The organism is Chryseobacterium edaphi (genome assembly GCF_025628985.1).
GTDB classification, from domain to species: Bacteria; Bacteroidota; Bacteroidia; order Flavobacteriales; family Weeksellaceae; genus Chryseobacterium; species Chryseobacterium edaphi.
The window spans coordinates 230687-288357 of sequence record NZ_JAOTEM010000003.1 but is presented as its reverse complement, the minus strand read 5'-3'; the positions used below and the strand labels follow the sequence as shown (position 1 = coordinate 288357).

The window sequence follows — 57671 nt, the reverse complement described above, 5'->3', positions numbered from 1 at the left end:
CAGGTGAGAATGTTTATGCAAATACATCTCATTTATTTTATGCACAATCGAACGGAAACAACTCAAAAGTGTTTATTAATTTGCCTTCATCAAGTGCTGCCACGACCGATGCAGATTTAGTTGTATCGAAAGCAATAGAAATTAAAGGTACTTCTACTGCTGCAGTTTCTTGTAATGCTTCTAATGAGGGAGCAATCCGATATAATTCAACAACTAAAAGACATGAAGGTTGTGATGGTTCAACCTGGAATAACCTTTATTAGAACTAATAGAACAATTTTTTTAAATAAACTAAGTATGAACACAAATTTATTAAAACGTTTAGCCGTCTTTGTCACGACATTATGCATGTCTGTGATAATGAATGCGCAACAAGCGTACACACCAATACGTGGTATTGGTATTGAAGCAACAGCACTAAAAAATGGTCTAGTGTGTTTAGGATGTTATTCTGGTGATCTTACTCCTGTAGTAGATGCAAATCTCAATAACAGTGTGAATATGGGGAATCTTGTTTCTGCCATAGGAGGAAACGGAATTTCGGTAAGAAATAGAAATACATCTTACCCTGCAGGCTATATTACAGGTTTTAATGTAGATTTAGGAACCAGTCCTATCACAGCAACACTTTTAAGTTCTATTGTAATCAGTACCTATAAAAACGGAATATTACAAGAATCTTCTACTTCTTCAACTTTGGTGTCAGTACCGGCATTTGGTGGATCTAAAAGTAGAATTTTTTTCCATTTCAAATCTACCAAGGAATTTGACGAAGTAAGACTTTACCAAAATACAGGAATTTCTATCTTTAGTGCGTTGAATGTTTATTACGCATTTGCATTTGATCCTACAAAGGTTCCTGTAGAAAATAACAACATTTGTGATGACCTGATCGGAGGAACAGGATTTGATACCAATGTGTCTTCAAGCAGTAATTTTATTGCACCATTATCATATCTTTATGAAGGACAAAAAATTACTGATGGTGATAAAAACTCAGCAGGAGTGGTTACAATGCCTGCAGGACTTTTAGGATCTTACACTGTAGGTGTTTTGGATAAAAATGTAACATATCCTGCCGGTAATAGAGCCGGATTCGTGATTGCTCCTGAGAGTCAAAATACATTAATCAGTGTAGATGTGCTTAAAAATATAAGCATTGAAACATATCTTTATGGTCAGTTACAAGATTCCCAAAGCTATAATAACGGAGCTGGATTTTTAAATATTGCTGTACTTAGTTTAGGAGGTGGTAAACAAAAATTATATGTTAATACAACTAAACCTTTTAACGAAGTCAGACTAAAAATAAACCAACCATTAGGAGTTAATTTAGGAGCAGTATTAGTTTATTATGCATTTGAAGAGCCTGCGAGCTGCGATTGTAAAAAATATTTGCAAACAAATAACGATTCTCCTTATAAAGGAAATCTGGTGACTATGTCATCTTCTTGGACAGGAATTCAAAGCAGTTTCTTGAGCAGTTTACAGAATGCAGCAAATGTTGTTGATAGTAACTCTTCTAACTTTGCTACTTTCAATGTTACACCTTTCAGTATTGGTGCAAGAGCAAATCTTACAGTTGCGAATGATGGTTCTGTATTTCCAATAGGGACATATGGTGGTTTCGTAATTGATAAAGGAGGTACTTTATTTGATTTGGGTATCTTGAGCAGTATCACAGTAAGTTTTTACAACGGAACAATGCTTACAGAATCTAAAACAGGTGGCTCATTAGCTAATGGTAGAATCATAACTTCAAATAGTGATAAAATATATATTGGAATGACTTCTACGAAGCCTTTCAACAGAATGAAAATCACTATTAATAATGGTTTGTCTGTTAGTTTCTTACAAACATACAGAATTTATAATGCATTTGTAGAGGGAGATATTGATAGAGATGGAGTTCCGGATTGTTATGATCAATGTCCAAACGGAGATGATACAAAAGATGAGGATGGTGATGGTATTCCGGATGCTTGTGATATCCAAAATTGTAATGGTGGAGATAAAAGTACTGTTTTAGATTCAGATAATGATGGTATTGTAGATTCTTGCGATCTTGATTCTGATAATGATGGGATTCCAGACGCATTGGAAGAGGATGCCAATAAGGACGGACTCTATGAAAATGATGATTTAGATGGTGATATACTTTTCACATCGGTACTTGGTGATGGAATTGCTAATTATTTAGATTTAGATTCTGATAATGATGGTATTTTAGATTTATTTGAATCAGGTATTCCAAATTCTGTAATTGACCAAATTGATACAGATCATAACGGAGTAATAGATGTAGGTGTAGCTGTAGGAACCAATGGTATTGCTGATGTGTTAGAAACATTTCCGGATTCAGGTATTTATAAGTATCCGGTAAGAAATAAGGATGGTGATGCTTTTGCCGATTATATTGATCTTTCTAGTGACGGAAATGAAAATCAGTTAGATTTATATGCTATTGGGAAAGGTGATTTAGATCAATTAGGAGGTGGCTTCATAACTCCAATAATAGATATTGACAGAGATGGTATTATGGATCAGGTAGATACAGATACTACTAAAAAAGGTTCACCAAACTCTCCACTTTCTCCTTATGCAACATTTGCTAAAAACGGAGGAACAACTGCCACGGCAAAAATTGCTGATGTTGCAAAGGTTGCAAAAGATATTACTGTATATCCTAACCCGGTAAAAGCAGGAGAAAATCTTTATATCAAATCTGCTGAATCTAGAGAAGAGGGTACTTATACTATATTCTCTGCTCAAGGACAATTAGTGAAGTCGGGTAAATTTACAGGTAATGCTGAGGTTAATACATCTTCATTAACTGCAGGATTGTATATCATTAAAGTAGATACAAAAGCTACAATAAAAGCTTACAAAATAATCGTAAAATAATTTTTGTTTTTTTTATTATTTGAAGCCACCCTTTTTTGGGTGGTTTTTTTGTGACATGAGAATTATTTTGTAAAAAAAATCTTGAGAAATGGATTCTGACGCAGTCAAATCGGGATAAACTATTTTAAAATATGAATGAAAATCATCTTTACTACCCAAAAAGATAATTGAAATTGTCAAAATTTGAAAAAAAATGATCCATTCCCTACTTGGGTTATTTTTAACTAAACAAATGTTTTGAATTGAAAATAATATATTGAAAGAGAGATGTTATAAAAATATAAAACCTGTATGTTTCTTTAAGGTTAATTTATTATAAAATCCATTTTTTGTAATTTGATAAATATCAGTGAGTTAACATAAAAATAATATGTTGTAATTCATTATAATGTGTATTTTTGCACCGGTAAATAATTATAATTGAAGGGTCTTTTATTTTCTGTTAATATCTTTATGAAAAACTTAAATCAAAAAACTGATTTAAGATTTTTTATTACCCTTCTGTCCTTTACATTCTTCTGCTTTTCTAATGCATATGCGCAGAGATCAGAAAATCCAACTCAGGTTGAACAGGCAATTGTTGTTTTAAAAAATGGTGCTAAAATTTATTCAACCGACGAAGCTTTTAATAAGCAAATTAGCAATCATGTAATTATTCTGAAGAATGTTGATCCTGATAAGGGAAATAATACTAACGATAAAATACTTACGGAATCTTCTATAAAACCTGAAGAGTTTAAAAAAGATTTTAAAGAAAACCTGCAAGCTTCAATACAAAAAAAACAGAAAGAGGAATTAAAGAAAATTAAAAAAGAAATTGATAAGCATGAAGTAAGGAAAAAAACTTTTGTAATCAATGATCTTAAAAAAAATTCATCCTCTGATGAATTTCTTGCTTCAACTCGCATAAGTAAGAATTCTGTAGTATTAGAATACAATAATTTCAATTTTTCTAAAACATTTCTTGCAGCTCATATCAATATTGTAAAATTAGCATTAGATTTTCTGCATTCTCAGAAATATGTATATTATAACAATACATCCTTAGATTTTTGTTTTTCTACTGTCTTTTCTGTGAGGCCACCACCGGTATTAATTTAATAAATAAGAAATTTTTTATTAATAATCATTCTCATGTCAAATGAGTTTGTTAATACTTTTTTATAATGAAATTTAAAAATACGAGATATTATAAAAAGCAGCTAATCTTGCTTATGGGATTGATAAGCGGTGTTGTTTTTTCTCAAACTTATCCCGATCTTGAAATGGGAAATGTTACTCCCAGTACTGCAACTTCTACAAATTTGACAGTTGCTTTACAAAAAGACACCAATAATAATACAGGAACTACATTAGTCAATTACAGTACGCCGACTCCATTGACAGTTAGTTATATTGTGAATTCAACAAATTTCACAAATGCTGTAAGATTTGGAACAGCTGGAGTTGTGCCATTTTATTCATTAATGAATGCTTTTGGAAATACCGGAAGTGATAATGGTCAATATACAAGTAATGGTGTTGCAACCAACGGAACAGGTATAGATGTAGCATCAAATTATGCAGCTTCAATTCAGGCAAGTTTGGCTTCAGCAGGAAGTCAGGCAGGAAATGGCAGAGTGAAGCTTGGTGAGATAACTATAAATTTAAGTAGGGGAACTCATAATCCTAATTTACACTTTAAAGGATTGGGTGAAGCCGGAACCGGAGCATCTGTTACAGCGGAATTTACAGTAAAATCTGTATTAAATTCTTCTGGAGCAGAGATACTTTCTTCAACAACGATTCTAGGTTTATCTGGTACAAATCTTACTGTTACCAATGCAGGTAAAACGATTAATAACAGTTATACTGGTACCACAACTCCTGATGCAGCCAACTCTGCAAGAGGAACTGTCAGATTTCAAAGTAATGATATTAAAACTATTGTTTTAGAAGTCTATGGTAATCGAAATGGAGGAAATGCAACTGCAGTTACATGGACTAATACGGATTCATTCCTAATTGGTTTGTCTGCAGGAGAATCTGACCTGCAGGTAACACAATCTGTAAGCACCAATAATCCTACAGTAGGAGGAAATGTTACTTTTACAATCATTGCAGCAAATAGAGGAGCCTCTAATAATACGAATGTTGTAGTTAATGATATACTGCCTTCCGGATTCACTTTTGTAAGTGCAACGACATCTGTAGGATCTTATAACTCAGCTAATGGAGTTTGGACGGTAGGAACATTAATTGATGGTGCGAATGCAACGCTTTCTCTCATAGGTACAATGACCAGAAATGGATCTTACCTAAATACGGCAACCATTACAAGTGATTTAACTGTAAATGATCCTAATAGTGCAAACAACACATCTTCTGCCCAGGTTTTCTCTTCTGATACTGATGGTGACGGAATTCTTAACAGTGCAGATCTGGATAATGATAATGATGGAATTTTAGATACTGTTGAAAATAGTTGTATTGCCAGCGCAAAAGTAGAAGGACCTCCTATATTCAGTAATGATTTCGGTACGGGTTCGACAACCGGTACAGATCCGTATGTGGTAGGTCATGGATATGCAGCAGTAAATCCGTCTGATGGTAATTATTCTGTAACTACTTCTGAGACACAAACAGTTTTTTATACAAAAACAAATGCTAATGGTGATTTAGATGCAGGCTACAATGAAATTACAAGTGGTTCAAAAGCAGGAAGGTTCCTCATGATTAATGTCAACTCTGCAGTTACGACGGCTTCTCCGATCTACAGAGTGACAGGTTTGAATGTTGTTCCTGGCGTTACATATCGTTTCAGGCTCGATATGGCCGGATTGGCTGAAACGCCTGGTAATAGTGTTCCAAGTCTTCAGTTGACAATAAAAGATGGTTCCAATAATCAATTGGCGACTGCGAATTCCAATAGTATAAATATGGCAAATGATGATATTTGGCGAAGACTGACATTAGAGTTTACAGCAACAACATCAACCGTCAATTTGGAAATTTATAACCTTCAAAGTAATGGTGGAGGAAATGATTTAGGAATTGACAATATCGTATTCACTCCATTATTGTGTGATTTGGATGGAGATGGAATTCCGAATCAGCTTGATTTAGATTCTGATAATGATGGTTGTTTTGATGCTTTTGAAAATACAGGGAATGTAACTCCTGTGCAAGCTCCGAGTGGTTACATTATGGGTGCAACGAATTCAAATGGAATTCCAACTATTGCAGGAACAGGCCTCGGAATTGGCGCCTCTCAAAATGCAGCGCAGAACAGATGTAATGATAATGATTTAGACGGTGTTCCGAACAATCTAGATCTGGATGACGATAATGATGGTATTTTAGATAGCGATGAAAAAGCTTGTGGTCCTGATTCTATTTTAAGTTTATCAGGTTACAAAGGGTTTGTTTATAATAGTACTGCAGCATTAGATTCTTGGACGCAAATTAACGGAAGTACAACTTTTCCGACAGCAGGATTTACCCAAGTTGCAACATTTGATTACATAGAAAATGCGAGTACTTTAAATGCTTTCAATGTTAATTTTGATGCTTCCGGAAATATTTCAGGAACTAATGTTGATATGGTGAATTATCGCGGTACGGCACTGAGTCCTCCATCTCGTGACTATGCGGTTTTGTTTTCAAAAACAATCAATGCAGATGAAGTGGGTACTTATCAATACAACCTGATCAATGCAGATAACCACGTCTTTGTTTATGTAAATGGGGTAAAAGTGGCTTCAAGACAAAATGTATATAATACTTCTTTGCCGGTGACAAATTTTGTAACGGTAACTGTAGCTTTAGGAGATAAAATTGATATTCTTTTGGTAGAAGAAGATGCCGGAAATACTTATATTAATATTAATGCAGCTAAAACTGTCGGTCAATGTATGTTGGATACGGATGGTGATGGAATTCCGGATCATTTTGATACGGATAGCGATGGTGACGGTTGTTTCGATGCGATTGAAGGCGCAGCAAATATTACAAGTGGTCAATTAAACTCGAATAATCAAATTTCAGGAGCTGTAGATGCCAATGGTATTCCCACTGCTGCAAATGGAGGACAGGGAATTGGGCGTTCACAAGACGGAAGCAAAAATGATTGTACAGATTCTGATGGTGATCTTATTCCTGATTGGCAAGATTTAGATGATGATAATGATGGTATTTTAGATACAAATGAGTGTTCTTTAAATTTAGCATCATATGTAGGTAATAACTTTTCGACTGCAGTTCCTGCAATTCCTGGATCAACTTCTGATAATACTAAATTTTTACAGTTGCGTCCGTCAGATTTTGGTCTTACGACAGCCGGAGCTACCAACCAGACTGCAACCCGGGATTACAGTTCGTTCTTTGGATTACCTGCAGGATCTATTATTGTAACTGTAGAAAATGCACATGTACATCCGAATGCAACTTCTAATCCTTCATCCAATGTATTTTATGTATCAGGAAGAAATGGGATTGGAGATACAAGAGTGAGAGTGACAGGTACTTTAGGATCGTATGTTGCTATTGAGCACGGACAGGAATATTATGGTCTTCAGGAGCGAAGTATAAAATTCTATGATGGTTCTCATTTAACGGCAAGTAATTTATATAATATCAATACTCAGCCAAACACCGGCAACTGGCAAAGCGGAAGCACAGGTAGAACTTATTTTGTACGACATACGACTGCAGCAACTGAAAATGGTGTACTTGCATATGGAGTTATAAATACTGAAATTAATCCTAAAGTAATTGGTGTTTCTACGAACAATGCTGTGACTACAGAATACAGTACTTTTTTTATCAGAATTTTCCCTGAATGTGACAGCGATAAAGATGGTATTCCAAATAGATTAGATTTAGATTCTGATGGTGACGGCTGTCCTGATGTTATTGAAGGTGGCGCAAATTTCACGACCGGAGCAACTTATATTACAAGCAATAGAATCAATACAGGAGTAAATGCATCTGGAGTTCCTAATGTTCCTACTGCTACACCGGTAATTACAAATTATACTCAGGCTGCAGGTCAGGGTAGTGGAAATTCTCAAAACAATACTTTGAATGACTGTAAGTGTTACAAGACACCTACGACAACAACAGGTACAGACAATCCTACATTGCACGGTATTACCGCTTTCAATAGAGCGGGAGCAAATAATTCTAATTGGCCAATGCTGAGAAATAATGGATGGACGGCGCTTGAAGCGAATACGAAAGCCTTTGTCATGAACAGAATGCCAAGTGCTCCGACAGTCAATCCTGGTGAACCTCTTTCTGCCGTAGGAGGAACTCCAGTAATAACTTCTCCGATAATTGGAATGACTTATTACGATACCAGAAGTGACTGTATGAGAGTGAATATTGATGGTACAAGAACAGGCTGGAAGTGTTTCGATACTCAATCATGTCCTGATGAAAATTAATTTTAAAAGATTAAACAAATGAAATTTAAATATTCAATAATTTTAGGAATATCTTGTGCGGTGACGTTATCTGCACAAGTGGCGATAGGAAAACAGGCTACTCAAACGGGAGTTTCGTTGGAGTTTGGAGTTGGTCCTAAAGGATTAATTTTACCTTGGGTAACGGCTTCAGGAAATGTAAGCCTGAATCCGGGAACCAATTTAAAAGGAGGAGCACTTATTTTTGACCGTACTGATAGCAGAGTAAAAATTTCCAGAAACAGCGGTGCGTGGGTGGATCTTAGCGTTCGTACCGGTGATCCTGTTGTCAATGCACCGATACAGGCAAATCCTGCTGTAGAGCAATCAACTGCAAAATCTCAGATTGGCGGTGTTTTAGCGGATGATACGCCGGGTATTTTAGTTCTTGCCGATACCAACAAAGCAATGATTCCGCCTTTAGTTGAAAATCCTGCTGATAATATTAAAAGTCCTGCGCCGGGAATGATTGTTTTCGATCCGGTTAAAAAACTTTTCTGTGTTTACAACGGTACTGTGTGGTCTTATTGGAGAGCAGATAGTTGATGAGAATAATATCTAAAAATCCACTTCCAAAGAAGTGGATTTTTAATTTTTACAACTCTATAATTGACATTTTTTACATAAAAGAATAATTGTAACCATCATATTTATTTACATGAAATTAAAAATGATATATATCAATTTGTTAATGTAAAAATAATATGATTAAAATCATTATAATTGTTATTTTTGTATGATAATAATTTATAATTGCGAGAAGTTTTCTTTTTTTATCATATGTTTGTGAAAAATTTAAATCAAAAACATGATTTGAAAATCTTTCGTATTTCATTATTATTCTTTATTTTTTTATGCATTTCGTATTCTTACGCTCAGAAATCTGAAAATCCAAATAAAGTAGAACAGGCAACTGTCGTTTTAAAAGACGGAGCAAAATTATTTTCTACTGACGAAGCTTTTAACAAGCAGATTAGCAATAATGTAATTGTTTTGGAAAATGCTGATCTTGTACCTCAAAATAATAGCACAGCCAAAGTACTTGAAGCTAACTCTTCAAAACCAATAATACTTCAAAAAGATCTAAAAAAAGAAGTAGAAGCCTCTGCTGAAAAAAAGCAAAAGGAAGCTATAAAAACGGTTGATAAAGAAATAAAAAAACATGAAGAGCGAAAAGGGGCTTTCCGGAAGTTTGATTTCACTAGTTTTCCGTCGTCATCACACTTCTTGTCTTCTAATTTTATTTCAAAAAATTATCTTGCCCCAAGTTATAATGAAAATGACTTTTCAAAAATTCAGGCATCAGATAAAATTTATTCTGTAAAGAGTGCCATAAATTATTTACACGCGTTAAAATTTACACATTACAACAGCGAATCTTTAAATAATCATTTTCCTTCGGTCAACTCTGTAAGACCGCCACCTTTGAATTGTTAATTTATATACTATATAACTGTCGATATAACAGTTCTAATTTTTTTTTAAATTCAATTCAAATCAAATGTCTAATAATATATTTAAATTATTATTTTTCTTCTTGTGTAGTTATATAAATGCACAAATGGGAATTAATACTACAACTCCGCAAGCTGTTGTGGATGTAAACGGTGATGTTGCACTTCGAAAAGCGCTTATAGTGCCAAGTACTACAACTCCTGGTAATTTGGATTCTGGAACCGTAGATCAGGTTTTAGTTTCTGGTGGTTCTGGTCAACCTCCTAGTTGGAAGAGTGTGAGAATTCCATTTATGGAAAATACACAATATAAGTTAGTGAATACCTACCTGAAAAATGATCAAAGTGGAATTACAACGCTTTCCGATGGTGTAGCACCGTCAACTCCGGCAGTCAGTGCCATAGGTGAAGATTTTTCTGCATCATGGATCAAAATTACAAATCTCACTACCAATATTCAGGTAAGGTCTTCTGAGAATAAAGTTACTTATCAGCTTCAGTCTGGGGTTGAGTTGGTTAATAAATCAGTTGGAATTGGTGCATCTGTTAATTTTATTTGTGGAATATTTAAGGACACTAAGCTGGTGGCACTTCGTCCGGATGGTATTACTACTGTAGACGCTACTCCTGTTCAGGGTATTTATACTTTAAATTATACTGAAGATAATGTTTCTGTCGGCTTGCATGTTTTTGATGTTGCGTGCCGAAAGATTTCTTCCTCAGACGTAGCCAATAATTATTTTAGAATTGGTGTCAATATACCTAGTTATGGTCCAGCTCCTATTGTGACAAATAATAAATCAAATGCCTTTGCACTTAGATCATTGTTCAAAGTTGATGTAGCAGAATTAGTAACTTATACCAATTAAAAATGAAAAAAATTTATATAATTCTAAATATCTTTTTAGGAGTTTTAATATATGCACAAGGCAATATTGGCGTAAAGACTGTAAGTCCTCTTGCTAACCTTGATATAAATGGAGATCTGAATATAGGAAAAAAAATATTTTTGGATAATGGAAGTGGTGTTCTAAGGGCTGGAACTAATGGTCAGTTGTTGGTATCCAGAGGTCCGAATAATCCTCCAACTTGGAAAACACTACGAATACCCGAATATTTAACAAATCAGTTCTATCTTATTTTTAATGATTCGTACAAAGATTTCGATACTGCTAATCCCAATGATGCGCAAGGTACTGTACAGGGATTAAGATTCGTAGATAGTCAGACAGTTCCGACTGCGTTTGATCCGTCTACAGAGTTGGTAGTTGATGCAACACTCACAAATCTTCAAGCAAGAAATTTTAGAGTAATATCTTCGCTTACAAAAAATTTTACTGTTAATAGTACTATAAGTAGTGCCTACTTCATGTTTGAAACAGTAGTACAGCAAAATAATGGCGGTGGGAATGCATCAGATATTAAATTTGCATGTGGTATTTTCGTAGATGGTTTGTTGAAGAGTGCTAGGATAAATATGCTTCCGCGGAGCCCAAATAATAGCACATTTATAACGCATACACAAATTGGAGGGGTAGAAAATATTTCACCAGGAACTCACTCTGTAAGTGTGGGGTGTGCCAGATTAACCAACCCTCTAGCGAATATAACATTGGGTATAGGAGTTCCCGCAACAGCAGCAATCACAAACCTAAATAATTTTATGACGCAATCATCTCTCAAAGTTGATGTGTATGAAATTCCTCAAAATTTTTCACCTGTAATTATACCTTAAAAATGAAAAATATATATATTACACTATTATCTTTCATGTTAATATCAATCAATGCTCAAGTTGGAATAAACACCGCAACACCACAGAAAACTCTAGATGTGAACGGAACTTTGTACGTACGACAGCAAATAAGAACTGGTGGAACTGCTACTGTGGTTGGTTCTCCCGGTGTATCTGGACAACTTTTCAGTGTTGTTGATGGGGTTTCGGATACATGGAAAACCGTTCAGATTGCAAATGGTACAGGAAGTTTATCTCTTTTTTATCTGAATACTACTAAAGACATAACAGGAATACAATTTACACAGACAGGAAGTACGGGTAGATATGATTTAAATTCTACTTTCACTACGTCTACGGACACCACAACACCCAATTGGGCTTATATAAATGGAACCACAGACTCTTTTAATATTACCAGAACGGATAACTTATCTAAAGCAGTATTATCTTTTCAGACAACTGTTCAGATTGCAAGAGGTACAGGTCAGACGTGGACGACAGGATCAGCAAGTTATGCTTGTGGAATATTTCTTAGCAAGGATTCAGGACCATTTCTACTAAAAGCAGTACGAAATGATGTTGTAAGAGGTGGAGTTGGAACTTACAGGGTTTTTAATTTAAATGTTACATTGGATGCTTTAGCCGTGGGTGCTTATCAGGTAAAAGCAGCTTGTACAAATAGAAACTTAGGTAATACTGGAGCAGGAACTTTAACAACATTAGGAATTGGAAGTGCTGTTAATGCTGCAACATTGAATAGTGATATGGCGCAATCAACAATGACAACATCTGTTCTTCAAACATACTAAGTGAAAATCATTAATTATTATAAACAAAACAACCACTTCAAACGAAGTGGTTGTTTTGTTTATTGCTATTTTTTGTAATTCAGATTATTCTTACAATCTCTAATTTAGATAGTTAAATTTAGTTTTACTAAAAAACCTCAAAAAAGTATCTTATTGAGATGCTTCTTATTTTAATTGGTATGAGAGACTCCGAAAAGTCTGAGACATTTTTTCTAATATATTTCTAGGAGTTGTTAATCTGATTGGATTGTCAATAATCGTTTGTGTTTAAGTTTACAGATCTTTAAACATTTTATTATTAATATAAGAGAAAATAATATTTTTTATGCTAATTTGTTTTTAAGTTAATATTATTGCATATAAAAATTTTTTTTAAGCTAAAATAAATGTGTTTTTTTGAAATATGCGTAATTTTTTAATGTATTTTATTCTGCCATAAATTATATTTCTGTTTATTAAGGAATAATAATATGTTTCGAATCATATTATTCTTACTTTTGCGCTACCAAAGAATTGTAATTGAGAAAAATTCTATATTTTCAATTTATTAATATGAATAATTGGAACTTTTTAAAAAGCTCTGTTTTTTTTCGTATCATAATTCTTGTTATTTTATTTTTATTCAATTTTTCAGATGCTCAAGAGGGTGAGTCTGTTACTATTTTTTTAGGAAAAGGAGCCAAATTTTATTCGGCAGATGATAGTTTCAACCAGCAGGTTTTTCACAAAAAAATTATTATAAAGAATGCTCATCTTTCGGTAAAAAATCCCGGCACTAATGAGATTCTGGTCGCTTCTGCAATACATCATGACGTAAATCAAAATCTTGCACAGCAGCTTAAAACTGTTGAAGAACTAAAGCGTAAGCAAGAACTTAAAAAAGTTAAAGAAAAAATAGACTCTTACGAAGCAAAAAGTAAGTTTTTCGAGAAGCAAGATTATAAGGATTCTCCTTCTCCTTCTCAGTTTTTCTCATCCCATTCTACTTCAAAGAATTATATTGCACCCAGTCATAGTACAAATGGCTTTTCTAAAATCTGTACTTCGGATAAAAATTATTCGATAAAACGTGCTCTAGCTTTTTTACACACTCAAAAATTTACATTTTACAATAACAAATCTTTAGATTTTTGTTTCTCTGAGGTTTTTTCTGTGAGACCGCCACCGATATTGGGATAAATTTTAGTCTTTAAATTTTACCTAGTCTCTGTATAAACATTGACTTAACCAATATGTATATTATGAAAACAAACTTATATTTTGAGAAGATAAATAATGTGGCTTCAGGCTTTTTATTTCTTTTTATCTGTCTCTTTTCCAACTTTTATTTTGCCCAAACAATTGCGGCGACCAATGGTACAGCTACTCCATGTGGAAACTGTGCTCCGCCAAACTGGGCAGACAATACAGGTACACCTGATATATCTAACAGTACTGTTGCTGCCACAACTGCTGCTGGAGGAGGGGGAGGTGCAAACTGGACGCAGACTCCCGGTGGTACCGTAAACTTCACTCTTCCAACACCTCCGAATACTCATACTACTTGGCTTTCTCTTAGAGATCTTGGCGGAGCAGGTACTCAGGAGTCGGTAACGACTACAGTGGCTGGTTTAACCATAGGAAGAACATACGAAATTGTAGTCTTTTCTTTGACCGCAGTAACTAGAAATAATGGTTCTGGTGGAAATGTTTATGCAGGAACTTATATTACTCAGTTTTTTGCTGAAATTGCCGGCCAAACTCTACAAGTAACAGGAATAACAACAAACACTTGGACGACGTCGAAAATCAGATTTACTGCTACGGCAACGTCTCATACTTTATTGCTCAGACCTGGTAATATTGCTACTGCCGGAACGCCAACCGCTCCTATTTTCTCAGGAATTAGAACTATTCAAATTTCAGTGACAGCAAGTACAGCGGGTAATAGTGCTTCAATAAATACGGTTCCTGTAGCTGTAGCCGATAATGCACAAACTTTACAAAATGCACCAGTTTCTTTCAATGTCGTTAGTAATGACACTGACGTTAATGGAAGTATTGTAGCTTCAACGGTGGATTTAGATCCTGGAACTCCAGGAATTCAAACTACTTTTACAACTGCAGGAACAGGTACCTGGACGGTGACTGGTGGAGTGGTAACTTTTACTCCGGTCTCCACATTTTTGGGAACTGCAACAATTCCTTATACTGTTGATGATAATTTCGCTGTTAATGGAGTGAGTGCGCCAGCAACATCTCAACAGGCAAATATCACCGTTTTGGTTTCTTCTGCAGCAGACGCTGATGGTGACGGTATAGTGAATAGCTTAGATCTGGATGATGATAATGATGGTATTTTAGATACAGTAGAAGATTCTTGTGTAAAGCCTAATCAAATAGTGAATGGGGATTTTTCGTCTTCGGCAACATCTTGGGCTTTCAGCTATTCTACTACCACACCAAATACCAGCGGACCATTGACGTTTACCGGCACTGCAGCAGATATTTTTGTAGATAATCCGGGGACTTTATATCCGGGTAATATACTTTTAGCAAATACAACTCCGTTTGTTACTGCGGCAGGTGCTACATATAGTTTTACATCTACATTAAATATACTGGGAGGAACTACCAATACTAGTTTTTCCTGGGTATTGATTGATTCATCAAATAATATAGTTCAGACACTCCAAACTTATAAGACTCAGGCTTCTGGCGTTGGTACTGTAACAATCACGAATACTGTAACAGCTTATCCTGTAACATTCGTAGCAGCAGGAACAGGTAGTCATAGACTGGCTTTGACATGGATAACGAATTCGGCCACCAGTGGAAATGCTCAGGATGTAAGAATTGACAACGTCTCGCTTTTATCTCCATGTGATTTTGACGGTGATGGTATACCAAATATATTCGATTTAGATTCAGATAACGACGGATGTTTTGATGCGATCGAAGGTGCTGAAAATGTACTCTCTTCACAGCTAAGCCCAAATGGAAGTATTAATTTTACTGCTAATGGTGGTCTAGGAACTACAGCTGGAACCAATAATGGGGTTCCGAATCTTGTAAATTCTGGTGGTACGGCGGATACAGGTAGTGCTACGGCAGGAACTGTAGGTCAGCCAATTGGAAGGTCACAGAATGCTTCTCAAAATGATTGTATAGATTCTGATGCAGATGGTGTTCCCGACTGGCAAGATCTGGATGATGATAATGATGGTATTTTAGATACACTTGAATGCGGTTTTGTCTGTGCGACTCCATTTATTAATGGAGGATTTGAATTTCCAGTTGTAAGCGGTATTGGAGTTTTTATTAATCAAAATACACCTGGAGTCGGATGGAAGACTACTGCTACTGATGGGCTAATAGAATTTTGGCAAACAGGTGCTGTTCCTAGTGCTGAAGGTGCTCAGTTTGCTGAGTTAAATGCTACTCAAGTTTCTACACTATATCAGACATTCTGTCTTAATGGAACAGGTGGAACAATTAATTGGTCTGCGAAACATAGAGGAAGAAACGGTGTTGATGTTGCGGCTGTGAAATTTGGCTCTACTGTTGCCACTGCTCAGGCATCAACGGCGGTTCAAAATATGTCAGATGGTAATACTGCATGGGGGTCTTATTCTGGAACATATACTATTCCTGCAGGTACTACATCATTAGTGATTGCATTTCAGGCAGTTTCATCAGCTGGTGGTGATGCGGGTCAAGGTAATTTTCTTGATGATGTTCAAATTGTTATCAATCAAAGTTGTTTAGATACTGATGGTGATGGAATTCCTAATAGTTTAGACTTAGATTCAGATGATGATGGTTGTCCTGATGTCATTGAGGGATCGGCTTCTTTTGTTAACGGAGCGAGCTATATTAGTGCAAATAACAGACTGACCACTCCTGTAAGTGCAACGGGAATTCCTGGAGTGCCTTCTGCGACACCTGCAATTACTGGATATTCGGCAACTGCTGGTCAAACTACTATCGGTGATTCGCAAAATAATCTTGTTAATAATTGTTTCTGTTATAAAAATCCGGCTTCACCGGCTGGAGGAAATCCAAATCCGGTAAGACACGGAATCACTGCTTTGAACAGAGCAAATTCCGGTACTTCAGATTGGCCGGTTGTGAGACGTAGCGCATGGACGGTTTTAGAATCAAAATCAAAAGGTTTTGTTGTCAACCGTATGGCTTTTGTGGATGCTGATAATAATGCTGCAACACCTACAACTCCTCCTTTGGCTGCAATTCCTGCTGCTAACTATGTGGAGGGAATGATGATTTACGATACGGTAGCAAATTGTCTGAAGATTTACAACGGAACACTTTGGAACTGTTATAATGTACAGTCTTGTCCTGATTTTTAATATTAAAATTTTAAAAAAATGAAGAAATTTATAGTAATATTTTCTCTCCTTATTGTCAATTCGGCGATAGCACAGATTGCAATAGGCAAATCATCGGTTACCACAATACCACCTGCTAATACAGTAGTCAATCCTTCTATTTCCTTAGAGTTTGGTGTTGATGGTGGTGCCTCATTAGGTAGAGGCGTTGTGTTGCCTTGGATTACTGCAGTGATGGATAAGGCTGCAGCTGTCCCTGGAACGATAATTTTTGATACGGTGGATAAAACTGTTAAATACAAAAATGGTTCAACAGCAGGAAGCTGGTTTTCTCTTTCAAAGAACGAAACAGTTCCTGTGATTGGAGATACAACTGGTGTTGTTGATACATCGCTACAGGATCCTTTTACGGATAATCCTGATGCTAAAGTGAGTATCGGAACTCCTGCTACTAGTCCTGTAGTACCCGGGATTTTGGTTTTGGAGAATAATAATCAGGCAATGGTACTTCCGAAAGTGGCAAGTCCGCATCTCAATGTTCTGAATCCTGAGCCTGGAACTATGGTGTATGATACTACTAAAAAACAGCTTGCGATATTCAACGGTAAGGTCTGGTCTTTCTGGAACCCACAACCTTAAGATATCATTTTATTTTATTAAACTTAACCACTTCAAAATGAAGTGGTTTTTTTCTGATTATCTCTAAACAATTAAATGCTTTCAAACTACAATGTATTCGGCAATATACTTATTATTTTGAACGATTTGATATAAATTTTCTTAATAAAATGAAATAAAGCAATTTTATTTCAATATTATTTTTAGATTTGTAATTAATGTTTTTTGAAGGTGAATAATATTTTTCATTTGCTGATTACACGTAATTTTATCCCCGGTTTTATTAGAAAATCCGGGAGATTTGCATTTGTATATAGTTTTGCTATCCTCATTTTTTACACGCATTTATTGCACGCACAGGTAGGTTTTGGTACCAAAAAAGAATCATTACCTATAATTTCCGTTAACGGAGCACAGATATATTCAGCAGATGAAAGTTTCAATAAGCAGATTAGTCAGAAAAAGATTATTTTTAATAAGGTTGCGGTTTCAAATGCAAATATTTCCGACAGAAACTATCTGGTAATTACTTCTAAAAAAAATTCAAACAAAAACGTCAATAATCTGACGGTTCAGATCAAAAAAGAAGAAGCTAAAAAAAAGGATAACCTTTTAAAAAAAATAAAAAAAGAAATTGCTCGGCATGAATATGTTAAGGAAAAGTTTTTATTAATTAATTTTAAAAAAAATCCTTCATCCAGTCATTTCTATACAGCAAAGAGCAGTAATAAAGTTGGTCTAAATTACCGCACAGAAAATAAAATTAATGCAAAATCTGATAATTATACAAGGTGTAATTATTTAGTACGAGCATTAGAGTATTTACATTCTCAAAAAATCATTTTTTTTAATCATAAACCTATAGATTTTGGTTTTTCCAAAGCTCTGTCGGTAAGACCACCTCCTATTTTAGTTTAAAATATTTTCTAAAATTTTTTTTAAACTTTAAAAACAAAATATGATTTTTAATAATTACTTTTTTAATACAAAAGGGAAGGCTTTGGCTATTTCCTTTTGATGATGAATGTGATGTTGTATGGGCAATGTGTTGTCGGTACAACTCCGGCTTTATCAACATATGCCAATGAAGATGCTACTAGTACTTTTTCAATAGGGAGTGTGAAATTAGTCAATTCTACAATGGGGTTTGTTTTTACAAATAATGCTTCTTTGGTAACAAGCGACCAGATCAATGATGATCATTTTGCCGGTGAGTACGGGATTAATATTGCGCACGCATCAGGAACCGCTACAATTTATGACAATAGAATTTCAGGCAATATTACTTTTACGGGAGCTGTAGGTGGGCTTAAATTTCGTATCAATGATATTGATGCAGGTGATCATGTAAGAATAAGGGTATTTAATGAAAATGATGTGCAGATTCCTCTTGTACAAAATACCAATTTTTCATTTTTTGCAAGTACGGTAGTAACTTATGATTCTTCAATACAAGAATTTTTTGGTGCAAGCAGTAGTAGTGATAATACTAGAAATGGATCTGTTGATTTTAATTTTTCAGCATTAAAGGTCTCAAGGATAGAATTTGATTATTATGATAATAATGGATCGGGAACAGTAACATTTGCTAATTTTACAGTACCATGCATTGTTGCTAATAACGATTCTTACACCACTCCAGCGGGTACTGCAGCTGTTACTGCTTCAGTTTTAAATAATGATACAGTAAACGGAGCAACGGCAAACACAACAAATGCTACAGTGGCAGCAGTTAATACTCTTCCTGCAGGATTTACATTTAATACAAATGGTACAATCGCTGTAGCAAGTACAGTTGCTGCCGGAGTTTATGCAATAGATTATAAAATTTGTCAGTCAGGGTTTTCTACTAATTGTGTTTCGGCAACAGCTATAATCACTGTAAATGCCCCAAATGACATAGATGGAGATGGAATTCCAAATCTTAGTGACCTGGATGATGATAATGACGGTATTCCTGATAGTACTGAATGTCCAGCCAATAATATAGTGACAAACGGAACTTTTACCGGAAATGCTACAGGATGGACATTGAACGGCGGATGGACTTTTGATGGCACTGCCAATAATATTTATATTGATACAGACAATATATCAAACATAGATGTTTCCCAAACTTTAAATAATTTAAGAAATACCAATAATACAATTCCGGTAACAATGACGGTGGGAGCCCGCGATGGGGGGAATGCAGCAGGATTTGCAGCAAATCTGCAGATTTTGCTAAATGGTACTTTATATGCGACTATCAATAATAGCACTACAAGAAGCACCTCTGTGAACAATGTTACAATAACACTTAGTAATGGTGCAACTTCGAATTTTGTTCCATTTACTACAGCAAATATCACAGGATATACTACCACTACATTTACATTGAATATTCCTAATACTTCTATTCCGAATTCGGCTGCTTTGACGTTCAGACATAATGCAGGATTGGACGACTGGACGATAGATAATGTTTCTGTATTGGCATTTACCTGTGATACGGATGGCGATGGAATTCTGAATCATCTGGATCTCGATTCAGACGCAGACGGATGCTTTGATGCTTTGGAAGGAGACGAAAATGTAACAGCAGCACAACTTAATGCCAATGGAAGTATGAACAGCACCGTAAATGCTAATGGTGTTCCCAATCTTGTAAACTCAGGAGGCACTGCGGATATTGGAAGTGATGAGGGACAAGGTGTTGGATATTCCGGTGACAGCACGATCAATGCATGTAATGATGCAGATAATGATGGTCTTCCTGATACAGTAGATGTGGATGATGACAATGACGGTATTTTAGATACGGATGAATGTGGAAGTACAGAGAGAATTACAGGCGGTGTTTTCCCGACTACAGGAGGGAATACCAACACGGTTCCGGGATGGACGGTTGATGGAACTTACGCCGCTTCAGGAGCGTGGACTTCTGCTGTTGGAAGAGTAAATCTTGGTACGGATGGTTTAACTTTTGTAAGAGATAACAGCACTGTTTCAATTATAAAACAAAACCTGACTGGTGTAATGCGCGGTTCTTCCATAAATATCAATCAGTTATACTGGTACAGAACTACAGGTCCGGAATCAGATAATGCATTTACATTTACAGTCTCCTATGGTGGTGTGGTATATGCAACGATTAATTCTACCACTACGCCTACTCCAACAATTACAGCGTCGAACGGTGCCCTTGTAAATTTAAGCACATTACCAACAGTTGCTGCTCAAAATGCACCTTCTACAAAGGTTAATCTGGTAATAACGCTTCCGTATTCTATTCCTGTAAATGGAGAATTGGCTTTAACATTTAACGCCGGAATTTCTACTACTTCTACAAGAGATCTTATTATGCGGTCTATTTCCTTAGTATCATGTAAAGACACCGATGGCGACGGAACTCCAGATTATCTTGATACAGATTCAGATGGTGACGGATGTTTTGATGCCATTGAAGGGGATGAAAACGTAACCGCTGCGCAAGTAAATGCTCAGGGAAATATTACGGGAACTGTAAATGCCAGTGGTGTTCCTAATCTTGTAAACACAGGCGGAGCAGCAGATATTGGGTCAGATCAGGGGCAGGGTATTGGATATTCCACTGATAGCACCATCAATGCATGTACTGATACAGATAATGATGGTATCCCTGATTTTGTTGATTTGGATGATGATAATGATGGAATTTTAGACTCTGTAGAAATGGGATCCTGTACTTCGCCTTCTGTTAAAAAGACGGTTTACCTGCAAAATTTTGGCAGTTTGGCTTCTGCCGGAATTGGTACAACGCAGCTTTCAGGAGCTTTGGGTACTTCTCAGTTAACATTTGATACAACCAATCCTACGGATGAAGGAAATTATTCACTTGCAACAAATTCAGATCTTGTTGATGATTTCGGAGGTAGTTTCAATAATCAGTGGATCCATGTAAATGATCATACGGTTGATACCAATGGATTGATGATGGTGTGTAACCCTAATAATACGACTTCCATTATTTGGCAATCTCCAAATATTGCTGTAAACATTGGTGCAGGGTTGCAGGCGAATTTTTGGGTGTTAAATTTAAAAGACCCTTCCGCTGCCGGATTTACACTTCCAAATCTTAGATTTGAATTGTTTAATGCCACAACAAATGCTTCCTTAGGTTTTATAAACACAGGGAATATTGCACAAACCGGAAACTGGCAAAATCAGATTATTTCGCTTCCTGCAAATTTAACTGCAGGTACTGTATATATCAGAATTACTTCTGCTGCAACCACATTCAATGGTAATGATTTTGCTTTGGATGATATAAGTATAGATGAGGTGTATTGTGATACCGACGGGGACGGAATCCCGAATTATTTAGATTTAGATTCAGACGGAGACGGTTGTTTTGATGTTATAGAAGGTGGGGCAAATTTTGTCAGTGGAGCAAGTTATATTACTAATAACAGTCTGAATACACCAGTAAGTGCTACCGGAATTCCTGGTGTTCCAACTGCTACACCAGCAATTACGGGATATTCTGCAACGACTGGTCAAACTATTGGAGATTCTGTGAATAATCTTATTAATAATTGTTTTTGTTATAAAAATCCTGCTTCTCCGGGCGGAGGAAATCCTAATCCGGTAAGACATGGGATCACTGCTCTGAATAGAGCTGACTCTGGTTCTTCTGACTGGCCGGTTGTAAGACGTAGTGCATGGACGGTTTTGGAATCTAAATCAAAAGGTTTCGTTGTCAACCGTATGGCTTTTGTGGATGCAGATAATAATGCTGCAACACCTACAACTCCTCCTTTGGCTGCAATTCCTGCTGCTAACTATGTGGAGGGAATGATGGTTTATGATACAGTAGCTAACTGTTTGAAAATCTATAATGGAACGGTTTGGAATTGTTATTTGACTCAAACCTGTCCTGATTAATTATTAATGTGAAATTTTAAAATTTTAAAAATGAAAAACATTATAAAAATATTTTGTCTCCTAATAGCTAATGTAGCTATGGCACAGGTTGCAATAGGAAAAGCATCTGTTTCTACTATTCCGCCAGCAAATACAGTTACCAATCCATCTATTTCTTTAGAATTTGGTGATTACGGCGGAGCTTTATTAGGTAGAGGTATTGTGTTGCCTTGGATAACTGCAGCAATGGATAAAGCAGCTGCTGTTCCGGGAACGATTATCTATGATACAGTTGATAAGATCGTTAAGTATAAGAACGGTTCAACTGCCGGAAGCTGGTTTGAGCTTTCGAAAAACGAAAATAATCCTATAGTAGGTGATACTACAGGTGTTGTAAATACTGCTCTGCAAGATTCTTTTACAGATAATCCTGATGCTAAAGTGAGTATAGGAACACCTGTAACTCCTTCAGTACCCGGAATATTGGTTTTGGAAAATAGTAATCAGGCGATGGTGCTTCCAAAAGTGGCAAGTCCCCACACAAATGTTTTAAATCCTGAGCCTGGAACTATGGTTTATGATACCGCAACGAAGCAACTTGCGATATTTAACGGAAAAGTCTGGTCGTTCTGGAAACCATAGTTACAGAATACCTTATATTTTATAAACTTAACCACTTCAAAACGAAGTGGTTATTTTTGTATGAACCAAATATTTGTTGTATATTTGCAGTCACTTTTGGCGCTAAAACTATACATATTACGGTAAAACATTGTAAATCAACTCTTTCATAATTGTGAAAGGGGTTTTGTTTTATGTGATATCAATCTATTTTTGTCAAAGTAAAAATTTAAAAATATTTTGCATTACGCTGTGAAAAGATATACCAGCGTTGCAGTTAGAATTAGAACTTAAAATATAGAATTAAGAATAAAGACCACTTCTGATAGCGCCAAACATCAAATGTCTTTTATCTTGCCTCTTTATCCTCAAGTCTTTTTCTGATATTTTTTGTATAAATCAAAATATTTTTTAACCCTTTCTTAAAAGTTTTATGAGTAAAACAACAGCAGTTACTAAAGGAAATGAGAGAATTAATTTCTCTACAGCGAAAGGAAAAATCATTACTCCGGATTTCTTAGACATCCAATTAGAGTCATTTAAAGATTTTTTCCAGCTGGATACACTTCCGGAAGACAGAAGGAAAGAAGGTTTGCACAAAACCTTCCAGGAAAACTTTCCAATTACCGATTCTAGAAACCAATTCGTTTTGGAATTCTTAGATTATTTGGTAGATTCTCCACGTTATTCGATCGACGAATGTGTGGAAAGAGGTTTAACTTATTCAGTTCCTCTAAAAGCAAGACTTAAATTGTACTGTACAGATCCTGAACATGAAGATTTTCAGACCGTTGTACAGGATGTTTATTTAGGTCCGGTTCCTTATATGACTCCGTCTGGTTCATTTATCATTAATGGAGCAGAGCGTGTAATCGTAACTCAGTTACACAGATCTCCGGGTGTATTCTTCGGACAGACTTACCACGCAAACGGAACAAAATTGTACTATTCAAGAATTATTCCTTTTAAAGGATCTTGGATGGAATTTACTACCGATATCAACAGCGTAATGTACGCGTATATCGACCGTAAGAAAAAATTACCTTTAACTACATTGTTAAGAGCAATCGGTTTCGAATCTGATAAAGATATTCTTCAGATCTTTGACCTTGCCGAAGAGGTGAAAGTTTCTAAAGCTGCCCTTAAAAAAGTAGAAGGTAGAACTTTGGCTGCGAGAGTATTGAACACTTGGTTCGAAGATTTCGTAGACGAAGACACTGGAGAGGTTGTTTCTATCGAAAGAAACGAAATTATCCTGGACAGAGAAACGATTCTTGAAAAAGAACATTTAGATCTTATTTTGGATGCCGGTGTGAAATCTATCCTGATTCACAAAGAAAATTCAAACGAATTCTCTATCATCCAGAATACTTTACAAAAAGACCCTACCAACTCTGAAAAAGAAGCGGTTGAATATATATACCGTCAGTTAAGAAATGCAGATCCACCCGATGAGGAAACTGCAAGAGGAATCATTGAAAAATTATTCTTCTCTGAGCAAAGATATTCTCTTGGTGAAGTAGGACGTTACAGACTAAACAAAAAGTTGGGTCTTAATATTCCAACTACTACTGAGGTTCTTACAAAAGAAGATATCATTGCGATTGTAAGACACTTGATCGAATTGGTAAACTCTAAAGCTGAGGTTGATGATATTGACCACTTATCAAACAGAAGAATTAAAACTGTTGGTGAGCAATTGGCAGGACAGTTCGGTGTAGGTCTTTCTAGAATTGCAAGAACAATCAAGGAGAGAATGAATGTTAGAGATAACGAAATCTTTACTCCGCTTGATCTTGTTAATGCGAAGACTTTAACATCAGTAATTAATTCATTCTTTGGTACCAACCAGCTTTCTCAGTTCATGGACCAAACCAACCCTCTATCAGAAATCACGCACAAGCGTAGACTTTCTGCCCTGGGACCTGGTGGTTTATCAAGAGAAAGAGCAGGTTTCGAGGTACGTGACGTTCACCATACTCACTATGGTAGAATTTGTCCTATCGAAACTCCTGAAGGACCAAACATTGGTTTGATCTCTTCTTTAGGTATCTATGCTAAAATCAATACTTTAGGTTTCATCGAAACTCCATATAGAAAAGTAGAAGGAAGTACTGTAGATCTACATGCTGATCCTATTTATCTGAATGCAGAAGACGAAGAAGATAAAGTAATTGCTCAGGCAAACGTTGAGTTAGATGATAACGGAGGATTCTTAACAGACAGAATTATTGCCAGATTAGATGGTGATTATCCTGTAGTTGAGCCTTCTCAGGTTAATTTGATCGACGTTGCACCTAACCAGATTTCTGGTATTTCAGCTTCATTGATTCCATTCTTGGAGCATGATGATGCGAACCGTGCGTTGATGGGATCAAACATGATGCGTCAGGCAGTTCCTTTGTTGAAGCCACAAGCTCCAATCGTAGGTACAGGTCTGGAACAGCAGGTTGCAAAAGATTCTAGAATTTTGATCAATGCTGAAGGAAGAGGTACTGTAGAGTATGTAGATGCTGATCAGATTACGATTAAATATGAAAGAAGCGATGACGAAGATCTAGTATCATTCGAATCTGCTACTAAAACATATAAACTGACTAAGTTCAGAAAAACTAACCAGAGTACTACTATTACACTAAGACCAAACGTAAGAGTAGGTGAGACGGTAGAAAAAGGACAGGTTCTTTGCGACGGTTATGCAACCGAAAACGGAGAATTGGCTCTTGGTAGAAACTTGGTAGTAGCCTTCATGCCTTGGAAAGGATACAACTTTGAGGATGCAATTGTAATCAACGAAAAAGTTGTACGTGAAGACTGGTTTACTTCAATCCACGTAGATGAGTATTCTCTTGAAGTTCGTGATACCAAATTGGGTATGGAAGAACTTACAGCAGATATTCCTAACGTGTCTGAAGAAGCTACAAAAGATCTTGATGAAAACGGAATGATCAGAATTGGTGCTGAAGTGAAGCCTGGTGACATTATGATTGGTAAGATCACTCCAAAAGGTGAATCTGACCCGACTCCTGAAGAAAAACTTCTTAGAGCAATCTTTGGTGACAAAGCCGGTGATGTGAAAGATGCTTCATTGAAAGCAGATTCTTCATTAAGAGGTGTTGTGATCAATAAGAAATTGTTCTCTAGAAACATTAAAGACAAGAAGAAAAGAACTGAGGAAAAACTTAAACTTGAAGAGATTGAAAACACTTACAAGGCTAAGTTTGACGAGTTAAGAAATACTTTAATCGAAAAATTGAACACTTTAGTTAGCGGTAAAACTTCTCAGGGAGTTACCAATGACTTAGATGAGGAAATTATCGGTAAAGGAATGAAATTCACTCACAAATTATTGACTTCAGTAGAAGATTACGTAAACGTAAGCGGTGCAGACTGGACTGTTGATAACGATAAGAATGAATTGATCAAACAGTTGATTCACAACTACAAAATCAAATTCAACGATATTCAAGGAGTTAAAAACCGTGAGAAATTCGCAATTTCTATCGGAGATGAGCTTCCTGCTGGTATCATGAAATTGGCTAAAGTTTATATCGCTAAAAAACGTAAACTTAACGTTGGAGATAAAATGGCGGGTCGTCACGGTAACAAGGGTATCGTTTCGAGAATCGTTCGTGAAGAAGATATGCCATTCTTGGAAGACGGAACACCGGTAGATATCGTATTGAATCCACTAGGGGTACCTTCCCGTATGAACATCGGACAGATTTATGAAACAGTTCTTGGATGGGCTGGTCAGAAATTGGGTATGACGTTCGCTACGCCAATCTTTGATGGGGCAACTCTTGATCAGATTACAGAGTACACTGAGAAAGCAGGAGTTCCTAAATTCGGTCACACTCACCTTTATGACGGTGGTACCGGAGAAAGATTTACGCAGGCTGCAACAGTAGGTATTATCTATATGTTGAAACTTGGGCACATGGTAGATGACAAGATGCACGCACGTTCTATCGGACCTTATTCATTGATTACTCAGCAGCCGTTAGGTGGTAAAGCTCAGTTTGGTGGACAGAGATTCGGAGAGATGGAGGTTTGGGCTCTTGAAGCATTTGGAGCATCAAATATCCTGAGAGAAATCTTGACTGTGAAGTCGGATGACGTGATTGGTAGAGCAAAAACTTATGAAGCGATTGCGAAAGGAGAAGCAATGCCTGAACCAGGTATTCCGGAATCTTTCAACGTATTACTTCACGAGTTACAAGGTCTTGGATTAGACGTAAGACTAGAGGAATAATTTTAAATTTTAAATTATAAATGTTGAATGGCATCATTCAAAAATTAATCTAAAATCTAAAATCTAAAATTTAAAATCTAACAAATGTCAAATAAAAATAAATCAAGTAGATTTAATAAAATAACCATCGGTTTAGCTTCACCTGAGTCCATTTTACAGGATTCAAGAGGAGAGGTGCTTAAGCCGGAAACTATCAACTACAGAACGCACAAACCTGAAAGAGACGGTTTGTTCTGTGAAAAAATCTTCGGTCCTATCAAAGATTACGAATGTGCTTGTGGTAAATACAAGAGAATCCGTTACAAAGGGATCGTTTGTGACCGTTGTGGTGTAGAGGTTACGGAGAAAAAAGTACGTAGAGAAAGAATCGGACACATCGGTTTGGTTGTTCCTATCGCGCACATTTGGTATTTCCGTTCTTTACCGAACAAAATCGGTTACCTTTTGGGTATTCCTTCTAAGAAATTAGATATGATCATCTATTACGAGAGATATGTTGTTATTCAGCAGGGTATCGCTAAGAAATTGGATGGTTCTGATTTTGATGATAAAGAATTCCTTACAGAAGAAGAATACCTTGACATCATGGAAACTCTTCCTGTAGAAAATCAATATCTTGATGATGCAGATCCAAACAAATTCATCGCCAAAATGGGTGCTGAAGCTGTTGAAGAATTGTTGAAGAGAATTGATCTTGATGCATTATCTTTCGATTTGAGACACAAAGCTCACAACGAAGGTTCTAAACAAAGAAGAACTGAAGCTCTAAAAAGATTGAACGTTGTAGAAGCATTGAGAGGTGCTAACACCAGAATGATCAACAGACCGGAGTGGATGATTATGCGTGTACTTCCTGTAATACCACCAGAACTAAGACCATTGGTTCCATTGGATGGAGGACGTTTCGCAACTTCTGACTTAAATGACCTTTACAGAAGAGTGATTATCAGAAACAACCGTTTGAAGAGACTATTGGAGATCAAAGCTCCAGAAGTAATCTTGAGAAACGAGAAGCGTATGCTTCAGGAATCAGTAGATTCATTATTCGATAATACAAGAAAATCTTCTGCAGTAAAATCTGAATCAAACAGACCATTGAAATCACTTTCAGATTCATTGAAAGGTAAGCAAGGTCGTTTCCGTCAGAACTTACTAGGGAAAAGGGTAGATTACTCTGCGCGTTCGGTAATTGTTGTAGGTCCAAACTTACAGCTTCACGAATGTGGTATTCCTAAAGATATGGCAGCTGAGCTTTACAAACCGTTTATCATCAGAAAACTGATCGAAAGAGGAATTGTAAAAACAGTAAAATCTGCGAAGAGAATTATCGACAGAAAAGAACCTGTAGTATATGATATTTTAGAAGGTGTAATGAAAGGTCACCCTGTTTTACTGAACAGAGCACCTACTTTGCACAGACTGGGTATTCAGGCTTTCCAACCTAAGATGATCGAAGGTAAGGCAATCCAATTACACCCATTAGTAACGACAGCATTCAACGCCGATTTTGATGGTGACCAGATGGCGGTACACTTACCGTTAGGCCCAGAGGCAATTTTGGAAGCTCAGTTATTGATGTTAGGTTCTCAGAATATCTTGAACCCGGCAAACGGTTCTCCAATTACGGTACCATCTCAGGACATGGTTCTTGGTCTATATTTCATGACCAAAGAATTAAGCTCTACAGATGAGAGAAAAGTATTGGGAGAAGGTCTTGCATTCTATTCTCCAGAGGAAGCAGAAATCGCTTATGCTGAAGGTAGAGTTTCATTGAACGCAAAAGTAAGATGTAGACTACCGGTTAAAGAAGAAGGTGAAATCACAACTAAATTGATTGAAACTTCTGTTGGTAGAATCTTATTCAACCAGATCGTTCCTAAACAGTCAGGATATATTAATGAACTTCTTACAAAGAAATCATTGAGAAATGTTATTGGTAAAGTACTTGCTGATACAGATTTCCCGACAACTGTGAAGTTCTTGGATGCAATGAAAGATTTAGGATATGCAAACGCATTTAAAGGAGGTCTTTCGTTCTCACTAGGTGACATCGTTGTACCTGTTGAGAAAAAGAAAATGATTGCTACATCTATTGAAACTGTTGACGAAATTAGAGCCAACTATAACATGGGTCTTATTACAGATACAGAAAGATATAATCAGGTAATTGACGTTTGGACAAACACCAACGCTGGATTAACTGAAATGATCATGAGCAGAATGAAAGTTGACCAAGGTGGATTCAATTCTGTGTACATGATGCTTGATTCTGGTGCGAGGGGTTCTAAGGAACAGATCCGTCAGTTATCAGGAATGAGAGGTTTGATGGCAAAACCGCAGAAAGCTGGTTCTACCGGTGCGGAAATTATCGAAAACCCGATTCTTGCAAACTTTAAGGAAGGTCTTTCGATCTTAGAATACTTTATCTCTACTCACGGTGCTCGTAAAGGTCTTGCGGATACCGCTCTTAAGACGGCGGATGCTGGTTACTTAACGAGAAGATTGGTAGACGTTGCACAGGATGTTATCGTTACAGAAAACGACTGTGGAACTCTAAGAGGAACTGAAGTTACTGCCCTTAAGAAAAATGACGAAATCGTTGAAAGAATTTCTGAAAGAATCTTAGGTAGAGTATCTCTGCATAATATTTACGATCCTGAAACCGACGAATTGGTTGCTAATGCTGATCAGATTATTGATGAAGCTTTAGCTAAGAGAGTTGAAGAAATGGGTCTTGAATCTTTAGAAGTACGTTCACCACTTACTTGTGAAACCAAAAAAGGAATTTGTGCTAAATGTTACGGTAGAAACCTTGCAACTGGTAAGAAAATCCACATGGGTGAAGCGGTAGGTGTAATTGCTGCACAATCAATTGGGGAACCGGGAACTCAGTTAACATTGAGAACTTTCCACCAAGGGGGTGTATCTACCAACGTATCAGAAAATCCTTCAATCGCTGCAAGAAGAGATGGTATCGTAGAATTGGATGAGGTAAGAACAATTACTTCTGAAGACGAAAACGGAAACACTGCTGAAGTAGTGGTATCTCGTACAACAGAATTTAGATTGGTTGCTGATAACGAATCTAGAACTCCGTTGATGATTGCTAACGTACCTTATGGATCTCAATTGCTGGTTAAATCTGGTGATAAAGTGAAGAAAGGTGATCTTATTGCAAAATGGGATCCTTATAATGCGGTAATTATTGCAGAAAATGCTGGTAAAGTAGAATACGAAGATATTATTCAGGGTATTTCATTCCAGTTGGAGATTGACGAACAGACAGGATTTGAAGAGAAAGTAATCTCTGAATCTAGAAATAAGAAAGCCGTACCTACGTTGAAGGTAGTAGATTCTAAAGGTGTTGAACAAAAAGGTTACAACTTACCTGTAGGAGCCCACTTAATGGTAAACGACGGTGAAAAAATTAAGGCTGGTAAAGTCTTGATCAAGATCCCGAGAAAATCTGCTAAGTCAGGGGATATTACCGGAGGTCTTCCAAGAGTTACAGAATTATTTGAAGCTAGAAACCCTTCAAACCCGGCGGTTGTTACAGAAATCGATGGGGTAGTTTCTTACGGTAAAATCAAGAGAGGTAACCGTGAATTGATCGTTGAGGCTAAAACTGGGGAGAGAAAAATTTATTTAGTTAAATTATCAAACCAGATTTTGGTACAGGAGAATGACTTCGTAAGAGCTGGTTCGCCACTTTCTGACGGTTCAGTTACTCCGGACGATATCTTGAAGATCAAAGGACCAACTGCGGTACAGGAATATTTAGTAAATGAAATTCAGGAAGTTTACCGTCTACAAGGGGTGAAAATTGATGATAAGCACTTCGAAATCATCGTAAGACAGATGATGACGAAAGTATCTATTGTTGATGGAGGTGATACTCAGTTCCTTGAGGCAGCTTTAGAGCACAAATTTGATTTCTTAGAAGAAAACAACAGAGTGTTTGGTCTTAAAGTAGTTACTGAAGCTGGTGATTCTAAAGAATTTAAACCGGGTCAGATGATTACTGCAAGAGAACTGAGAGACGAAAACTCTAAGTTAAAGCGTGAAGATCAGAAATTAGTAGAAGTAAGAGAAGCACTTCCTGCAACAGCAACACCTGTATTGCAAGGGATTACAAGAGCAGCTCTACAAACTAAATCATTCATGTCTGCAGCATCATTCCAGGAAACAACTAAGGTTCTTAACGAAGCGGCAGTTGCTGGTAAAGTAGATAGTTTGAATGGTCTTAAAGAAAATGTAATTGTAGGACACAGAATTCCTGCAGGTACAGGTCTTAAAGAGTATCAGAATGTAATCGTAGGTTCTAAAAAAGAATTCGAAGATTTAAATTAATTTAAAATTTAATGTTCAGGGTTCAAAGATTTAATTTATTTTTGAGCCTTGAATTTTTTAAACATAAAACTTAAACAAAAATAATGGACAACCAAAATCAAAACCAAGATCCAAACAACATCAACATTCAATTAAACGAAATGGTAGCTTCAGGGGTATATTGTAACCTTGCTTTAGTAAACCATTCTCCTTCAGAATTCGTAGTAGATTTTATCCAGTTAATGCCGGGTGTACAGCAAGCGAACGTGCGTTCAAGAGTTATTCTTGCTCCACTTCACGCCAAGAGAGTTCTTACAGCTCTTCAGCAAAACATCACAAACTACGAGCAGCAGTTCGGAGAAATCAAAGAAGTTGAGCCTTTCGTATTAGGTGGAAACAACGTACAAGCGTAAGATTTTCTCAAAATATATAAGAATGCCCCAGCGAAAGTTGGGGCATTTTTTTGTAGTTAATATTAATAATGCTTCAACAAGAATCATTATTTATTATTAAGAATGAATCAAAATAAGTATCACGTTAGTAAATTATGAATTATTAATTGTTCAAGTTAATATCTTTGCATTCTGAATTAATTTAAATATGTGGTATGGATACTGATTTTATTCTCAACAAATTTGGCTTCTTAGGTAAAGATTTTTCAAACGAAATAAATAAGCATAGCATTATAAGCCAAATTAAAGCTAAGACTGAAATCGTTAGGGAAGGACAGAAAAATAAGTATATACCTTTTCTACTGAAAGGCTCTATTAAAGTTTTCACCTTAAATGATGGTAGAGAACTTATTTACTATTACATCAGGGAAAATGATAGCTGTATGATGACGTTTTCGTCGATTTTTACAGATTGCGTAAGTAGAATTTATGCTGTTGCAGAAGAAGATTCTGAAGTGATGCTAATACCTATTTCTGTGGTACATGAATGGTTGATAAAATTTCCTCAGATCAACAGACTTTTTTATAGCGAATATGATAGAAGATTTTCTGATGTCATGAATATGGTGAATGATGCTGTTTTCCATCGCTTAGATAAAAGAGTCTTAAACTACATTAGACAGCAAATTTCTATTACTGGAAATAACCCTATCAAGCTTACACACAGAGAAATTGCCAGTCACTTGGGAACTTCAAGAGAAGTTGTAAGCCGTGTTTTAAAAAAAGTTGAAAATGAAGGTGAAATTTCTCAGAGTAAAGAAGGTATAAAAATTCCTGAAAGCAAAAATGTTAGTCATGTCTAATAAAAAAGTTTTATTGATTTTATAATCCCGATTGATAAAAACAATTTCGTCGGTGACTTTTATCACACACTTTTAGAAGCATAACTCTCTAAGTTTGTCATGTAATTTTAATTTAAATTTATATGACAAAAACTCTCCTTTTTTTGTCAATGTTTGCTTCAATTCTTGCCTATTCTCAGGAAGATTTGCTGAAGGATATTGACACCCTCAAAACAACAGAAAACAGTCCGCCGGCATTCAAGGCATTACAAGTCGTCACGGGACAATCGACAAAACTGACCGCAAAAAAAGAATGGTATATCGTTGTTGCACACCGATTTGGTGATGTAAGTACGGGGTTTAAAAATTTCTTCGGACTCGATGATGCTTCTACAAAATTGGGAGTAATCTATGGTGTAACCGACGGATTATCATTAAGCTTATCCCGCGAAACCAACATGAAAACTTTTGAATTCGGAGCAAAATATAAGCTTCTGAAACAGAATGAAAATTTTCCTGTAGAAATTGTCGGGTACAATGTGATGGCGGCCAATACGGATTTGGATAAAGATAATTATCCGCACCTAAAGTTTGGCGACAGGCTTTCTTATTTGACGCAGGCTCTTATTTCAAGAAGGTTCAGTGATCAATTTTCCTTGCAGTTGAGCCCATCTTACGTTCACAAAAATCTCTATGAGCCGAATATTGAAAACAACAATCAGTTTTTGGCAGGTTTGGGCGGACGTTACAAAATCTCAAAAAGAATTTCGATCAACGCAGAATATTTTGTGAATTTTGACAATCATAGTTTCTACAAAAATCCGCTCTCTCTGGGAATGGATATTGAAACGGGAGGTCACGTTTTTCAATTATTATTCAGCAATTCTCAACTCAATTCCGACATCGGATACCTTACCAATGCAACCGGAAAGTGGGAAAAAGGACAGATTTTCTTTGGGTTTAATCTTTACAGAGTATTTTAAAAATGAAAAAAATAATTTACACATTGGGTCTTATTCTTTTCATTACCTCTTGCGAAAGCAGAACTTATGAAGAGATCTCAGACAATACGCCGATTACACAGACTGTACGTTACGAAGTTGATATCAAACCGATTGTAAATGCCAATTGCATCTCTTGTCATTCTGCGGGAGGATCTGCTTCTTTTCAGCCTTTCACGAATTATAATCACGTGAAAAATAACATTGACAATATTTTAGACAGAATACAAAGACCAAACGGTGATCCTCAGAAAATGCCTCAAGGCGGATCATTATCTGCAACTCAGATTAATCTTTTTATCAAATGGAAAGCCGACGGCCTTACCGAAAATTAAAATTTAAAATATGAAAAATTTAACACTCATCATGTTTTCGCTATTAGTTGGAAATATGATATCAGCTCAAAAGTACAGTTCTAAATCAGGGAAAGTAAGCTTCGAGGCTTCTGTACCTTTATTTGAAGATGTATCTGCTCAGGATAATAATAATACTGTGATTCTCAATGCTGATACGGGAGAAATGGCTTCAGTTTCATCTGTGAAAAATTTCCAGTTTACAGTAAAACTGATGCAGGAACATTTCAATGAAAGCTATGCTGAAACTGCGAAATATCCTAAAACAACTTTCAAAGGTAAAATTCAGGGGTTTGATAAATCTAAATTGACCGCAAATCCACAGAAATATACTGTTCAGGGAACATTAAATTTTCATGGTGTAGACAAAGCGGTTTCTTCTACAGCAAGCATTTATATAAAAGACGGAAATATTTTGATGCAAGGTGGTTTTGTAGCCAGACCGGCAGATTTTCAGGTTACGATTCCGAAAATGGTCATGAAGAAAGTGGCTGAAAATGTAAATGTAAAGTATAATTACACGCTTGTAAAACAATGAGAAAGATCATTTTATTGACCATGTTTTTGCTGAGCTATTCTTATTTATCGGCTCAGGAAAAAGCAAAATCAGTTTTTGATATTGCAAGATCCGGAACTGTAGCAGAAATGAAAGATGCCATGAAAAGAAATCCTAACGTTATCAATGAAATCAATGATAATGGATTTTCAACCTTGATTTTAGCCTGTTACAGAGGAAATACAGAAGTTGCCAATTTTCTGATTGATCATGTGAAAGATGTCAATTACAAGAGTAGCGAAGGAACAGCTTTGGCTGGGCTTTCTGTACGATATAATAGAGATTTGGTAGAGCATTTACTCAACAAAAATGCAGATCCTAACATTGGAGATTCGACGGGAACCACTCCTTTATTATGGGCAATAAAATCAGGAAATAAAGAATTAGTAGAAATATTACTGAAATATAAAGCCGATAAAACTACAAAAGATTCGATGGGAATGACACCTTTTGAATATGCATTACAAACTAACAATACAGAAATCATTAACCTCTTAAAAAATTAAAATATGAAAAAATTATTACTTATTTCAAGTTTAGCACTGGCAACAACTGTCAGCGCGCAGTTTAGCACAGGAACCGTAAGTCTAGGTTCTACCGGAATGACCGTGAAATTGGATACTTCAACTACATTGGCAACAATCACACTTACTGGGAGTGATGCTTCTTATCTGGGAATTGGTTTTGGAAATGCTGGAGAAGGTATGGTTAGCGGGAAGGATGGATTTATTTACAATTCGTTGTCAACAACAAATACAAATCTTGATTATACGTTTGCTGGAATTAATGTTACACCAAATGCTGATCCAGTTCAAGATTGGACAATTACATCCAACACAACATCTGGTGGAATAAGAACTTTAGTTGCAACAAGATCTCTTTCTGGTGGAACTGGAGATACTGCTTTTACCAATGCAGCAGGTAGTATGAATATCTTTTTTGCAAAAGGGCCTTCGACTACTCTTGCAAATAATTATCATGGAGGGAATAGAGGATATGCAACTTTAACAAAAACAGCTGTTCTTGGAACTAATGATTTAGTTGCAGAAAGTAAAAAAGTAGTACTTTATCCGAATCCTGCAAAATCAACAGTAAGCTTCAAAAATGCAGATAAAATAAAATCTATTGACATTTATGAATCTACAGGAAGAAAAGTAAGATCTGTGAAATTAGAAGGTGAAAGCATTAATGTTTCTGATCTAAAATCCGGAAGTTATTATCTTGAAATGACTTTGCAAGACGGAAGTTTATCTTTTGAAAAATTAATTAAAGAATAATTGAAAGCCACTGAAAAGTGGCTTTTTTAGCTTAATATATAGTGCTGATATATCTTTGAGCTTTTTGACAAGATCTTAATGTTTTTTTAACTACTAAAGTTTTCATGAATATCTTATACAAGTTAAATTTGCCAAAAAATTCAGATGAAGTTAAAAATTCAGTTTTTATTACTGTTCATTTCCATATTTGGTTTTGCGCAAACACAAATTAGTGATACAGCCCAGATTATTACTCCCGATCGTTTTAACAGTGAAGAAGCGAAGTCAAAACCTTATGTAATTATGATTTCTACAGATGGTTTTCGGTATGATTATGCTAAAAAATACAATGCTGAAAATCTTGTAAAATATTCAAATCAGGGAATTCACGCAAAGGCGATGATTCCAAGTTATCCGAGTATTACTTTTCCCAATCACTGGAGTTTGATTACAGGATTATATCCTTCTCATCACGGTTTGGTAGATAATTTTTTTTATGATTACAAAATCAAAAAAAGTTACGCGATGAGTAAAAAGGAAAATGCCGAAGACGGAAGTTGGTATGGTGGAATTCCTTTGTGGGCATTGGCTGAAAAACAGGGAATGATAAGTGCTTCTTTGCAATGGGTGGGCTCTGCAAGTGATGCGGGAGGAAAAAGACCGACTTATTATTATCCTTATCATGAGAAATTCAAACCTTCAGAAAAAGTGAATAAAGTAATTAATTGGCTGAAACTTCCTGAAGATCAAAGACCACATTTCATTGCGATGTATTTTCCGGAAGTCGACGGAGCCGGACATCATTTTGGTCCTGAAGCAAAAGAAACTGAAACGGCAGTTCACTTGATTGACGAAGCAATTGGAAGTCTGGTTGAAAAAGTAAATGCTTTAGGATTGAACAATGTAAATTTTGTCTTCGTTTCCGATCATGGGATGATCAAAGTGGATGGCGGAAATCCTTTGGAAATCCCTGCAATTCTTTTCAATAAAGTAAGATTTGATTTCTATAATTCTCAGACTTTGGTAAGAATTTACGTTAAAAATCCTGCTGAAGTAAAGAAGGTTTTCAAAGAATTAAAGGAAAATAAAACGGATGACTATGAAGTTTATCTTGACAAAAAACTTCCAAAATATTTGCATTTTGCAACGAGAGATGACCGTTACAATAGAATTGGTCAAATCCTTCTGGTTCCGAAAGCTCCGAAAGTTTTTTTAGAAAAAAATCAAAAGACTTCGGTTGGGAAACATGGTTATGATCCTAGATTCGTTCCAGAAATGAAAGCCACATTTTTAGCTTGGGGTCCGGAATTTAAAAATAATTTAGTTATTGATGAATTTTCTAATGTGAACGTTTATCCGTTAGTCGCCGAGATTTTAGATCTAAAATTAGAAAATAAGATTGACGGAAAATTGAAAATACTGAAACAAACATTGAAGAAGTAAAATAAAAGTCCCAACGGGACGACTTATCAAAGAATAGGATAAAATCCTATTAAATATGAAAACCTAATAAAAAAACAGTTTCGGCGGGCCAAAGGCCCGCCAAAACTGTTTTCAAGAATTAAGAATTAAATTGATCAGCAAATTCTTTTGCAAAATCCTCTAATTCCGTTTCCCCTTCAATCGGAGAACCATATTTGATAAAGTCTTCCTGTACGATACCATTTCTGATTCCTCTTCCCATTTCTTCATACAGTTTTGCCATTTCTTCGGGAAGTCCGGCTTTAGAAATTCCTTCAAAAGTCTGTTCATCCGTGAATTCTATCCACTGTAAATCAGGTTTTCCGATCGCTGCACCGAAAACTTTTGCGAAATCTCCTGCTGGGCGATTGTCACTTACAACGTAACGGATCTTCTGATCAGATGAGGTCTCTACCAATTCTTCAGCCGCAGCTTTCGCAATATCTTTTGGATGAACCAAAGGAACTTTAACATCGGCAGAATAATTAGCACCAATTATTCCTGCATTTTTAATCAGCGGGATATCATTAAAGAAATTGATATAAAAATTCCCAGCTCTCAAAAAAGTGGAAGATACATTTTCAAGATCACTGTATATTTTTTCGATGTGGTGAAGACTTGCGATCGGTCCATTTTCAACTGGAGAATCTGCACCTACACTGCTCAACATTACTAAACGTTTGACTCCTGTTTCCAATATTGCTTCAGCGTAGTTTTTACCTACATTAATTGTCTTTTCAATAATATTTGTTGCATCAATCATGGGAGGAGTCATGAGGAAAACAGAATCAGCGCCGCTAAAAGTTTCTTTCAAAAATTCTACATCTGTAACTGAACCGATGGCTGCTTTTGCTCCCAGAGATTCAATTTCTGATTTCTTTGATTCGTTACTGCTGATTACAATAATTTCATGACCTTCTGAGATCAGTTGTTGAGCTAATTGTTTTGCGACATTCCCTAAAGAACCTGTGATGATAATTTTCATAAGTAAATATTTATTGTTTTTTATATTGTTATTTCTGAGAACAAAGTTATATTTGTACTTACTTTTATACAAGTACTTACCCTAAAGTATGTATCGTTATGACAGCAATCAAAGAAAACTCGACCATTCAGGAAAACAGAAAACATTTGCTGGATCAATGCCCCGTAATGTATGTGATGGAAAAAATAGCAGGTTTTTGGAAGCCAATTATTTTGTTTCAGCTTTCAACAGGCGAGAAAAGATACAGCGAGCTGAAAAGAGCAATCCCAACCGTTACAGAAAAAATGTTGATACAGCATTTAAAACAATTAGAAAACGACGGACTCATCATCAGAACTGCGAGACCGGTCGTTCCGCCGCATGTTACCTACAAATTGAGCGATGCAGGAAATAAACTTGCACCCGTGATTGACGCTATGGCAGATTGGGCATACAAAGATATGGAGCAGAAATATCAGTGATTTTTTAGGTGAAAAATAAAAGATAAAAGATTTATCTGCTAATCATCTTAGTCTGCGAAAAAAATCAGACTCAAAAAGACACTGTGTTCTTTGCTAAGTGGAACGCCTTCGCGAACTTAAAAACAGTTAGTAGTCAAAAAACCTTTGAGCACTTTGCATTTAAAATTTTAAGCAAATTAATTTAAACAAAAAAATACCATTCAAAAAGAAAGGTATTTCAGTACTATTTAATTAAAATCTAAGACAAAGATTTCATATCAATTACAAAACGGTATCTCACATCGCTTTTCAGCATTCTTTCGTAGGCCTCGTTGATTTCCTGCATTTTGATCATTTCAATTTCAGAAACGATGTTGTGCTCTCCACAGAAATCAAGCATTTCCTGAGTTTCAGCAATTCCTCCAATGACAGATCCTGCAACAGATTTTCTTCCCATAATCATTGGAACAGTATTGATAATATTTTCTAAACCACCTAAATAACCAACCAAAACATGAGTTCCATTGATATTTAAGGTTGCTATGTAAGGATTTACATCATGATCATACGGAACGGTATCAATAATGACATCAAATTTTCCGCTTACCGATTTCATTTGCTCATCGTCCGTAGAAATCACTACGTGATCTGCTCCCAATTCTTTTGCATCATCAGTTTTACCCGGAGTTCTTGAGAATAAAGTCACTTCAGCTCCCAAACCTTTGGCTAGTTTGATTGCCATGTGTCCCAAACCTCCTAAACCTACAACCGCAACTTTAGAAGTTGGACCAACGTTCCAATGTCTTAATGGTGACCAAGTTGTGATTCCTGCACAAAGAAGTGGTGCAACTGCCGCCAAATCTAAATTTTCAGGAATTCTCAAAACGTGATCTGCATCTACAACCACTTTTTCAGAATATCCACCAAAAGTATGACCTCCCAAATGAATGTCTTTCCCGTTGTAAGTTCCTGTAAAACCTGTCTTACAATATTGTTCTAAATCTTGTTTGCAGCTTTCGCAAGTTCCGCAAGAGTCTACGATACAACCTACACCAGCCAAATCACCGACTTTGAATTTGGTAACATCGCTTCCAATTTTTGTGATTCTTCCTACAATCTCATGTCCGGGAACTGCAGGATATTTTGTTCCGCCCCAATCGTTTCTTACCGTGTGAAGATCTGAATGGCAAACTCCACAAAATAGAATTTCTATTTCTACATCTTTTGGTGTTGCTTCTCTTCTTTCAATATTCATTTCTTTTAAGTCGGCTTCCTTAGATTCCGTACCATAAGCTTTTACTGAGTATGAGTTCATATTTTTAATTGTTTAAATTATTCTGTTCTATGCAAAAATCGGGACTTTTTAGGTAATATCACTTATACAGATTACAGAAATAGATACCAGTTTTACAGATGTTCTTTTCTTTGTCTGAGTTTAAGTATTCACAGATTACAATCGTCTAACCAAATATTGATAAAAAATAAGATGAATACTTAGTTTTTTATCCGAAACATTTTTTAATTTTATATAAATAGAATATCAGTGAAATTAAATAATTCTTAATCTTAGTTTTTTTTCTAAGTCAATCTCATTTAAAAATCTTAACCTTTTTCTCAAGAATGAAATTTCAGGAAAATACAGGAACACATCTTTTTAAAACTTCTTTCGGGAAGATTTTAGCCTTAAAAGAAGACGGAATTATCAAAGCGAAAAGTATTCGTTATGCTTATTCCGAAAGATTTAAAAAACCGTTTCCGGTAAAATCTTCCGTTTCTGAAATTGTCTTTCCAGAAAAAACGCCTGTTTGTCCGCAGATCATTAGTCCGCTTCTTGAAAAAATGATTGGTAAAACTGAAATCGACAATTTTGATGTTGACGAATCAACGCAATATCTTTCAATTTATCGCCCGGAACATTTTATTGAAAATGAAAATATACCGGTTTTGGTGTGGATTCATGGTGGGTCTTACGAATTGGGTTGCGGAGATTTGTTGACTGCAGATCCTACCGATTGGGTGAAAGAGCAGAATGTCATCATTGTTACCATTTCTTATCGCCTTGGAATTTTTGGATTTTTAGGCGGAAGCGAAAAACGTCCCGCAAATCGTGGATTATTTGATATTATCGAAGCTTTGAAATGGATCAAAACCTACATCACAGATTTTGGTGGAGATTCTGAAAATATTACTTTGTTCGGGCAATCTTCCGGTGGAGATGCTGTCGCTCATCTGATGATTTGTGATGGAGTAGAAGGGTTGTTCAATCGGGTAATTATTCACAGTGCACCTTTAGGTTTAAGACAAAATCGTCAGAAAATGTCTTCTGAATTTTTAATGAAGACAGGAAATATAACCGCCGAATCAGATACTTTTGAAATCATTGAAAATTACAAAAAACATCTTCCATCATTTTTTAAATATGGTTTAAAAGCTGCAATGCCATTCAGTACGCAATATGGTTTTCCGCCGTTGTGTACTGAAAGTGAAGCAGAAGAAAAATGGAAAAAAAGCGCTGAGAAATATGACGTTTTAATTGGAATTAACGATGAAGAGACTGCTTTTTACCTGCGAACTTCTGAGACGATGAATCGATTTCTTCCGAAAAAAATTGTCAACAGAGCGATTCGTTCAACTACCGAAGTTATTTACGGAAAACCTGCCAAAGAGTTTGCTGAAAATTATGCTGAAGCAGGAGGAAATGTTTATTTGTTCAGAATTCATCCAAGAGTTACTGACAATTATTTCATGGGAGCACATGCAATAGATTTACCATTCATTTTCGGAAATGAATCTGCATGGAAAAATGCAGGAATTTTAAATAATATTCCTTGGAAATATATTGATGAAAATGGAAAAAAGCTACGTTCACTTTGGACTGAATTTGCCAAAAAAGGAAAAATTTCCAATCAATCTGAAAGACCGGAAATCTTGGAACTCCGAAAAGTTTAGTTGAATTTAAAAATTAAAGATATATGTATCAAGTTTTTCATTCCGGAGGAATCTAAACTTAGTTTTCAGATGTTATATTACCAAATAATTGCTAAGATTCCTCCAGAATGAAAATTTTTTTTAGTTAAACTAAAATAAATTATTCAGGAATCCAGACACTCACATTCCCAGCTGGGACCGGGAAATCTGCCCATCCATCTTCTCTTATTTCAATTTTTTCTTCAGATCTTCCCAGAACGTCGAAGAAAATTTTACCGATATATTTTTCACCCATTTCCATAGGTTTTACATAAGAATCTTTATTGCTTAGAACAACCGCACAACCTTGATGATCGTCATCGCCTTCACGGGTCCAGCCAAGACAATTTGCATCTTCAAAATAGTCTTTTTGTGCACCATAAGCGTTTTCTTTTCTTGCTTTTAGAAGTTCTTCGATACCGTCAACTTTATCTAAAAATATTTCCTGCTCGTTGCCTTCTCTATCATTGTCTTTGTAAGTGGCACCATATAAATCTGGATAAAAAACACATGGATATCCGTTTTCTCTTAATAAAATCAGAGCATACGCCAAAGGTTTGAACCAAGTCTCAACAGGAGCTTCCAAATCCTGCAGAGGCTGTGTATCGTGATTATCAACTATACTTACAGAATGCAGAGGATCTACCGCAGTAAGCGTTTCGTCAAAGATTCTTCTTAAATCATAAGAATCACCTTCGTTCGATGCAGTGTGAAAATTGTTGTGGAGCGAACTGTCGAAAAGACTCATACAGCCTTCCGTTGCTTCAATATATTTTTGTAATAAATTCAGTTGTCCGGGAGCCCAATATTCTCCCACTGCAAAGATGTTTTTCCCAGAATTTGAGCGGAGCATCGTCAACCACTCTTTATAAAAGTCAAAAGAAATATGCTTTAAGGCATCCAGTCTTACGCCGTCAAAATCTGTTTCGTCAAAATACCATTTTGCCCAGTTGTTGAGTTCTTCGCGCACATGAGGATTTCTGTGTTCCACGTCATTAAACATGAGATAATCATAGTTTCCCTTTTCATCGTCGATCATTTCTTCCCAATCGTTTCCGTATTCTGATTGAATTTTGTAGATGTGAGATTCTTTTCCTTCGGCATAATCTACACCACTGAAGCAGGTGAAATTCCATTCAAAATCAGAAAATTTTTTTCCCCTGCCGGGAAAAGTAAATTTAGTATAAGACTGAATATCGGTAAATTCTGAGATGATTTTTTCACGATTGTTTTCGTCTACTTTCGCCGCTTTGAAAGTTTCCAACTCGTCGCCTCCTGCTTTGTGACCCAAAACAACATCTACAATGACTTCGATATTATTTTTTTTTAAGGCTTTAATTGCGTTTATATATTCTTCTTTAGTTCCATATTTTGTGGGAATGCTGTTCTTCTGGTCAAATTCACCCAAATCGAAGATGTCGTAAGCATCATATCCGATAGAATTGGCTCCGTCTGTTCCTTTGTAAGCCGGCGGAAACCAAACCGATGTAATTCCTAATTCTGCTAAATATTGTGCCTTTTCTTCGGCTTCTTTCCATAGTTTTCCATTCCCTTCAGAGTACCAGTGGAAATATTGAATCATTGTCTGGTTCATAGTTTATTGATTTAGTGTATACAATTTAGTGAAAAAATGAACAGGTACTATTCAAATTCCTGAAACGGGATCTTTAGTTGAACAGAAACCTGTTTTTTTTCTTCTGTGTTAAGATGTGATAACGACAGACCCAATAATCGTACCGCTTTATCATAAGGACGGAGTTCCCAGAGCTTCTTTGAAGTGCTAAAATATTGTTCTGGCGAATTGAAATATTCCTCTTTGGTAATACTACGGGTAAATAAAGAAAAATCTTTATACTTGATTTTCAGAGTTAAAGAACGTCCCATAATATTGTTTTTCTGAAGACGTTGGTGGAGTTCTTCACTAAGGCTGGTCAGTTTTTCATCAATTTGCTGCTCATCGGAAAGGTCTTCAAAAAAAGTTCTCTCTACGGCAACACTCTTCTGAATACGATGAGGTTTTACTTCGGAATTATGAATTCCGCGAACGACATTGTAATAATATCCGCCTGATTTTCCGAATAATCGGGTAAGATCTTCCAGCGTTCTTTTCTTTAAATCTTTTCCTTTAAAAATTCCAAAAGTAAACATTTTGTTGGCAGTCACTTTTCCGACTCCGTAAAATTTTTCTACCGGAAGTTCTTCCAGAAACTTTTCCATTTTATCGGGATGAATGGTTTTTTGTCCATTAGGTTTATTGATGTCGGAAGCAACTTTAGCCAAAAATTTATTGACCGCAATTCCTGCAGAAGCCGTTAAACCGGTTTCTTCAAATATTTTCTGACGAATTTCCTTCGCAATCTGATTGGCAGATTCTATTCCTTTTTTATTTTCGGTAACATCAAGGTACGCTTCATCTAAAGAAAGCGGTTCTACCAAATCGGTATATTCATAAAATATCTCCCTGATTTTTCTTGAAATTTCTTTGTAGCGCGAAAATCGGAGAGGAACGAAAATAAGATGGGGGCATTTTTCTTTGGCAGTCTTACTGGGCATTGCAGAACGCACTCCGAATTTTCTTGCTTCGTAGCTTGCAGCAGAAACCACGCCACGATGACCGCCTCCGACAGCGATTGCTTTTCCTCTCAGCTCAGGATTATCATGCTGCTCCACGGAAGCATAAAATGCATCCATATCAACATGAATTATTTTGCGAACCGGAAAAGAAGAATCCATATCACAAAGATATGGATTCTGTTATTTCTGTTTAAAGTTTTACTATTCAAGGATTGAAGTTTTTTAGCCTAAACCTTTTTCTCAACCTATTTCAAAAGCCTGTCAATTGTAGCCTGAATTTCAGGATCTTCAGGAGTGATTGCATAGTATTTTGCGATTTTAGATTGTTGATCGATCACCATATATCTCGGAATCCAGTTGAGTTCGATGTAATCGTTGAAATCATTTTTCCAGCCTGTTGAAAACCAGTAGTTTTCTTTTTCTTTCATGCTAAATTTCTCCAGACTTCTGTCAAAACCTTCTTTTGAGCGATCAAGAGAAAAGAAAACAAAATCAACATTCGGATTATTTTTTTCAAGTTCAATAGCTTTCGGAAATGCTTTTAGACAATCTCTGCACCATCCTGCCCAAAAATCAATTACAACTACTTTTCCTTTATGCTGATTCAGAATTTCCTGAACGGTAATTGTTTTTCCTTCTTCATTTTCTAATTTCTGTTTAAGTGCTTCTTTTGAAAACTGAGTTTTTGAGACTGCGGGAACTTCCTGAGAACATCCTAAAGTAAAAATACCCATCATAAGTATAGCGAATAGCTGTTTCATTTTCATTTTTTTTACAAATCTAAACAATGAAATTCAATTTATGAATGGTTTCAAATAATGAATAAAATTAAATTTGAGAAATTATTTATTTATAAAAAAAATCATATCCAACAGATATGATTTTTATATGCTTTATTATAAATAAAAAATCTTATTTTTTGATTATCTTCTGAAAATTATTTTGCTCATCTGTAATTATATTTACAAAATAAACGCCATTTGCTAATGTGTGCGTATTTACAACTGTTGAACTTTCGTTAATGTTTTTTGACAAAACTAATTTTCCGTCTGTCGAATAAATTTCGATTTTTGAAATTTTTGATTTAGAATCGATATGAATAATGTCGGTAGTTGGATTAGGATATACGGTTATATTATTATCTTTTTTGATATTATTCGTGCTGAGTAAGTTATCAAAGTTCATTTTTAAAATAAATGCATTATAATTACTTGTTGGATCTGTTCCTAATGAAGTTCCCGAAAAATCAACTATACCTTTATATTGACCAGCTAGTATCATATCGTTGGTGTTTTTTCGAAAACGAATTGCCAGCCCACGATCTTCAAGCCCACCGCCAAAACCTTTTCCCCAGAAATAATTTCCATCCGTGTTAAGCGCAATAACCGAAATGTCATAATTGCCCGAAGTTGATGAAAATAATGGTTGTCCGCTACCGTCAACCATTTGAACAAGGTAATATCCTGTAAGAAAAACGCGGTCTCCGTTGACAGATATATCATGAGATTTTTCTTCATAATCATAGATTCCTTGCTTGGCTCCAAAATTCTTCACCCAAACAAATTCTCCATTACTGTTTAGTTTCAAAACGTATGTACTCATACCTCCGATCGAGGTCAGGTTATTGACTGCGCTGGGGTTAGGATTGAAATCAACAGTTCCTCTGAAAGAACCGGTACAATATACATTGCCATTACTGTCCGTATCAACTGCATATCCTGCGTCCCAACCGGTAGGTGAACCAAAAGATTTTGCCCACTGAAAACTTCCATCGGTGAGATTGTATTTTGCAACAAAAATATCATCAGATCCGTTTGAAGAGTCTAAATTGTTTGTCGAGCTTCCCGGATCAAAATCTACCATTCCTCTATAGTATCCTGTAAGATATAAATTTTGATCATTTATGCTTAAATCTTCAAGTCTCTGTTCCTTACCTGAATTACCAATCTGCTTAGCATACACAAAATCACCATTTGTGTTGAGTTTCATAAAGAACATATCCGAATAAATATCCGAAGTCATATTGAATGTGGCGGGTCCGGGATCAAAATCTATTGTAGTAATGAAATGCCCTGCCATATAAATATTTCCTGCGGTATCTACTTTCATATTATTAAACCTACAATCGGAAATGTCATTTCCTCCAACTTGCTTGGCCCAAACAAAATTGCCATTAGAGGTAAGTTTACAGATGAACTGAAAAGCTCCATACATGGTTGAAGTATTTGGTAGGAAATAGGTGCTGCTGGGACTCGGATCGAAATCTACTCGATAGTCATAAATTCCGCTGATGTAAATGTTACCGGCACCATCTAGGGCAATTTTAGGAAAACGATCAAGACTCTGATCCACTACACTGACGTCATTCTGAAATACACCTCCCACCTGCTTTACCCAAATTAAATTCCCGTTAGGATCTAATTTTACACAAAATAAATTTCCTTTCGTCTGATTCGGATTTAAAGTATTGATAGGGCTATAAACAGGTCCCGGATCAAAATCTACAACTCCCTTAAAGTAACCTACAGCATACACGTTACCAGTTGCGTCTATTGCAACATCTGAAGCTGTGTCAATATAAATATCACCAATACTGACCGCCCATTTTGTCGTTTGTGCGTTAAATGATTGATAAGTGAGAAAAAAAATAAAAAATATTGAAGTAAAAATAAATTTCATTTGGATGTGGTTATAGTTACAATATTCATTGAAAGTGTTTAAATTCTGGGGGAAATCATTTTTTTAATACATAATCCAGAATCATCTGATTAAATTCTTCTTTTCGGTCAATGATCACATTGATCGGCCAATAATAAACAAGTTCTCTCAGATAATCAAAAGTTTTTAAACGTACATAATCTTTCTCTGTGGTTAAGATCAGTTTATATTCTCCCAACTTTTTGTATTCTGAAACAATATTTTTAATATCCGCATCTGAAAAGTTATGATGATCTCTGAATTTCAGATGTTTTACTTTCTGAGAAAATTTGGACAGGTGATCCAATAACGGTTTCGGATTGGCTATTCCTGTAATCAAAAGAATATCGTAATAATTCAGATTATTATCGGGAAGCATTTTTTCTCTTGAATATACATTTTCGTCGTATCCAATCGAGGAAAAAAATACTTTTTGATTGTAAGAAGGTTTGATCCTTGAAATATAATATTGCTTGGTTTCCTCAGTCAATTCATCCGGACATTTGCTGACCATGATAATATCCGCACGGCTTGATCCCGCTCTGGATTCTCTCAAATCACCTGCCGGAAGAAGATGATCTTTGAAATAAGGATCATTAAAATCAGTCATCAAAATATTGAATCCTGCTTTTATTGCTCGGTGCTGCATCGCATCATCCAAAACCAAAACATCAAGATCCATATCATCCATTACTTTTTTGGCTCCGGGAACTCTCTCCTCGGAAACCGCAATCACAAAACGGTTCTTGAAACGCTCAAACAACTGCATCGCTTCATCGCCTACAGTTTTATAATTGCTGTCGTAGTTGGTGACATCATAACCTTTCGTCAATCTTCCGTAACCGCGTGAAAGTACACCTGTTCTGTAATATTTTGAAAGAAATGTCGCCAAATACATAACCATCGGAGATTTTCCGCTTCCGCCCACAGAAAGATTACCGACATTAATGATCGGAGTTTTGAATTTTGTAGATTTAAAAATTCCCAGATCGTACATACTGTTTCGGACACCCGTAACCATGTGATAACCGAGGGAAAAAGGATAGAGATACCATCGTTTCATACGTTTGCAAAAATAGCAATTTTCAGGTGTATTTTTCTGAATTTTAGAATGACTTTTCAACATTTATTGTAAAAATATCATTCTGTGGTATCATCAAATTAAAGTATTTTTGTAAGTCAATTTTACAATTTTGAGATATTTTATAGAGTTTTCGTACAACGGTAAAAATTATTTTGGTTATCAGATTCAGCCAAAAGACATTTCTGTGCAGGAAGAACTGGAAAAAGCACTTTCCACAATTTTAAGAGAACAAATTAAGACAACTGGAGCGGGAAGAACCGACACTGGAGTTCATGCAAAAAAAATGTTTGCTCATTTTGATACGGAACAGATTTTAAGTGATCAGCTTACTCATAAAATGAACAGTTTTTTACCTTCAGATATTTCTATTAAAAAAATTTTTCCTGTTAAAGATGATTTTCATGCAAGATTTGATGCGACTTTCAGGACTTATGAATATTACATTTCTTTAGAAAAAAATCCATTTACAGAAGATTCTGCGTGGCAACTTTGGAGAAGAAACATCAATGTTGATAGAATGAACGAAGCCTGTAAAATTCTTTTTGAATACGAAGATTTTACAAGTTTTGCGAAACTTCACACCGACAACAAAACCAATCTCTGCAAAATATACAAAGCGGAATGGGAACAAAACGGAAGCGAACTCAAATTCACCATTTCTGCCAATCGGTTTTTACGAAATATGGTGCGAGCGATTGTAGGAACAATCGTTGAGGTTGGTTCAGGGAAGATACAACCAGAAGATGTAAGAAAAGTCATTGAAAATAAAAACAGAAACTCAGCCGGAACTTCGGCTCCTGCTCACGGACTTTTTTTGGTAGATGTGGGGTATGAATTTTAATGAAACTAATTTAAAAACTAATAATTATGATGTCAATTTTTATTTTAATCGGAGCGTATCACTACTACGCAGGACTTGCTGAGAGGTTTGGAAAAACCAAATGGCATCTTGGTCTTTTAGCGATTGGAATTTATTTAGGATTTCAGATTGCTTTTATGATCTGCTACAGAATGTACGAAGTAATAACAAATCCAGATTCTATATACAGCAACAATTATTCTGGGTTTTCTCTGATCAATATGATCGGATGGCTTTTTGCAATTGGCGGAGTTTACGCAGTTTATCATCTTCTTGAGAAAAAGTTTAAAAAAGAAAGCCTTAAAAAGCCACTATGGGAAATTGAAGAAATAGGAAATAAGAAAAATTCTTAAAGCAGTAACCATGACTGGAATCGAAAAATTGGCTTTTGCACTCAATCAATTTGCGGGTCTTTCGGAAGAAGATTTTAAATTATCTTCAGATTTTTGGTTACCCAAAGAATATAATAAAGGGGATTTTTTTAATCTTCGAGCCACAGTTTGTACCTATTTCGGGTTTATTGTAGATGGAGTTTTCCGTTCATATACGATTGATGAAAAAACAGGAGAGGAAAAAAATGTTTTTCTTTATTCAGCGAACGGTTTCGTCGTTTCTTTCAAAAGTTTTATCAATCAGATTCCGTGTGATTATTTTACCCAGGCTTTGACGGATGCGTCAATTATTTACATCAGATATACAGATTTGCATTCTTTGTATCAGCAATCGCATCAATGGGAAAAGTTCGGGAGACTTCTGGCGCAGGAGGCTTTTAATGTAACGATGAGCAGAATTGAAGGATTCATTTTAAAATCTCCTGAAGAACGATATTTAGATTTGATTAAACAGCATCCCGATATTTTTAATAATGTTCCTTTGTATCATATTTCTTCTTATCTGGGAATTCAGGGACCTTCCTTGAGCAGAATTAGAAAAAGAATTTCAGGGAAGTAGTTACACTTTTTTATTTCGCAGATTTAGCTGATTATGCAGATTTATTTGGTGCGAAAAAAACTGATAAATTTTTCAAATTTGCGAGAGAAATATCTTATTTTTTATTAGCTACAGTCTTTGTGATCTTTGCTGAGTTTACGCCTTTGCGAACGAAAAATATTTTCAATACTTTAAAAAAATCTTAGCGCACTTTGCGTTAAAAATCTCCATGCAGATAAATGATAAAATTTAAATAAGTTTTTTTACGATTTTAACCAAAGTTAAAATTATCCTCAATTTATCTGCGCAACTTTGTCTCATAATTTAAAACAATATTTATTATGAAAACAAAAACGATCGTATTGATTCACGGATTATTCGTTAACAATACAAGCTGGAAAAACTGGAAAACTTATTTTGAAACTCAAGGTTACATCGTTCACACTCCATCAAATCCGGGACACGACGGAAATCCAATTGATTTAAAGAAAAACATTCCTTCAGAACTGAAAAATATAGGTTTTGATGACACTGTAGAAAATTTAGTAAAATTCATCGACACGCTTCCTGAAAAACCCATCGTGATCGGACATTCATTTGGTGGATTGATGGTTCAGAAACTGATTGACATGGGAAAAGCAGTTGCAGGTGTAAGTATTGATGGTGCACCTCCAAAAAATGTGATGGCTCCTTTTTCTACTGTGAAAATTGTTTGGCCTGTAGTGAATTTCTTCAAAGGAAACTTTGCATTTTTAGGAACCAAAGAATGGTATCATAAAGCGTTTTTTAATAATTATTCTAAAGCTGAAAGTGATAAATTGTACGAAACCGTTGCAGCTCCTGAAAGCAGAAAATTAGCCAGAGATCCACTTTTCAAATCTTCCGCAAAATTAGATTTAAACAAACCTCACGAACCGTTATTATTTATCGCAGGTTCAAACGACCATATTTTCCCTGCCGAATTTTCAAGAAAAATTGCGAATGCTTATAAAGACAAAAAAAGTATTGTAGATTTTAAAGTGTTTGAAGGCAGAAGCCATTTTATTGCCGGTGAGAAAGGGTGGGAAGAAGTTGCAGGATATGTTTTGAACTGGTTGGAAAAACTGCAATAATTTATTCTGTAAATAACAGAAATCGGAAACTTTCTATGACTATTTGATGGAGTTGTAAAGGCTGTAAAATTTTAAAGTCTTATTTTTGCAGAGAATTTTTTCAAATTAATTCTTTACGTCAATTTCGATAATGAAAAAACAAGATACTTGGGCAATAGTAAAGAGGCTTTTCTTCATCGGCATGAAGTTTCGTTCCTGGTTTATTTTTACCCTCATTATTTCCATCATACTGTCCATAGTTTCCACTTACAGACCTTATCTTACGATGCAGATTGTAGATAATGACATTACGAAACTGAAAGATAAGGCCTTGATGATGAGGCATATTTATGCTTTGGTAGGACTGGTTTTTGCGGAAACAGTATTAAATTTCTTTCTGGTTTATTTTTCCAACTATATTTCGCAAAATGTCATCAGAGATATTCGTGAAAGACTTTACAATAAACTAATTTATTTCAGAACAGCTTTCTTTGATAAAACTCCAATCGGACAATTGGTAACTCGTGCAGTTGGTGATGTTGAAACCATTGCAACAGTTTACACAGATGGTTTTCTGATGGTTTTCGGTGATGTTCTGAGAATTATTTTTGTTCTGTTCATGATGTTTCAGGTTGATGTGCATTTGAGTTATATTTCTCTTGCTATTTTACCTTTGATGGTTGTCATTACGAGATTTTTCCAGAAAAGACTGAAGAAAGCTTTTGGTGATGAAAGATCGTGGACTTCCAATCAAAACTCATTTGTTCAGGAAAGATTAGCCGGAATGCCGATTATTCAAGTTTTTAACAGACAAAAAGCAGAATTTCAAAAATTTGATGACATCAATATCACTTTGAAAAGTGCTTTGCTGAGAACGGTTTTTATCTTTTCATTGTTTTTTCCTGTTGTTGAATTAATTTCTTCCCTTTTTATTGGTTTTGTCCTTTTCTACGGAGGTTACATTACGATCAGTGCGGGAGTTGTGATTGCTTTTATTCAGTTTATTTCTATGTTGATTCGTCCTTTGCGACAAATTGCAGATCGTTTTAATAATATTCAAAGAGGAATTGTTGGTGCGGAAAGAGTTTTAGGCATTATGGATGAAGATTATGCAATGCCGAACAATGGTAAAGTTTCTAAAGACCAATTTGACGGTAAGATCGAGTTTAAAAATGTACGTTTTGCGTATGACGATAAGCAGGAAGTTTTAAAGGGAATTGATTTTAAAGTAAATCCTGGAGAAACCGTAGCAATTGTAGGAGCAACCGGAGCAGGAAAATCTACGATTATCAGTTTGATTACGAGATTATATGATATCAATTCTGGTGAAATTTTCATTGATGATGTTGAGCTGAAAGATTACGAACTGTACAATCTGAGAAGTCATATCGGAGTTGTTTTACAGGATGTTTTCTTATTCCACGGAAGTATTTTTGAAAATCTTGCCTTCGGAGATGACAGTGTAACCTTAGAAAAAATAAAAGCCGGAGCCAAGGAAATCGAAGTTGATGATTTTATTGAAAGTCTTCCCGGCGGATATGAATATGTGGTGAGTGAAAGAGGCTCTTCGATTTCACTTGGACAGAGACAATTGTTGTCTTTCTTAAGAGCGTATTTATCTGATCCGAAAATTTTGATTTTAGATGAAGCCACCTCATCAATTGACCACGAAAGCGAAAAACTGATTCAGAAAGCAACTGAAAAAATTACCAAAAACCGTACATCAATTATTATCGCACACAGACTTTCAACTATTGAAAAGGCCGACAAAATCATTGTGATGGAACACGGTAAAATCGTTGAAGAAGGAAAGCATCTTGAGCTTCTTGATAAAAACGGTTATTACGCAACGTTGTACAAAGCGCAGTTGCGTCATGAGATCGAAGTGGAAGAAGAATTATAATCCGAAAGGAATAAATCCGAGATCTTTTTTCCAATTGTCACCATATTTTTCTGTGAGTTCTTTGGCGACTAATTTGTTGTTTTCTTTTGCTTTTTGGGATAGAAACTGACTGATTACACAGTTTTGGTAAATGACAGCAATTCCATATTTTTTTCTGAATTCGTCGTGATTTCTAGACATGATTCCAAACTGCATGAAGTGGGGAGAATTTTCATCCGCCAAAACTGTAGCACTGTTTTCTGTGCTAGGTTTGATTTTAAAAGATTTGTCTTTTGTATGCTTTTGAGCGAAAGTTAAAGCTGAAAATGTCAGTAAAGTCAATATCACAAATGAGTTAAATGTTTTCATGGCTAGAATATTTAATTATTTGATGTCCATTTTTCACAAGAGTTAAATGCGAAAATCACTTTTAATGGATTTTTATTTAAATTAAAGAATTCTTACCGATTAACCTTTGAATCATTTACTCAATATCATATTCTTTTTCCAGTATTTTTTTAAATTGTTCTTTAGTGATTCCTTGTTTGGAAGAAAAATTCATATCAATTAAATATTCATCAACATAATATTTTTCTTTTCCATAAACAGCATCAAGAATGTCCTGAAGATAGAATTGCTCTGCTTCAATTTTATATATTATGTTGTCTTCAATTTTCATTGAAATTTTTTGAGGCTCATTTTGATGAAACACTATATTTTCATCAATTTTCAAATTGTAGATTTTGGTTTGATCTATGAGCGGATCGCTGAATAGTAAAATGATTGATGGTATGATCAAAACAGCCGTGAAATTCCATAATGCATGATACAGAAATCCGTAATAGAAATTGATTCTTACACGAATATAACTCAACACAAAACCTCCGGATAACTGGCTCAGAAGTATTAACGGTGATAACGCATAAAAAACCCAAGAATCATTGTAATAATTGCTTGCATGAACAAGACCGAATAAAATGCTCATCGAGTAAACCAAAAACGGGAAGAAGCGATTCCATTTTTCCCTACTGATATACTTAGAAAATAAGGAATTGTATCTGAGTACCGATCTGAAAATAATCTCTTCCAAAAAGGGAACTAAAATTACCATCAATAAAATGATTGAATACAATGTCTTCAGTCGATAATCTAATCCCGGAGTTTTTATCGTAATAAACTCATCTATCAAATAATCTAACGGTAAAACGATGATTAAAGTAAAAAGTAATTCTAAAATCAAAAGTTTTAAAATAACTAAAAGTCTGTCCTTGACGGAAAGGTGGATCTGCTGATCGGTGGGTTTCTTCAAAAAACTGAAAAAATCTAATAATATTGATTTCGTATTTGTGCTGTACATTTTTATTGTTTCTGATATATTAGTGGACAAAATATAAAAATTGTTACATTAGAAAAGTCCTATTTTACTAGGTTTGTTAACATTTAGTTCATATTGAATTCACTTTTGATTAATAACTATACACTTAGGTATAATTTTTGTTATTTAGGTTTATTGTAAAAAATAGTGCAAACCCTATGGTTAATTCAAATGAAATTACTAAATTTATTAAAAATTTAACCATCTGTTGAAATTAATGGGGGTTGCATTGAAAATTATTGATAAATTTTAACTTAAACCAAAATATAAAGATGAATAATATCCAAGACGAATTTCAGGTCTTAAAACAAGAACTCAAAAAATTAAACATTGATGTTGAGAAAGTAGTGAAAGTAGGAAACGGCAGTATGGATTTCCATGAAGTGTTCTACAGATCTCCCCGATATGATGATGTGAGAACAGTATATGTGCAACGTCACACACTCGATCATCTTATAGAAAAATTTAAAGATGCCTATAAATAAAAAATACCGTTCACAATTTGTGAACGGTATTTTTTTATGCTGATAAAATTAGAATCTATATCCCAATGAAAACCCGCTACGGAATCCCGCCCATGGACCGTCTAATTTTATTCTGGCGCCATTAGGATTCGTTTCTACAGTATAATCAACAAACGGAATGTCTAGATTTTCAATCTCTCTTTTCAGTTCAGCTTGCATTTCCGGGGTAAGGATGATATTGCTCGTCAAATCAAAGTTTCCTTTTCCTGAGCCGTAGTGCGCTCCTGCAATCCAGAAATCAAGAATAAAATTGTGCTGTTTATTCAGAAAAAACTGAGCTCCCACCATCAATCCGCCGCTGTTTCCACTTGCATCTCCCAGTCCTTTTAGCGGAACAGGAATGGTAGTTCCAAAGGCAGTGTAGTCGTAAGTGTAATCAAAAGTATTGGTAGAAACCTTTGAATATCGGTAGTAAGGTGCGAAGTAAAAGCCTTTTCCGTAACCTTGACCAATGTAAAATCGTGGTTCGATCGTAAAATTGGTTGCTTTTATTTTAAGATTCTGAAAATCTTTTTCATCTTCTTCGCTCAAAAAAGCATTCATAAAAGGAACTTTTCCTTCAGCAACTGTTCCAAAAACTACATTGATGGCAAACCATCGGTTGATTGATCTTTCGTATGAGAGATTGATGTTTCGGAATGCATATCCTGTTATGTTTGTTTTAATGATGTTCATCTTATCTTCAGGAACGGTATTGATTTCCGAAGTTGTGATTTCCTGTGCGCTGATTCCTGAAATAACAAAGTAAGGGACAAGGAAAAGCAGTTTTTTCATGGCGTTATATTTTAGTTTAAATTAAATAAAAAAGATGTTTTGTCGGATGAAATTTAAAAGAACAATAAATTACAATTTTGTTAAATCAAAAACCGTTCTAAAAACATAAAACGGTTGAAAATATTTTTGAATAATGAAAGATAATTACTTTTTGATAAATTTTAAACTCTCAGACTGAGATTTGTTTCCTGAAACTTCAATGAAGTAAGCAGAAGGTGATAGTTCTGAAATTTCTACTTTGCCGGATTTCAAATCGGATGTTTTAATCAATTTTCCGTCTAAGCTGTAAATATTGGCTTTAGAATATTTTGATAAATCACCTTTGAATTCAATGAAATCCTGTGCAGGGTTTGGATAAATTTTAAATATATCTTTTTTAACTGAATCAGATGTCGCAAGGAAGGTTTCGTTGAGAGCTTGAGCAACATTGGTAGTCTGCGGAGTTCCCAGAACGGTAATCACAGCATTTGTGGTGCCCAATAACGGGAATTTGTGCGCGCTGTCATAATAAGTATACGCTGTATTAACCACGCTTCCTACCGGAAAACCAGACAAAGTCAAAGAAAAATTCTGTACAGATTTTACTCTTAAAACATTGGTGTAAGTTTTTGCGCCGATAAGAAGTGTTCCTGATGCATCTGCTGTAATCGCGATTGTACCACTGAAATTTCCTGAACCTGCAGTTGCAGAAAAAGTACCCGAAGCGGTGTCATTCTCAGAATATCCGAAAGCTGCAGGATAACTGATAAATGTTCCGTTATTGGTAGAGAAATTCAAAGTCGCGTCCGGAGTTACCAAACCTGTTATTTCCAGTTTTGTAGCGGTTTGTTTGTAGTACACCGTGTTGCCGCCTCCAACCATTTTCATCGTGGTTCCAGGAAAAGTTGCAACTTCGCTTGTAGTAGGAGCGGAGTAGGAGGTAACTGATGCGGAACCCTGGGTCAAACTACTGTTAGAAAAAGTAGTATTGGCTCCGGTTGCGGAATTATCTACCGTTCCGTTGACGTTTACATTATTCACTGTCTCACCAATGATAGGGTCGTTGAATGCTTTAGTAATGGTGGTCTGCGCTGAAAATGTTGTGGCAGATGCTATTAAAAAGAGTAATGTTGTTTTCATATTTTACTTTTTTATAAAGATAATCAAAAAGTAAATTGCTTTTTTTATTTATTTGATAATAAGATTACAAAAGAAATATTTTAACGACTGCAAATTAATTTTTAGAATTAAAGTGCTTCAGGATCCAATTTAAGCATTCTTCAGAATCCATGATGCTCCATGAGTGTGGATGTCTTATTCCTTCTGGTCGTATTCCTCTGTCGTTTGTTATAATTAAATCGGCGTTTTTGTTTCCTTTTAGTTTTAATAAATTCATCATGGCTGTAATATCGGTACAGTTGAGATCATAGAGATCTCTGCCTCTGTTTTGCATTTCCCAAATAATTCCGGGTTCGGTGTACATTAAAATAGGAGTGTTAAGCAAGTACTTTGCGTTTCCACCATCTTTATCGCGATAGGTAAACATAGATTTTTCCAGATATTTCTCTTTGTTTTTGTCGGGTTTACCTATTGAGGCAATGAGTTCTTTAGTAAACATTTTGGCTTCGTTGACGGCTGCTTCAGAAAAATTCCTTTCAATATCTCTTTCCATTCTGTAGTACATATTTTCATAGTCGAGTGGGGGATCTATGGCAAATATTGAGTTAGGAATGAAGTAAGTATTTTTATCTTTCACCGCACGTTCAGCATATGTAATGGCAAACATCCCACCTCCGGAAAGTCCGCCTATTGAAATTTTATTCTTAGGAATTTTATATTTTTCTACGTTTTCTTTGGCAATTCTGTCTAAAAATTTTTGATCATCTTTAAAAAAGAAATCGCCATTTTCTTCCCAATTCGGAAAAAGAACCAATATGTTTTTGTCAAAAGCTAATTCCTCCAGATAAATCTGATTCATTACTCTTTCCGCAGTTTCGCCGCCGCCGGGTAAAACGATAATCATTCCTTCAGGTTTTCCTTGAGGAGCTACTCTGAAATAAAAATTTTTGCTGTCTGGATAGGTGATTTTTTCAGCTTCCTGAGAAAATACGTTTGTAAAAAATAAAATAAATAATGCGGTCAGAAAATTATATTGCATAAAGAAAATTTGAATTAAATTTTGCGATCAATTTTATAACAAGTCAGAATTAAAAAATATTACATGCTCGTTGGTTTTTTCTAAATTTCTCTGTTGTTTTTCTTTAG

Annotated in this window: 45 protein-coding genes (1 of these 45 cut by a window edge); 33 read left to right on the top strand and 12 right to left on the bottom strand. The window is 35.5% G+C overall.

Going from position 1 to position 57671, the window contains the following annotated elements; genetic code table 11:
* From NZ698_RS13585 to NZ698_RS13465, 25 genes are all read left to right on the top strand, one after another.
* Positions 1 to 263, top strand: the 3' portion of a protein-coding gene (locus NZ698_RS13585) for a hypothetical protein (protein WP_263003734.1). Its footprint begins 1255 nt before the window's first position; the window shows 263 of its 1518 coding nt (coding positions 1256-1518); the start codon falls outside the window, past its left edge; the stop codon is at positions 261 to 263.
* Positions 264 to 297: 34 nt separating this feature from the next.
* The gene (locus NZ698_RS13580) at positions 298 to 2904 is read left to right on the top strand and encodes a T9SS type A sorting domain-containing protein (protein ID WP_263003732.1); all 2607 of its coding nucleotides are present in this window, start codon (positions 298 to 300) and stop codon (positions 2902 to 2904) included.
* Positions 2905 to 3357: 453 nt separating this feature from the next.
* The gene (locus NZ698_RS13575; RefSeq protein ID WP_263003730.1) at positions 3358 to 4005 is read left to right on the top strand and encodes a hypothetical protein; all 648 of its coding nucleotides are present in this window, start codon (positions 3358 to 3360) and stop codon (positions 4003 to 4005) included.
* Positions 4006 to 4070: 65 nt separating this feature from the next.
* Positions 4071 to 8330 (top strand): DUF11 domain-containing protein, encoded by a 4260-nt coding sequence (locus tag NZ698_RS13570; protein ID WP_263003728.1) that lies wholly within the window; start codon positions 4071 to 4073, stop codon positions 8328 to 8330.
* A gap of 18 nt (positions 8331 to 8348) precedes the next feature.
* Positions 8349 to 8894 carry a hypothetical protein gene (locus NZ698_RS13565; RefSeq protein ID WP_263003727.1) on the top strand — a complete coding sequence of 182 codons (546 nt, stop codon included), beginning with the start codon at positions 8349 to 8351 and terminating at the stop codon, positions 8892 to 8894.
* Between the two features lie 267 nt (positions 8895 to 9161).
* Positions 9162 to 9785 carry a hypothetical protein gene (locus tag NZ698_RS13560; protein WP_263003726.1) on the top strand — a complete coding sequence of 208 codons (624 nt, stop codon included), beginning with the start codon at positions 9162 to 9164 and terminating at the stop codon, positions 9783 to 9785.
* A 124-nt stretch (positions 9786 to 9909) separates the two neighbouring features.
* Positions 9910 to 10671 (top strand): hypothetical protein, encoded by a 762-nt coding sequence (locus NZ698_RS13555; RefSeq protein ID WP_263003725.1) that lies wholly within the window; start codon positions 9910 to 9912, stop codon positions 10669 to 10671.
* 2 nt (positions 10672 to 10673) lie between these two features.
* Complete coding sequence (locus NZ698_RS13550) at positions 10674 to 11537, top strand: hypothetical protein (protein WP_263003723.1); 864 nt, start codon at positions 10674 to 10676, stop codon at positions 11535 to 11537.
* 2 nt (positions 11538 to 11539) lie between these two features.
* Positions 11540 to 12349, top strand: a complete 810-nt coding sequence (locus NZ698_RS13545) for a hypothetical protein (RefSeq protein WP_263003721.1) — start codon at positions 11540 to 11542, stop codon at positions 12347 to 12349.
* A 552-nt stretch (positions 12350 to 12901) separates the two neighbouring features.
* On the top strand, positions 12902 to 13528 hold the full coding sequence (locus NZ698_RS13540; RefSeq protein ID WP_263003720.1) for a hypothetical protein: 627 nt from the start codon (positions 12902 to 12904) through the stop codon (positions 13526 to 13528).
* Between the two features lie 62 nt (positions 13529 to 13590).
* The gene (locus tag NZ698_RS13535) at positions 13591 to 16698 is read left to right on the top strand and encodes a beta strand repeat-containing protein (RefSeq protein WP_263003718.1); all 3108 of its coding nucleotides are present in this window, start codon (positions 13591 to 13593) and stop codon (positions 16696 to 16698) included.
* Between the two features lie 18 nt (positions 16699 to 16716).
* Positions 16717 to 17316, top strand: coding sequence for a phage tail-like protein (locus tag NZ698_RS13530; protein ID WP_263003716.1), 600 nt, complete (start codon positions 16717 to 16719; stop codon positions 17314 to 17316).
* Positions 17317 to 17643: 327 nt separating this feature from the next.
* Positions 17644 to 18213: a hypothetical protein gene (locus tag NZ698_RS13525; RefSeq protein WP_263003714.1), complete on the top strand. Its 570-nt coding sequence runs from the start codon at positions 17644 to 17646 to the stop codon at positions 18211 to 18213.
* Positions 18214 to 18312: 99 nt separating this feature from the next.
* Positions 18313 to 22200 (top strand): beta strand repeat-containing protein, encoded by a 3888-nt coding sequence (locus NZ698_RS13520; RefSeq protein ID WP_263003713.1) that lies wholly within the window; start codon positions 18313 to 18315, stop codon positions 22198 to 22200.
* 30 nt (positions 22201 to 22230) lie between these two features.
* A complete protein-coding gene (locus tag NZ698_RS13515) occupies positions 22231 to 22821 on the top strand; it encodes a phage tail-like protein (RefSeq protein ID WP_263003712.1) in 591 nt (196 codons plus the stop codon).
* A gap of 412 nt (positions 22822 to 23233) precedes the next feature.
* A complete protein-coding gene (rpoB, locus tag NZ698_RS13510) occupies positions 23234 to 27055 on the top strand; it encodes a DNA-directed RNA polymerase subunit beta (protein ID WP_263003710.1) in 3822 nt (1273 codons plus the stop codon).
* Positions 27056 to 27139: 84 nt separating this feature from the next.
* Complete coding sequence (gene rpoC, locus NZ698_RS13505; protein WP_263003708.1) at positions 27140 to 31405, top strand: DNA-directed RNA polymerase subunit beta'; 4266 nt, start codon at positions 27140 to 27142, stop codon at positions 31403 to 31405.
* A gap of 83 nt (positions 31406 to 31488) precedes the next feature.
* On the top strand, positions 31489 to 31797 hold the full coding sequence (locus NZ698_RS13500) for a DUF3467 domain-containing protein (protein ID WP_073291426.1): 309 nt from the start codon (positions 31489 to 31491) through the stop codon (positions 31795 to 31797).
* 194 nt (positions 31798 to 31991) lie between these two features.
* Complete coding sequence (locus tag NZ698_RS13495) at positions 31992 to 32639, top strand: Crp/Fnr family transcriptional regulator (RefSeq protein ID WP_263003707.1); 648 nt, start codon at positions 31992 to 31994, stop codon at positions 32637 to 32639.
* Between the two features lie 122 nt (positions 32640 to 32761).
* Positions 32762 to 33601, top strand: a complete 840-nt coding sequence (locus tag NZ698_RS13490) for a DUF5777 family beta-barrel protein (protein ID WP_263003706.1) — start codon at positions 32762 to 32764, stop codon at positions 33599 to 33601.
* Positions 33602 to 33603: 2 nt separating this feature from the next.
* Positions 33604 to 33954, top strand: coding sequence for a c-type cytochrome (locus NZ698_RS13485; RefSeq protein WP_263003704.1), 351 nt, complete (start codon positions 33604 to 33606; stop codon positions 33952 to 33954).
* 10 nt (positions 33955 to 33964) lie between these two features.
* On the top strand, positions 33965 to 34510 hold the full coding sequence (locus NZ698_RS13480) for a YceI family protein (RefSeq protein WP_263003703.1): 546 nt from the start codon (positions 33965 to 33967) through the stop codon (positions 34508 to 34510).
* Positions 34507 to 35034, top strand: coding sequence for an ankyrin repeat domain-containing protein (locus tag NZ698_RS13475; RefSeq protein ID WP_263003702.1), 528 nt, complete (start codon positions 34507 to 34509; stop codon positions 35032 to 35034). The genes NZ698_RS13480 and NZ698_RS13475 overlap by 4 nt, the downstream gene beginning before the upstream one ends.
* A gap of 3 nt (positions 35035 to 35037) precedes the next feature.
* Positions 35038 to 35805: a T9SS type A sorting domain-containing protein gene (locus tag NZ698_RS13470; protein WP_263003701.1), complete on the top strand. Its 768-nt coding sequence runs from the start codon at positions 35038 to 35040 to the stop codon at positions 35803 to 35805.
* Positions 35806 to 35949: 144 nt separating this feature from the next.
* Positions 35950 to 37227 carry an alkaline phosphatase family protein gene (locus NZ698_RS13465; RefSeq protein ID WP_263003699.1) on the top strand — a complete coding sequence of 426 codons (1278 nt, stop codon included), beginning with the start codon at positions 35950 to 35952 and terminating at the stop codon, positions 37225 to 37227.
* A gap of 118 nt (positions 37228 to 37345) precedes the next feature.
* On the opposite strand, the gene NZ698_RS13460 is transcribed toward NZ698_RS13465, so the two are convergent.
* Positions 37346 to 38230, bottom strand: coding sequence for an NmrA family NAD(P)-binding protein (locus NZ698_RS13460; protein WP_263003698.1), 885 nt, complete (start codon positions 38228 to 38230; stop codon positions 37346 to 37348).
* Between the two features lie 98 nt (positions 38231 to 38328).
* On the opposite strand from NZ698_RS13460, the gene NZ698_RS13455 reads away from it, so the two are divergent.
* Complete coding sequence (locus NZ698_RS13455; RefSeq protein ID WP_263003697.1) at positions 38329 to 38691, top strand: winged helix-turn-helix transcriptional regulator; 363 nt, start codon at positions 38329 to 38331, stop codon at positions 38689 to 38691.
* 238 nt (positions 38692 to 38929) lie between these two features.
* On the opposite strand, the gene NZ698_RS13450 is transcribed toward NZ698_RS13455, so the two are convergent.
* Positions 38930 to 39985 carry an NAD(P)-dependent alcohol dehydrogenase gene (locus NZ698_RS13450; protein ID WP_263003695.1) on the bottom strand — a complete coding sequence of 352 codons (1056 nt, stop codon included), beginning with the start codon at positions 39983 to 39985 and terminating at the stop codon, positions 38930 to 38932.
* 305 nt (positions 39986 to 40290) lie between these two features.
* Between NZ698_RS13450 and NZ698_RS13445 the strand changes: the two genes are divergently transcribed.
* Positions 40291 to 41619, top strand: a complete 1329-nt coding sequence (locus NZ698_RS13445; protein ID WP_263003693.1) for a carboxylesterase family protein — start codon at positions 40291 to 40293, stop codon at positions 41617 to 41619.
* 139 nt (positions 41620 to 41758) lie between these two features.
* Here the strand turns inward: NZ698_RS13445 and NZ698_RS13440 are convergent, their stop codons facing one another.
* The 5 genes from NZ698_RS13440 to lpxK all read right to left on the bottom strand — a co-directional run bounded on the left by NZ698_RS13440 (position 41759) and on the right by lpxK (position 47971).
* Entirely contained in the window at positions 41759 to 43231 is a 1473-nt protein-coding gene (locus NZ698_RS13440; RefSeq protein ID WP_263003692.1) for an alpha-amylase, read from the bottom strand.
* 47 nt (positions 43232 to 43278) lie between these two features.
* Positions 43279 to 44370 (bottom strand): DNA polymerase IV, encoded by a 1092-nt coding sequence (gene dinB, locus NZ698_RS13435; RefSeq protein ID WP_263003691.1) that lies wholly within the window; start codon positions 44368 to 44370, stop codon positions 43279 to 43281.
* 86 nt (positions 44371 to 44456) lie between these two features.
* On the bottom strand, positions 44457 to 44972 hold the full coding sequence (locus tag NZ698_RS13430; protein WP_263003689.1) for a TlpA family protein disulfide reductase: 516 nt from the start codon (positions 44970 to 44972) through the stop codon (positions 44457 to 44459).
* Positions 44973 to 45123: 151 nt separating this feature from the next.
* Positions 45124 to 46890 (bottom strand): T9SS type A sorting domain-containing protein, encoded by a 1767-nt coding sequence (locus NZ698_RS13425; protein ID WP_263003687.1) that lies wholly within the window; start codon positions 46888 to 46890, stop codon positions 45124 to 45126.
* A gap of 55 nt (positions 46891 to 46945) precedes the next feature.
* Positions 46946 to 47971 carry a tetraacyldisaccharide 4'-kinase gene (lpxK, locus tag NZ698_RS13420; RefSeq protein WP_263003686.1) on the bottom strand — a complete coding sequence of 342 codons (1026 nt, stop codon included), beginning with the start codon at positions 47969 to 47971 and terminating at the stop codon, positions 46946 to 46948.
* 127 nt (positions 47972 to 48098) lie between these two features.
* On the opposite strand from lpxK, the gene truA reads away from it, so the two are divergent.
* From truA to NZ698_RS13395, 5 genes are all read left to right on the top strand, one after another.
* Positions 48099 to 48833 carry a tRNA pseudouridine(38-40) synthase TruA gene (gene truA, locus NZ698_RS13415; RefSeq protein ID WP_263003919.1) on the top strand — a complete coding sequence of 245 codons (735 nt, stop codon included), beginning with the start codon at positions 48099 to 48101 and terminating at the stop codon, positions 48831 to 48833.
* A gap of 26 nt (positions 48834 to 48859) precedes the next feature.
* On the top strand, positions 48860 to 49204 hold the full coding sequence (locus NZ698_RS13410; RefSeq protein ID WP_263003684.1) for a hypothetical protein: 345 nt from the start codon (positions 48860 to 48862) through the stop codon (positions 49202 to 49204).
* A gap of 10 nt (positions 49205 to 49214) precedes the next feature.
* A complete protein-coding gene (locus NZ698_RS13405) occupies positions 49215 to 49802 on the top strand; it encodes a Crp/Fnr family transcriptional regulator (protein ID WP_263003682.1) in 588 nt (195 codons plus the stop codon).
* A gap of 320 nt (positions 49803 to 50122) precedes the next feature.
* Positions 50123 to 50893 carry an alpha/beta hydrolase gene (locus NZ698_RS13400; protein ID WP_263003681.1) on the top strand — a complete coding sequence of 257 codons (771 nt, stop codon included), beginning with the start codon at positions 50123 to 50125 and terminating at the stop codon, positions 50891 to 50893.
* A gap of 130 nt (positions 50894 to 51023) precedes the next feature.
* Positions 51024 to 52775 (top strand): ABC transporter ATP-binding protein, encoded by a 1752-nt coding sequence (locus tag NZ698_RS13395; RefSeq protein WP_263003679.1) that lies wholly within the window; start codon positions 51024 to 51026, stop codon positions 52773 to 52775.
* Here NZ698_RS13395 and NZ698_RS13390 read toward each other — a convergent pair.
* Complete coding sequence (locus NZ698_RS13390; RefSeq protein ID WP_263003677.1) at positions 52770 to 53123, bottom strand: FEKKY domain-containing protein; 354 nt, start codon at positions 53121 to 53123, stop codon at positions 52770 to 52772. The two genes, NZ698_RS13395 and NZ698_RS13390, sit on opposite strands and share 6 nt — an antisense overlap.
* Before the next feature lie 115 nt (positions 53124 to 53238).
* Positions 53239 to 54111: a CPBP family intramembrane glutamic endopeptidase gene (locus NZ698_RS13385; protein WP_263003676.1), complete on the bottom strand. Its 873-nt coding sequence runs from the start codon at positions 54109 to 54111 to the stop codon at positions 53239 to 53241.
* Between the two features lie 290 nt (positions 54112 to 54401).
* Between NZ698_RS13385 and NZ698_RS13380 the strand changes: the two genes are divergently transcribed.
* Entirely contained in the window at positions 54402 to 54614 is a 213-nt protein-coding gene (locus NZ698_RS13380) for a hypothetical protein (protein WP_263003675.1), read from the top strand.
* A 48-nt stretch (positions 54615 to 54662) separates the two neighbouring features.
* Here NZ698_RS13380 and NZ698_RS13375 read toward each other — a convergent pair whose 3' ends face one another.
* From NZ698_RS13375 to NZ698_RS13365, 3 genes are all read right to left on the bottom strand, one after another.
* On the bottom strand, positions 54663 to 55427 hold the full coding sequence (locus NZ698_RS13375; protein ID WP_263003673.1) for a DUF3575 domain-containing protein: 765 nt from the start codon (positions 55425 to 55427) through the stop codon (positions 54663 to 54665).
* A gap of 144 nt (positions 55428 to 55571) precedes the next feature.
* Positions 55572 to 56546 carry a T9SS type A sorting domain-containing protein gene (locus NZ698_RS13370; RefSeq protein WP_263003671.1) on the bottom strand — a complete coding sequence of 325 codons (975 nt, stop codon included), beginning with the start codon at positions 56544 to 56546 and terminating at the stop codon, positions 55572 to 55574.
* 94 nt (positions 56547 to 56640) lie between these two features.
* Positions 56641 to 57564, bottom strand: a complete 924-nt coding sequence (locus NZ698_RS13365; protein ID WP_263003669.1) for a hypothetical protein — start codon at positions 57562 to 57564, stop codon at positions 56641 to 56643.
* Between the last annotated feature and the right edge of the window lie 107 nt (positions 57565 to 57671).

Excerpts from the sequence above, each read along its gene's own strand:
- NZ698_RS13580 (WP_263003732.1), top strand. The coding sequence starts at position 298 with ATGAACACAAATTTATTAAAACGTTTAGCCGTCTTTGTCACGACATTA.
- NZ698_RS13575 (WP_263003730.1), top strand. The coding sequence starts at position 3,358 with ATGAAAAACTTAAATCAAAAAACTGATTTAAGATTTTTTATTACCCTT.
- NZ698_RS13570 (WP_263003728.1), top strand. The coding sequence starts at position 4,071 with ATGAAATTTAAAAATACGAGATATTATAAAAAGCAGCTAATCTTGCTT.
- NZ698_RS13565 (WP_263003727.1), top strand. The coding sequence starts at position 8,349 with ATGAAATTTAAATATTCAATAATTTTAGGAATATCTTGTGCGGTGACG.
- NZ698_RS13555 (WP_263003725.1), top strand. The coding sequence starts at position 9,910 with ATGGGAATTAATACTACAACTCCGCAAGCTGTTGTGGATGTAAACGGT.
- NZ698_RS13550 (WP_263003723.1), top strand. The coding sequence starts at position 10,674 with ATGAAAAAAATTTATATAATTCTAAATATCTTTTTAGGAGTTTTAATA.
- NZ698_RS13545 (WP_263003721.1), top strand. The coding sequence starts at position 11,540 with ATGAAAAATATATATATTACACTATTATCTTTCATGTTAATATCAATC.
- NZ698_RS13540 (WP_263003720.1), top strand. The coding sequence starts at position 12,902 with ATGAATAATTGGAACTTTTTAAAAAGCTCTGTTTTTTTTCGTATCATA.
- NZ698_RS13535 (WP_263003718.1), top strand. The coding sequence starts at position 13,591 with ATGAAAACAAACTTATATTTTGAGAAGATAAATAATGTGGCTTCAGGC.
- NZ698_RS13530 (WP_263003716.1), top strand. The coding sequence starts at position 16,717 with ATGAAGAAATTTATAGTAATATTTTCTCTCCTTATTGTCAATTCGGCG.
- NZ698_RS13520 (WP_263003713.1), top strand. The coding sequence starts at position 18,313 with ATGATGAATGTGATGTTGTATGGGCAATGTGTTGTCGGTACAACTCCG.
- NZ698_RS13515 (WP_263003712.1), top strand. The coding sequence starts at position 22,231 with ATGAAAAACATTATAAAAATATTTTGTCTCCTAATAGCTAATGTAGCT.
- rpoB (WP_263003710.1), top strand. The coding sequence starts at position 23,234 with ATGAGTAAAACAACAGCAGTTACTAAAGGAAATGAGAGAATTAATTTC.
- rpoC (WP_263003708.1), top strand. The coding sequence starts at position 27,140 with ATGTCAAATAAAAATAAATCAAGTAGATTTAATAAAATAACCATCGGT.
- NZ698_RS13500 (WP_073291426.1), top strand. The coding sequence starts at position 31,489 with ATGGACAACCAAAATCAAAACCAAGATCCAAACAACATCAACATTCAA.
- NZ698_RS13495 (WP_263003707.1), top strand. The coding sequence starts at position 31,992 with ATGGATACTGATTTTATTCTCAACAAATTTGGCTTCTTAGGTAAAGAT.
- NZ698_RS13490 (WP_263003706.1), top strand. The coding sequence starts at position 32,762 with ATGACAAAAACTCTCCTTTTTTTGTCAATGTTTGCTTCAATTCTTGCC.
- NZ698_RS13485 (WP_263003704.1), top strand. The coding sequence starts at position 33,604 with ATGAAAAAAATAATTTACACATTGGGTCTTATTCTTTTCATTACCTCT.
- NZ698_RS13480 (WP_263003703.1), top strand. The coding sequence starts at position 33,965 with ATGAAAAATTTAACACTCATCATGTTTTCGCTATTAGTTGGAAATATG.
- NZ698_RS13475 (WP_263003702.1), top strand. The coding sequence starts at position 34,507 with ATGAGAAAGATCATTTTATTGACCATGTTTTTGCTGAGCTATTCTTAT.
- NZ698_RS13470 (WP_263003701.1), top strand. The coding sequence starts at position 35,038 with ATGAAAAAATTATTACTTATTTCAAGTTTAGCACTGGCAACAACTGTC.
- NZ698_RS13465 (WP_263003699.1), top strand. The coding sequence starts at position 35,950 with ATGAAGTTAAAAATTCAGTTTTTATTACTGTTCATTTCCATATTTGGT.
- NZ698_RS13460 (WP_263003698.1), bottom strand. The coding sequence starts at position 38,230 with ATGAAAATTATCATCACAGGTTCTTTAGGGAATGTCGCAAAACAATTA.
- NZ698_RS13455 (WP_263003697.1), top strand. The coding sequence starts at position 38,329 with ATGACAGCAATCAAAGAAAACTCGACCATTCAGGAAAACAGAAAACAT.
- NZ698_RS13450 (WP_263003695.1), bottom strand. The coding sequence starts at position 39,985 with ATGAACTCATACTCAGTAAAAGCTTATGGTACGGAATCTAAGGAAGCC.
- NZ698_RS13445 (WP_263003693.1), top strand. The coding sequence starts at position 40,291 with ATGAAATTTCAGGAAAATACAGGAACACATCTTTTTAAAACTTCTTTC.
- NZ698_RS13440 (WP_263003692.1), bottom strand. The coding sequence starts at position 43,231 with ATGAACCAGACAATGATTCAATATTTCCACTGGTACTCTGAAGGGAAT.
- dinB (WP_263003691.1), bottom strand. The coding sequence starts at position 44,370 with ATGGATTCTTCTTTTCCGGTTCGCAAAATAATTCATGTTGATATGGAT.
- NZ698_RS13430 (WP_263003689.1), bottom strand. The coding sequence starts at position 44,972 with ATGAAACAGCTATTCGCTATACTTATGATGGGTATTTTTACTTTAGGA.
- NZ698_RS13425 (WP_263003687.1), bottom strand. The coding sequence starts at position 46,890 with ATGAAATTTATTTTTACTTCAATATTTTTTATTTTTTTTCTCACTTAT.
- lpxK (WP_263003686.1), bottom strand. The coding sequence starts at position 47,971 with ATGAAACGATGGTATCTCTATCCTTTTTCCCTCGGTTATCACATGGTT.
- NZ698_RS13410 (WP_263003684.1), top strand. The coding sequence starts at position 48,860 with ATGATGTCAATTTTTATTTTAATCGGAGCGTATCACTACTACGCAGGA.
- NZ698_RS13405 (WP_263003682.1), top strand. The coding sequence starts at position 49,215 with ATGACTGGAATCGAAAAATTGGCTTTTGCACTCAATCAATTTGCGGGT.
- NZ698_RS13400 (WP_263003681.1), top strand. The coding sequence starts at position 50,123 with ATGAAAACAAAAACGATCGTATTGATTCACGGATTATTCGTTAACAAT.
- NZ698_RS13395 (WP_263003679.1), top strand. The coding sequence starts at position 51,024 with ATGAAAAAACAAGATACTTGGGCAATAGTAAAGAGGCTTTTCTTCATC.
- NZ698_RS13390 (WP_263003677.1), bottom strand. The coding sequence starts at position 53,123 with ATGAAAACATTTAACTCATTTGTGATATTGACTTTACTGACATTTTCA.
- NZ698_RS13385 (WP_263003676.1), bottom strand. The coding sequence starts at position 54,111 with ATGTACAGCACAAATACGAAATCAATATTATTAGATTTTTTCAGTTTT.
- NZ698_RS13380 (WP_263003675.1), top strand. The coding sequence starts at position 54,402 with ATGAATAATATCCAAGACGAATTTCAGGTCTTAAAACAAGAACTCAAA.
- NZ698_RS13375 (WP_263003673.1), bottom strand. The coding sequence starts at position 55,427 with ATGAAAAAACTGCTTTTCCTTGTCCCTTACTTTGTTATTTCAGGAATC.
- NZ698_RS13370 (WP_263003671.1), bottom strand. The coding sequence starts at position 56,546 with ATGAAAACAACATTACTCTTTTTAATAGCATCTGCCACAACATTTTCA.
- NZ698_RS13365 (WP_263003669.1), bottom strand. The coding sequence starts at position 57,564 with ATGCAATATAATTTTCTGACCGCATTATTTATTTTATTTTTTACAAAC.